The organism is Litoribacter ruber (assembly GCF_018449405.1).
Lineage (GTDB): Bacteria > Bacteroidota > Bacteroidia > Cytophagales > Cyclobacteriaceae > Litoribacter > Litoribacter ruber.
The window spans coordinates 461,372-519,042 of the sequence record NZ_JAHCMY010000001.1; the positions used below are offsets into that span (position 1 = coordinate 461,372).

A 57,671-nucleotide genomic window follows, 5' to 3' on the forward strand; every position below is an offset into this window, starting at 1 on the left:
TCTGGCCTGAAAGTAGGATATAAGTTGGTTGCTGAAGGGCCATCCATTGATAATTGGTGAAACTCAAGGTTGTCCAATGGATCGTCTGTAGTACATACCACCTCCACGTTCATTTTCGAAAGTAAACTTTTTGTTGAAAATTCCGCTGATTGTAGCAAGGTATTACTTTCTCGATAAATTTCCGGGCTGGAAGAAGGGGTTAGGACTTGGTCAATTCCAAAATACCTTTTCAATTCCAGGTGGGTCCAATGAAATAATGGGTTGCGAAGCGTGTAAGGGACAGTGTGGGCCCATTTGGCAAATTTTTCCTCGTCGCTTGCATTCCCTGTAATAAAACTCTCATCTACGCCCAGAGTTCTCATCGCCCTCCACTTGTAGTGATCGCCGGCAAGCCATGCATCGGTTAGGTTGTTAAACCTGTGATCTTTTGCAATGGCTTCGGGCGACAAGTGATTGTGATAATCAATGATAGGAAGATTACTTGCATATTCGTGGTAGAGAATTCTAGCGAATTTACTCTTTAATAGAAAATCGTCAGTTATAAAGGGCTTCAAGTTCAGTTTGGTTAGGTTAATTCACGATTAGCATTGTGAAACCCTGTTTCTAAATCTCACAATTTCCGCTAAAGACGTGACGGTTAGGTTTGTAGTGTTTTTTTATAAGCTATTACTTTTCCTATTTAATCATAACAAAGAATTATATGATCTAGGATGTAATTTTGGGTCAAAAAAATTCGAAATTTGAGTTGTACTCATACGAATTTGAACTGCAATATACCGTAGGTAGGTAACAATTCAAATTAGAGTGTGGTAATTCTCCCATCTGGGTTTCTTATAAGCGTGAAATCAGGGATATTCCATTTTCAAATAGCCTACTAAATCTCAAAGATACCCTGTGTTTTCGGAAGTATGATTTCAACTTAATATGCTAATTGAAGTTAAGTTAATATTCTAGAAATTAAATTGTAATAAAAAGTTAAAATATATGAAAGGTAAATATCGAGGTTTTATTTTTGATTTGAACGGGACGATTATTGATGACATGGTGTATCACACCGATGCGTGGTTTGATATATTGGTTTCTGATTTAGGGGCGAAATTGTCCTATGAGAATGTCAAATCGGAGATGTATGGAAAAAATTCAGAGTTGCTAAAAAGGGTTTTTGGTGATGATTATTTTGATGAAAAGACCATAGAGGAGCTTTCGATTAATAAAGAAAAGAAGTATCAGAAGCTTTATAAACCCAATTTAAAATTAATATCAGGATTTGAAGAATTTATAGACAGAGCTTCGGGCAAGGCTATAGGGATGGCCATCGGGTCGGCTGCCATCATGTTCAACATAGATTTTGTCATCGATAATTTGAATATCAGAAAGTATTTCCAAGCGCTGGTCAGTGCTGACGATGTGGATAAAAGCAAGCCCGACCCGGAGACCTTCCTGAAAGCAGCTGAACAATTGAAGGTTGAGCCTTCCAGCTGCCTAGTTTTTGAAGACGCTCCCAAAGGGGTGGAAGCAGCCTTGAATGCTGGGATGGATGTGGTTGTGCTGACGACCATGCATGATAAACATGAATTCAGCAATTTTGATAATATAGTGGGCTTTATTGAGGATTATGAAGACCCCCTTCTTGAAAAGATAATCGGGAAGGGATAAAAAAATTGGACCTAAAGAAAAGTCTTTAGGTCCATTTAATCATTTGTCATTATGGTGGTAGTAAATGTCGCTCCATTTAAGTTCATTTTTTAACTGTCTGAGATTGGTGGCCCCATCAATGTTTACAGCCTCTATGCCGGCCATTTCAGCAAAGTCATTAAGAACTTCGGAAGATAGGTTTTGGCTAAAGCAAGTATGATGAGCCCCTCCGGCTAATATCCATGCAGTGCAGCCGGTCTTCATATCGGGGAGAGGTTTCCACATCACTCTGGCCACAGGAAGTTTTGGCAAGTCGTGTAGTGGTTCTACGGCTTCTACTTCGTTGATAATCATTCTAAATCTATTGCCCATATCCACCATAGATACATTCAGTCCCAATCCGGCTTTTACATTGAACACTAGTCTGACCGGGTCTTCTTTTCCCCCGATCCCCAAAGGATGTACCTCGCAGGATGGTTTATTTGTTGCCAAGCATTCATCTACTTCCAGCATGTGGGAGCCCAATACTAAGTTGTTGTTGGGTGAAAAATGGTAGGTGTAATCTTCCATAAAAGCGTTGCCGCCAGCCAATCCGCTTCCCATTACTTTCATTGCCCTTACGATTGCCGTGGTTTTCCAGTCTCCTTCTCCTGCATACCCATAGCCCTTGTTCATCAATCTCTGAACGGCAATGCCGGGTAGTTGGGCCATGCCGTGAAGGTCTTCAAATGTATTTGTAAACCCTTTATAGTCTCCCTCTTTTAGAAATTGCTCCAGACCAAGCTCAATTCTAGCAGCTTCAATCAAGGAGGATCGCATTTTTCCATCGGACTTAAGGTTGTCTGCCAGATTATAAGAATTTTCATATTCTTGGATTAAGGCATCAACCTTTTCGTCGCTGATATTATTGATTTTCTCCACTAAGTCGCCAACAGCAAACGAGTTGACTGAAAACCCGAATTTTATTTCAGCTTCAACTTTATCACCCTCAGTTACGGCTACATTTCTCATGTTGTCGCCAAATCTCACAAATTTTGCCCCTTGCCAGTCTTTCCACCCACTGGCTGCTCTCGCCCAAGCATCTATTTGCTCGTGAACCATGACGTCTTCCCAATGGCCCACCACTACCTTTCTCTTGATTTTCATTCTGGAGGTAATGAAGCCGAACTCCCTATCTCCATGGGCGCTTTGATTCAGGTTCATAAAATCCATATCAATTGAATCCCAGGGAATCTCTCTGTTATATTGGGTGTGCAGGTGCAATAGAGGCTTTTGTAAGATCTTCAAGCCATTGATCCACATTTTGGCTGGCGAAAAAGTATGCATCCAAGTGATGATTCCAATGCAATTTGTGGCCGAATTTGCCTCTTGGATTACATTATAAATCTCCTCGGCCGTTTTTACTATAGGCTTAAAGACTGTGCTTACAGAAACTTTTGATGAATTATTCAATGCCTTGGCGATGGTTCCTGCGTGCTGTGACACTTTTTCCAATACATCATCCCCATATAGATGTTGGCTTCCTGTTATAAACCAAATCTCGTTTTGCTTAAGTGTTTTCATATTATTTCGATTTAAATAAGTCTTTTTTGTTAGTGGAATTATTAATGGCTGTGGACCGAGATGAAAAGAACTTTGGCTAGTTTTTGGGTAGGAAATTATGGATTCTTTGAAAGTTCTTTTTGTAGGTTTCCCTGTTCAGTCTAAAATAGAAGGCCCCGCGCTTTGATGAGGATTTGTCTTTCTCGTTCTCTTTGATAAGCAAATCAGAGGATAAGATTTTCCTGCTGAAGTTTCTTTTATCGATCTCAGTTGCAAAAAGTCCCTCATACATGGTAATCAGCTGTGGGATGGTGAATTTATCAGGAAGCAATTCAAACAGAACAGGGTGTAGTGTAGCCTTGTATCTTAGTTTCATTAAAGCCATATCGATCATTTCCTCATGATCGAAAATCAGTTTGGGGAGCTGATTTATAGGGAACCAGCGAGCGTGAAAGTCGTTATTTATCTGCTGCTCGTATTGTTGAATGTCAATTAAGGCCATATAAGTGACCGCTATCACTCTTTCAATGGGGTCCCGGTTAGGTTTTCCAAAAGAATGAAGCTGTTCAAGGTAGACATTTTTCAATCCAGTCAATTGGTCCAAAATCCTTGAAGCAGCATCATCCAGCGATTCGTTTTTTTGAACAAACCCACCCATCAAGCTCCATTTTTCCTTTTCGGGTGCAAATCCTCTTTGGATTAGTAAGATTTTGTATTCATTTCCATCAAATCCTATAATTATGCTGTCCACAGCAACCAGCATCCGCTCCTGATTAGAGTACTTCATTCTGTTTCGAGGCTTAAGGTTTTTTCAATCATATGATTAATAAAGTGCAAAGTAACACTTAATTGTTAAAAACAAACCCTTGTTCTTGTGGGAGTTTTATATTTAGTGTAAAAAATACATTTATTGTTTGGATGCTTGAATATTTACTCCAATATTAGCAATGAGGAATGCTGAAAGATTAAATATCGAAAGCTCGACCATAGACATTAAATACAATGGATGAAAAAGAAAAATATGTAATTGGGGTTGATTTTGGTTCGGATTCCGTTCGTGCTGTGCTCATCAATAGTGCAGACGGGAGCTGTATTGCCAGTGACGTGTTTTACTATCCACAATGGAGTAAAGGACTCTATTGTGATGAGCATAAGAACCAATTTCGCCAACATCCCAAGGACCACTTGGAAGGGCTGGAAGCAACGATCAAAAACGTTATCCAAAACTCCCAAATTGATTCTACCCTTATTAAAGGGATTTGTGTCGATACTACTGGGTCATCACCCATGCCCGTGGATGAGTTTGGACAATCCTTGGCTTTTTCAGAAGTGTTTCAGCATAATCCCAATGCGATGATGGTGTTGTGGAAGGATCACACCTCTATTAACGAAGCCCAAGAGATTAATGAGCTTGCTAGAGGTTGGGGAGGTGATGATTATACCCAATACGTAGGGGGGATATATTCTTCCGAATGGTTTTGGGCCAAAATCCTTAATATTATCAGGAAAGATGAGGCTGTCAAAGAAAAAGCATTTTCTTGGATGGAGCATTGTGATTATATCACTGGCCAATTGATTGGCATCACCTCTCCAAATGAGTTGAAAAGAAGTCGGTGTGCTGCAGGTCATAAAGCCATGTGGCATGAGAGCTGGGGTGGTCTTCCTTCCTCTTCATTTCTTGCCCAATTAGATCCCTATTTGTCAGATTTGCGTGGCCGCCTTTACGAGGATACCTATACTTCAGATGAAGTAGCAGGAACCCTTTCAGAAGATTGGGCCGCCAGATTAGGCCTGACCACCGATGTGGTAGTAGCTGTAGGTACATTTGATGCGCATGCAGGGGCAATAGGGGGGGAGGTTGAAGAAAACACCTTGGTAAAAGTAATGGGTACTTCCACCTGTGATATCATGATCAGTTCTAAAGAGCAGCTGGGAAATACTTTAGTAAAGGGCATTTGCGGTCAGGTAGATGGATCTGTAATTCCAGGGTTCCATGGGCTGGAGGCAGGTCAAAGTGGATTTGGCGATGTGTTGGCCTGGTTTAAAAATCTTTTATTAAGACCAGTCAGCTCGTTGATAGACCAAAGTCAGATTTTGGATATTGCTGAAAAAGAAAAACTCAAAACCGAACTTAGTAAAAAGCTGCTAAAGCAGCTATCTGAAGATGCAATCAAGATACCTCCCCAAGATTCCAAGATTGTAGCCTTGGATTGGATCAATGGAAGAAGAACCCCAGACGCCAACCAACTTTTGAAAGGTGCTCTTCAAGGACTGGAAATGGGCAGTGATGCTGCTCGTGTATTCAAGTCCCTAGTAGAAAGCATTTGCTTTGGCTCCAAAAAAATTGTAGAGAGATTTCGTAGCGAAGGGGTTCGGATTGATGCTGTCATCGGCATGGGGGGAGTAGCAAAGCAAAGCGACTTTGTGATGCAGACTCTCGCGGATATTCTGGAAATGCCCATTAAAATTGCCCAATCGGATCAAGCACCTGCCTTAGGAGCGGCCATGTATGCTGCTGTAGCGGCCGAGATCTATCCTGATACACAAACTGCCATTAAATCCATGACGAATGGCTTTGATAAAATTTATCATCCAAAAGAAGAAAATGCTTTAGTTTACCGGAGTCTGTACAAGGCTTATGAAGAACTTGGAGCGTTCGTTGAAAATCAAACCATAAACAAATTCACAACTGTAAATGAGTCAATATAAAGAGTTAAAAAGATCTTGTTACGAGGCAAATATGAAGTTGCCTCAGTTGGATCTGGTTATCTATACGTTTGGCAACGTAAGTGAGGTAGATCGGGATAAGGGTGTATTTGCCATTAAGCCAAGTGGGGTGCCTTATGAATTGCTCAAAGTGGATGATATCGTGATTTGTGATTTTGAGGATAATATTGTGGAGGGGGTAAAAAGGCCCTCTTCAGATACCAAAACCCATGGGTACCTTTATAAGAACTGGAAAGATATAGGAGGGATAGCACATACCCACTCCACCTATGCCGTAAGTTGGGCTCAGGCTCAGCGGGACGTGCCCAATTTTGGAACTACCCATGCGGACCACCTGACTGCCGATATTCCTTGTGCTCCGCCCATGGCTGATCACCTGATTGAACAGGATTATGAGTACATGACGGGTAAGCAGATTTTGGATTGTTTTGAAGAAAAAGGTCTGTCCCATCAGGAAGTTCAGATGATCCTTATAGGCAATCATGGCCCGTTTACTTGGGGGAAAGATGCAGAGAAGGCAGTCTACAATAGCAAAATACTGGAAGAACTGGCCAAGATGGCTTATATCACCCTTCAGATCAATCCTCAAGCGGAAAGATTAAAAAACTCATTGATTAAAAAGCATTATGAAAGAAAGCATGGTGCAAATTCCTATTACGGTCAAGTATAAAAAATATGCTAAAAAGGTCGACACTGGTCAGGTTTGTTTTCCCTCTTTTAATAGGGTTGGTTGCCTCATGTACCAACCCAAATACATACAACTCTAAATTGAAAATTTTGACAAAAAACAGCGGAAAAACTATTTCTGGTAAAGAAATTCAAATTTTTGAATTGGAAAATAAGAGTGGTACTCAGGTGAGTATAAGTAATTTCGGAGGAGTGATTACCAATCTGAAAGTAGCAGATAGGGATGGTCAATTTGAGGATATAGTGTTGGGGTTTGATGATATATCGGAGTATCCTGATAATGGTTATTTCTTTGGCGCCACTATAGGGAGATATGCAAATAGAATTGCCGGAGGTAAATTTTCATTAGATGAAAAACAATTTCAGCTTACTAAAAATGACTCCGATAACCACCTTCATGGAGGGGTGCTAGGATATGATGAAGTGGTTTGGGAAGCAGAACCTTTTGAGGAGGATGACAAGGTTGGGGTAAAACTCACTTATGTAAGTCAAGATGGAGAAGAGGGGTACCCTGGTACAGTCCAAAATTCAGCGGTTTTTACTCTAAATAATGACAATGTATTAACTATAAATTTTGAGGCCACCACTGATGAAAGCACTATCATTAACATGACTCACCATGGCTACTTCAATTTAAGCGGGATGCAGGAGAATGTGTTGGACCACACCTTGAAAATATTTGGAGAAAAGTACACTCCGGTCAATCGTGAGCTGATCCCAACTGGCGAACTTAGATCAGTAAAGGATACCCCCTTCGATTTTCGGGAAGAAAAACAGATCGGTGTGGATATTCAACAAGTAGAGGGTGGATATGATCATAATTTTGTGATCAAAGAAGGAAATAGTAGGGAGTTGAAGCTTCAGGCGGAACTGCATCATGAGGGATCAGGTAGATTTTTAGCCTTGTATTCAGATGCGCCCGGGCTACAGTTTTATTCGGGGAATTTTCTCGACGGTGTGAAAGGAAAAAGTGGGAAGAATTATGATAAACATATGGGGCTCTGCTTGGAGCCTCAAGCATTTCCTGATTCACCCAACCAACCCAATTTTCCCTCGGTTAGGCTGGATAAAGGCCAAACCTATCAACATACCATTGAATACCATTTTAAAATAAAATGAGTTTCAACTTAGGATGAGCTCGGAAAAACGTTTTGACTTTAACATTTAAGCATATGCCTAACAAGGTTGTCACATTGGGAGAGGTATTAATGAGATTAAGCACCCCGTCCCATAAAAGGTTTTCGCAGACAGATCAATTTACTCTTGATTTTGGCGGAGCTGAGGCGAATGTGGCTGTTTCTTTGGCTCAATGGGGCATTGCAACTACGCATGTCACCGCCCTTCCTGAAAATGATTTGGGCAAGGCCGCTATTTCGTTTTTACGGGAGCACAACGTGAATACTGACCAGATATATTTTGCTCCGGGTAGGATGGGTTTGTATTTCTTTGAAAACGGCACCATGCAAAGATCCTCCAGGATTATTTATGATCGTTTTGATTCCGTTTTTAGCGATTTTAGTGGGGATGAGATTGATTGGGGTCAGGTATTTGATGGAGCAGATTGTTTTCATTGGACGGGGATTACTCCGGCCCTTTCAGCAAATGCCGCAAAGCTTACCCTGACGGCCTTGCAGGCAGCATCCCAAAAAGGGCTACTGATCAGTGGGGATATTAATTACAGGAGAAATCTGTGGAATTACGGAAAAAACCCGCTGGACATCATGCCAGAATTAATTAGCTATACCAATGTAATAGTGGCAGGGATTACTGATTTAAATAATTGCTTGGGAATAGAGGAAGAATCGGATTATGAAAAGGCCTGTGCCCATGCTCTGAGTAATAATTCTAGTATTAAGCTGATCACCAGCACTGAAAGAAACAGCATCTCAGCCTCTCATAATCAACTGAAAGGAATGCTCTATGATGGCCGGAATATGCACATTTCCAAAAGTTATGATATCACTCATATCGTCGATAGGATTGGTGGTGGGGATGCCTATATTGCGGGTTTGCTATATGGTCTACTAAACTTTACAAAAATAGAAGCCTTGGAATTTGCGACAGCAGCCTCAGTCTTAAAACACTCGATATCAGGGGATGTAAATCTAGCTAGTCTGGAAGAAGTTGAGGCTTTGGTTAGAGGAGAGAATGTGGGTAAGCTTTTGAGGTAGAATTTACCGAAGTGGAATATTAATTGGGATTTTGAAACATTGATTTCATGAGTGAAAAAAGCAAAGAAGTATTAAATAAAATGGAAGACTCGGGCTTGGTTCCTGTATTTAACCATCCGGATAGCCAAGTATCTAAAAAAGTGCTGGACGCTGCTTATGCTTCTGGAATTCGTGTTTTTGAATTTACAAATAGAGAATCAAATGCGCTGGAAGTGTTTGAGGATCTGGCAAAACATGCTGCTCAATATGAAGGATTTCATTTAGGGATTGGCACCATATTTACCTCATCTGAGGCACGACGGTTTATGGATGTTGGCGCTGACTTTATCGTATCTCCTGCATTTATTCCAGAGGTAATCCAAACGTGTCAAGACCAAAATGTATTGGCCATTCCAGGTTGCGCAACTGTGACGGAGGTATTTCATGCCAAAAAGAGTGGGGCCCATTTAATCAAAGCCTTTCCTGGGAATCTGCTTGGTCCAGCTTTTATAAAAGCAGTCTTATCCGTAATTCCAGATGTTATAATTATGCCCACGGGAGGAGTAGAGCCAACTTTTGATAATTTAAAAGGGTGGTTTGATGCCGGAGTCCATTGTGTAGGTATGGGATCTCAATTATTTGATAAGAAAGTAATTCAAGCCCAGGATTACGAAGCACTTCAACAGTCTATTTTGAAAGCGCTTCAACTCGTAGAAAAAGTAAAAGCTTGAGAAAATAAACCCCGCACACCCCATCTAATTATGAACAGGCCCAACCTTCTAATTTTCTTTCTAACTCTCTTATTGTTTGTAGGCTGCGGTCAGCAACAAGATGTAAGGGTGATTAAATTGGGCCATGGATTAGGTGTCTCACACCCGGTACATGAGGCTTTGATCTACCTTTCTCAATTGACAGAGGAAAAATCGGAAGGCAAACTTCAAATCAAGGTATATCCAAACCAACAACTCGGGACTGAAAGGGAGCTAATGGAATTGCTCCAAATCGGAAGTCTCGGCATGACAAAAGTAAGTAGCGCAGTAATGGAAGGGTTTGCGCCAAAGCTTCAGGTATTTAGTCTGCCTTACCTGTTTAAAGATGATGAGCATCAAGACCGGATATTGAATGGGCCCATTGGGAAAAAGTTATTGCTGGAAAGTGAAGATTATTGGCTCAGAGGGCTAACCTATTATGATGCGGGAAAAAGGAGCTTTTATACGAAAGATGCACCAATTGAGCATCCTGATAACCTGAAAGGTTTAAAAATACGAGTAATGGAAAGCAATATGGCTTCCAATATGGTGAAGGCTTTTGGAGGGTCGCCCACCCCAGTTTCCTATGGAGAACTCTATACCGCATTGCAACAGGGGATAGTGGATGGGGCAGAAAATAATCCTCCAAGTCTTTATACTTCCCGGCATTATGAGGTTTGCAAATACTACGCGATCAATGAACACGTAGCTTTGCCGGATATATTAGTTATTAGTACAAAGGTTTGGAACACCCTTTCATATCAGGAAAAAGTGTGGCTACAGGAGGCTGCGGATGAATCGGCAGTGTATCAGCAAAAAATATGGCAAGAAGCTGAAATTTTTGCTTTGGAAGAAATGGAAAAAGCAGGAGTTAAAATCACTTATCCTGATCAGGGAGATTTTAGATCAGCCGTAGAATTGATGTTTGAATCATTGAAGGAAAATAAACCCGAAATCTATACGCTGTATCAAGAAATTCAGCAGAGCATGTAGCAAAGGGTATGCGCAATTGCTGATCAGGGTTTTCTAATTAATAGAAGTATAAAGTATGTTTTCACCGAAAATTGTCGCCATTCTGGATAAATGGTTAGCAAGAACATTGGTTTTGCTGATGAGTCTGATGGTTTTGAATGTGACGTGGCAGGTTATGTCCAGATACATTTTTCAAAACCCAAGTGCTTTTACGGATGAGCTTTCACGTTATATGTTGATATGGCTGGGGATGTTGGGCGCAGCCTATGTGGCGGGACAAAACAAACATTTGGCCATTGATATTTTGCCACAATCTTTGAAAGGGAAGCAAAAAATCTATTTACAAGTTATCATTAACTTTTTCATTCTAGTTTTTGCCATTGCGGTCATGATAGGGGGAGGGGCAAATCTTGTCTATATTACTTTCGTCTTAGAGCAAAAATCAGCCACCCTGCAGTTGCCACTAGCCTTGATTTACAGTATGATTCCTTTTAGTGGGCTATTGGTGGTATATTATCAATTGGCACAAATCACCTCTTCTCTCCATACTTTAAAAAAACGCACCTAATGGAATTCATTAGTATATTAATATTGGTAATTACTTTTTTAATCTTCATCGGCATTGGGGTGCCAGTTGCCTGGAGTTTGGGGCTTTCCAGCTTTTTAACCTTGCTTATGTCGGTGGCCGCCGGTGCGTCTGTTACCACCATTGCGCAAAGAATGGGCACAGGCCTGGATAGTTTTTCATTGCTTGCCATTCCCTTTTTTGTGTTGGCAGGGGAGATAATGAATAGGGGAGGGATAGCCCATAGACTTATTGAGCTAGCAAAATCAATTACAGGGAGATTGCCAGGAGGGCTCCTGTATGTCAATGTGATTGCCGCCATGCTTTTTGGGGCCATTGCTGGATCTGCCGCTGCTGCTGCCTCAGCGATAGGGGGGATTTTGGGGAAAAGAATGGAAAAAGAGGGGTATCCTAAAGAACTTGGAGCTTCGGTTAATATTACCTCTTCCACTACAGGACTGATCATACCGCCTTCAAATATTTTAATTGTATATTCTCTAGCCTCTGGGGGCGTTTCTATCGCCGCCTTGTTTATAGCAGGATATCTACCGGGTTTGTTTATCGGCTTTTTGCTGATGCTGACCGCTGCCATTTTTGTGAAAAAGAAAAAACTCCCTGAGGGGGAAAGTACAACTTTCAAACAGTTGGGGCTGAATTTTGTAAAAGCCTTTCCAAGTTTGATGCTACTAGTAGTAGTGATTGGCGGGATTGTAGGTGGTATTTTTACCGCTACGGAAGCTTCAGCTATAGCGGTAATCTATACACTGGTACTTTCATTTTATTATGGGGAGTTAAGGTTAAAAGAATTGCCATCTGTACTTTTGAAGTCTTCCGAAACCACAGCGATTGTGATGCTATTGATCTCGACTTCTATGAGTATGTCTTGGGTGATGTCAAGTGAGGATATTCCTCAAGCCATTAGTAATTCCCTTCTTTCATTAAGCGACAATATTTTTGTAATTCTTATCATTATTAACCTCATCTTGCTATTTGTAGGTGTATTCATGGACATGACGCCTGCTGTGCTGATATTTACCCCTATTTTCTTACCCGTGGTGATGGAGTTGGGGGTGGACCCTATTCATTTTGGTATCATCATGATTCTTAATCTTTGCATAGGTCTGTGTACCCCACCCGTAGGCTCTGTTTTGTTTATTGGCGTGGGTGTTGCTCAGATAAGTATTAAAAATGTTGTTAAACCACTATTGCCGTTTTTTCTTGCAATGGTAATAGGACTTGTAATTATTACACTTTGGCCTGGCTTGACCCTTTGGTTGCCAAGTGTATTTGGACTTTAAAATTTTATGATTCAATTATTCAACCTCAATTCCAAAAACATCTTAATCACGGGGGCAACCGGTGTCCTTGGAAAATCAATAGCTCAGTACCTTCAAAAGCAAGGGGCTAATGTTTTTCTATTGGGAAGAAATGAGCAGAAGCTGCAATTGGTGAAAAAAGAAATGACGGGTAGCGGAAAAGCGGAGGTGCTACAGGCCGATGTGACTAAAGAAGAGGATCTTCGTCAAGCTGTTGAAAAGCTCAAGGGAATGACTGACCGGCTGGATGTGATGATCAATATGGCTGGCGGCAATATGCCGGGGGCGGTGATTGGGCCAGAACAGACGTTGGAAGACCTTTCGTCCGATGCAGTAGATAAGGTGATGAAGTTAAACTATCAGGGAACGCTGCTGCCGATAAAGATTTTTCTTTCATTATTAAACTCTGGCCAATTGGCAAGTATTATTAATGTATCATCTGTGGCTGCAGACAGACCACTAACCCGGGTTTTAGGATATGCTGCTGCAAAAGCGGGAATAGAAAATCTCACCAAATGGCTAGCTGTGGAGCTGGCCCAGAAATATGGCGCTCATTTGAGGGTTAATGCGGTGGCTCCAGGTTTTTTTCTAACCGAACAGAATAGAAATCTATTGACAATCAATGAAAAGGAGCTTTCTCCGAGAGGCGAACAAATTTTGGCCCACACTCCTATGGCAAGATTTGGTGAGCCTGATGATTTGCATGGCGCTTTCCATTGGCTTAGTAGCGATGCTTCTAAATTTGTAACAGGGACGGTGGTGTCTGTAGATGGCGGGTTTAAAGCTTATTCAGGGGTGTGATTTAAACCTTTTCATCACTGTAACCCCATCTCTCCTGGATAAAATGGCTGCCAAACGGGGTAAAACATCTGGCCTTCGTCCATGCGGTAGAGTAAACCATTTTCAAAGTAAACATATTTGACTGAGTTGCCTACGGGCACAACTCTGTAAACCTTCCTGTTTTCATACATCTTCACCACTTCTATAGCATGGTTCTTTCTTCTGAATTCGGCTTCTGTCATGCCCATATCAGCTACTACTCTGAAATATCCTGAACAGCTTAGCAAAAGAAATAGAGGGAGGGCGTAAATGATTTTTCTCATGGGAGTCTTTATTCAATGCAATACTACTAAAAGTTGAGGAATTACGAAAAGATTAGGGCCTAATCGGTGTTTAGTATATGGTTTGATTATTTTTTTTATAACATGCTGATTATCAGTAATAAAATTTTAATCAGTACATTTAGTATAGTGATAAAAGGTCTTAGTCCCCACAATTTAATTTTTTAATATTTCCTAAATCCCTTGTAATCAGTTGTCTTTTTTGGTTTTATAAAATTTATGGTAATTTCATTCCTAATTGTTCAACACCAAAATAGATTTTTATGAAAAAGTTAAACCTAATTGCTTCTCTGATGATGTTGGCAGCTGCCTTTGTTTGGGTGGCCTGTACCAGCGATGATTCTTTTGAGCGTGCATCTGAGGAAGAAGTAGTAGATATCAATATCGAGTCCGAAATCGCTGCTTACTTCAGTGATGCCATGGACATGGGACAGGCATTGGATGCCCAGGGCCGTCAGACGGGCGGTGCCAATATGCGTATAGCTGCTGAAGACATGGATGATGCTCGCCTCAATTGTGCAAAAATCACCTGGGATTTGGATAATTCAGACAGCTTTAGCCCCGTGGGCAGCATCTGGATTGACTTTGGGGATGGCTGTGATGATGGACAAGGGAATGTCCGTAAAGGGAAGATTGAAATAGAATACAAAGGCGGAGAATTTAAGCTGGAGGATGATGATATGGGTTTTGAAATCTATTCAAACATTATTTTTCACGATTACGAAGTGAACGGGTTGAAAGTTGAGGGCCGCAATGAGCAAACGATGATTTTTGAAGAAGGTCAGGTAGATATCCTCAGCGAGCTAATTGGCGGAAAAGTGACTTGGCCTGATGGAAAATTCGTCACCCGTGATGCCGATCAGGTGGTTAGCCTTGTTATTTCCAATAATCAGGATTTTAATACCACTGTATTAGGCCAGGCGAGCGGTTTGACCAAAGAGGGGGAACCGTATACTCTCCTGATCACAGAGGGATTACAACTTAATAGAAAGTGTGCCCAGCAAGGTATCCTTTACCCAACTTCTGGACTGACCACTCTTACCGTAGGTGATAGGGAGTATTTGATAAACTATGGCAATGGGCAGTGTAACCATGAGATTACCATTACCACTAATGGCCAAACCAAAGTTCACACTCTGAAATAAAAATGAAAGCCTGGCAATATTAATTATTGCCAGGCTTTTCTATATGCTAAGCCTTCCTTGATTTAATATTCTGGGAAGGCTTTTTTTATGATCTGGACCCTACAGTTTTCCAGTTCCAAACAACCAGCTTACCATCTACTAATTTGCCCACCAGATCATATTTATCGAAGGTCAGGCAAAAATCAATGTCAGCTTCAATATTATGGTTCTGCAGACGCTTGGCGTGCGAGGCCTGAGCCAAAAATCCTGAGATGTTATTTTTATTAGCTTGATAAAGGGCTCTTGTAGCCAAGGCTCCATCACAATCATAGGCCAGGTCCTCCGACAAGGCGTCAATAAGGGCCCCGGCATAGAGTGAATCCTCCAAGTTGAACTTGCCTTTCCATCCTGCGCACAAAATCAAGATGTCCTCTTTTTTGGATTTCAAATAGGATGCAGTAGCATGAAGGTTCAAAAAAGCACCAATGAGGATCTCAGACGAACCGCTTTTTGATTTCTCTATGGCAAGTGTGCCGTTGGTGGTGGTCATGGCTATCTTTTTATCCAAAAAGCCATTATCCAAATAGCTCAAAGGTGAATTGCCCAATGCAAAGCCTTCAGCTGTTTTTCCGTTTCTTTCTCCTGCTATCACATATCCCTCATTAGCCATTTGACGGCAGACTTCAAGGTTTTCGACCGGTGTAACACTGTCTACTTTATTGGCCAGTGCGGTAACCATGGTGGAGGTAGCCCTGAAAATGTCCACAATAATTACAATCTTTCCCTGAAGGTCGTAAAGATGGATCAACTCCGGGGTCAGGCATACTTCTATATTTCTCATCATGCAAAAATAGCTTCCAAGTTGTTGGAAGCTATTAAAATTAATTATTTTTTGTAGAGGGGAAGCTTTTCTATGGTGGCCTCCAGGTTTTTGTTTCGTACCTGTATACCGATATACTCGCCAGGATCTGCAAATTCCTTCTTGACATATCCAAGACCAATTCCAAGTCCCATAGAAGGAGAAAGGGTTCCAGAAGTTACTTTCCCTATTGGTTCACCTTCAGTGTTGACAATGGTGTAGCCAGCTCTTGGAATGCCTTTTTCATGCATGATGAAGCCCACCAGTTTTCGTGTAATACCTTCTTCTTTCTGTTTTTTGAGGTTTTCGCTATTGATGAAATCCTTGGTGAATTTGGTGATCCAGCCTAGGCCTGCCTCTAAAGGAGAAGTAGTCTCATCTATATCGTTGCCGTAAAGGCAATAGCCCATTTCAAGCCTCAAGGTATCTCTTGCACCCAGACCGATAGGCTTGATGCCATATTCCTTGCCTGATTCCATGATGGCATTCCATACCTTTTCGGCATGCTCATTTTTGACATAAATCTCAAACCCACCCGCGCCGGTATAGCCAGTTCCAGAGATAATTACATCGGGTACCCCGGCAAATTCAGCAACTGCAAAATGGTAAAACTTGATGTCGTCAAGTTTCTGCTTCGTCAAGGGTTGAAGGGCATCAGCGGCATCTGGTCCCTGAACTGCAAAAAGGGAAATGTTGTCAGATATGTTCTCAAGCTCAGCTTCAAACTGTTTGTTATGTTTTTTCACCCACATCCAGTCTTTATCGATATTGGAAGCGTTGACCACAAGCATGTATTCTTCTTCGGCCATTTTGTAGACAATTAGATCGTCTACGATTCCGCCTTTTTCATTTGGAAAACAAGAATATTGAGCCTGACCAATTGCCAATTTACTCGCGTCGTTAGAACAAACATACTGGATAAGGTCAAGGGCTTTAGGACCTTTTACCAAAAACTCCCCCATGTGGGACACATCAAAAATGCCGACGGATTCCCTTACGGTCCTATGCTCCTCAAGATCGGAAGAATAACGAACGGGCATGTTGTAACCGGCGAAAGGCACCATCTTGGCGCCAAGTTTTTCGTGAACGTCATTTAACGTTACTTTTTTGGTAGTATATTCCATGTAGCTAGTTTTATGCGTAAAGTACAAATATAATAAATACCCATATGGTTACAGGTATTTTATACAACAAATGCAGGGTTCAATAGTTTGGCTACATTTAAGGCCATTTCCTTTAATGCTTCGAAATAAGGGACATAAATTTATTGCTTTTCGAAAATGAAAATCCTTTTGGAATCTGATTTGAGAAGGGTTAACTTTTTGTTTGCTATCAGATAATCGAGAGTCTTCTGGTGATAAAAGCTCACATGGGAGGGGTCTAGCTTTTTGTTCCAATATTTAAAATTATCCTTGGTGGGGTATACTTCGGTCATCATGCCAAAGATCCCACCTGGTTTTAGGAGGTCTAGTAACTTGTCAATTTCATTATTGGGATCCTTAAATTTCTCCAAACACTCAATCGCCATAATAAAATCATATTTCTTAAATGGATGATTAAAACCGAAATTATAGTCATTATTGAAACAGGTGATGTTCTCTTTTTTCAGTAAATGGTTTAGCGTAGGTGTTGGTCCACAACCGTAATCTAATCCAATTTGTCCTTGGTAGATGAAAGGTCGGATAAGTTGAATGATTTGGCTGATATAATGAACATATTCGGCATTGCCTATACTGTTATTGCGTCGTAAAATCAGCCTTTTTTCCTGTTGTAGATCGATATGAAAAGTGGAATCCACAAATATTAGGTAGCAGTCGGGACAGTAATTATATATTCTTTTGTCATGGGGAATTATAAGTGGTGTGACCTTATTCAAGCCACATAATTTACAGGTGTTCATACACGAAATTTTGCGAGCTTTCCTAACCAATTATAGGTTGTTGGTATACGAAAAACGTTGATTCAATTTATTGATAATCAGTCAATAAGGGCTTTAATTCTCAATTGTTGCTAATGTACATTTTATTTATGGAATAGCAATAAGGGAAGGGTGTTTATAGTTTAAAACATGTTAATCAACAAAGGCTAAACGGTTAGTATAGGTTGACTCCAATCCATTAGAGTTCAAAAAGTTGTTCAGCCGTTTTCTAGACAAGAATTCTGTTTTGAAAATGCTGAGAGTTATTCTTTAAATAAATTTAACCAAATGAGATATATGTTGAACAAAAAAAGAAGAGTAATTGGGGGTCAAAAGTATTTCAGTCTCACTTCAATCCTTTTTCGATTCTCACGCAATTTCACTACAGTTTCCTCAAATTTGGGTTTGCTCAATCCTATTTTGGGATTATTTGAAAAACCTATGCCTTCTTTCGGCATTTTAAAAAGGTTGAAATCCACCTCATCATTGTCGTTTTCATCATGGTAGACAAACATGGCATATTCTCCATACGGAAGTGACCTGGTCTCCACAGTGGCCTGGCCATTGCGCACGGGAGCGTCAAATCTGCCTTTAACGTTTTCTTCGGTCAGCCAGCCGTCCTTTTCATAAAGTATCACTCTAAGTGAGCCCTTGCTGCTTTTAAGATCGCTTACCTCAATGACGAACTTGCCCCGATCGGCAATGCCAGTTAAACTCGAAAGCAATAAGGTTAACCCTAAAAAGAAAATGCTTATTCGATACTTCATAATCTATGCTTTTGTCTCAATCGGTTAACGGCTGGAAACATAATAGGGTTTATTGAGAAGCTAAGATTTACGGTGGCGGATAATTAGATGTAACCTTTTTGTTTTATTTATAAATAACTGATAATAAGGATTTTAAGAGTGTTTCTATCCGTTTATTTTTCTTAATTTTATAATGACAGTTTTATCTCCAACCTATAAATCAACTTGAAATGTCCACTATCCTAACCGATGAAAACATCAATGATGTGATTCTCAATCGAAATGAGCTTTTCATGGAAACTTTCAGGAAAGGTGATGCGCAAGGTATTGGCAATCTTTATACCGAGGAAGGGCAGGTTTTGCCCCAAAACGGTATGACTGCAAAGGGTAGAAATGCCATCAGTGAATTTTGGAAGGGTGCAATGAATACGGGAATAAAGTCTATTGAGATGAATTTAGAAGAAGTTGAGCGGCATGGTGACACTGCCATTGAAGTCAGTAATGCCAAGCTGTTTGATGAAAACAATCAACTTATAGACCAAGTGAAGTACATTGTCATCTGGAAAAAAGAGAATGGGGAGTGGAAACTCCATCGTGACATTTTTAACAGCAACGGAGAGGCGAAATAGCTGATTGTCAAAAAGTAATAGGGGATTGATTTCCCCTATTATTTTATCCAAAGTTGAGTGTAAATATAGTCTTCTCGTTTGGTACAGACTGTACCTGTAAGCTGCCTTTGTGGAGATTCATGATTTGCCTAGATATAGAAAGACCTATTCCGCTGCCTGTTTTCTTGGTGGTATAAAAAGGAACAAAAATCCTTTCCACCGCCTCTGGCACGATGCCTTCTCCATAATCGATCACCTGGATGAAAGGGTAGGAGTGGCTGGTGAGGCCTGCCCTAACTATGATCTCTTTATGCTCACTTTTACCCAAAGCCTCTTTGGCGTTTTTTATCAGGTTGATCAAAATCATCTGGATGAGTTCTGGGTCGGCAGTGAGTTGTAAATCCTGAGGCTGGATTTCGCAGTTCAAGCAAATTCCCACGTGGGCGAGGTCCTCCTTAAGCAGCACCCCTATATTGTCAAAAAGGGCTTTGACTGAAAAGTTTTTCAATTCTGGCTGGGGAATATTGGTGTAATCCCGATAAGCATTGACAAAGTGGATGAGGCCGGCACTCCTTTTTTCTATCGTATTCAAGCCATCCATCAGATCACTATAGCTGTCCTTTTCTATCACAAATCCACCCTGTTCCTCACTCACATCTTCCTCCAAGATAATCCCTAACGAGTTGGCAAGGCTTGCAATGGGAGTCATAGAATTCATGATTTCATGTCGCAAAACCTTGGTGAGGTTCTGCCAAGCCTGCAATTCATTTTTCTGCAGCTCGGTTTTGATGTTTTGAAAAGAAAGCAAGGTCCAGCTGTTGCCTCCCATTTTGAAGGCTGCAGATTGGATGTTGAGGTGGAGTTCTGGATTGATTTTTATTGAAAATGAGCCTCCAGGCCTCAAATGGAGGATTTTCACCAGCAGCTCCTTGGATAGCTTTCCCAAATCATTGATGTCTTTAAATTGGGGGATTTGGAGTAACTGTTTGGCTGTTCCATTTATTACACCTATTCTCCCACTATGGTCAAATGAAATTATACCGGTATTGATATGCTGGATCATGATCTGCAAGAAAAGCATTTGCTCTTCCTTTTCTGCCCTGGTTTTCCGAAACGCCTCAATTACTTCGTTGAACGACATGTTCATTTCACGGAAAGAAGGTCCCAAATTGCTGTCCTTGGTAAATGAAGAGGAAAAATCTGCAAACCGGATGGATTCCAGAAATTTGGTGATCTTTCTGTTCGTGGTGTTGCCAAACCTGATCAGGTTGTAGGTCTGCAAGCCAATGGCCAGCAAAAATACCGCACCCATGAGGTAGGAGTGGTCCCTCAGAAAAATAGTGGTGCCCAAAAAGATCAGGGCAACCAAAATGGCCACCCTAAACAGGATGCCTAGGGCAAAGGATTTAAAGCCCATAACGTTCAAGTCTTCTGTATAGTGATGATCGGGTCAGTCCAAGTTCCTCAGCAGCTCGGGTAATGTGACCGTTGTGTTTTTGAAGAGCTTTGCGGATCAGGATTTTCTCCACATCCTCAATATTGAGATGGTCCAAACTCACCATTTCCTCCTGTTTTTCCGGAGTCAGGGTTTTCTGGAAAAACAAATCCTCGGGCTGCAATACACTATGGTTGGTCATGATTACTGCCCTTTCGATGCTGTGCTGCAATTCCCTGATGTTACCCGGCCAGTGGTATTTCTGCATCCTTTTGACCAATGCCTCCCCCGCCTTTCGTATCTCTTTGTTATATTTTTGGGAATAAATGCTGATAAAATGATTTGCCAAAAGTGGGATATCCTCCAGCCTCTCCCGCAAGGGAGGCAAGGTGATTTCAATCGTATTGATCCGGTAGAGCAAATCCTGCCGGAAGGTGTTTTCATACACCATGGAATGGATGGGCATATTGGTCGCGGAAATAAGTCGGATGTTTACAGGCACAGCTTTGTTGGCCCCCACACGGGTAACTTCCCTATTTTGGAGAGCCGCCAGCAATTTTGCCTGCAGCGGCAAAGGCAGGTTCCCGATTTCATCCAAAAAAAGTGTCCCTTTGTTAGCTTGCTCAAACCTTCCTGCACGGTCCTCTTTCGCATCTGTGAATGAGCCTTTTTTATGTCCAAACAATTCGCTTTCAAAAAGAGTGGTCGTGATGGAGCCCAAATCAACCCCTACAAAGGCTTCTCGGTATCTTTTGGAATTCCGGTGGATGGCGCGGGCAATCAATTCCTTTCCCGTACCGTTTTCTCCAAGAATGAGGACATTGGCATCCGTGACGGCCACTCTTTCTATCGTTTCAAAAACTTTCTGCATGGATTCACTCTGCCCGATAATGTCCTTAAACTTGCTGTCCATATCTTGATAGAGCTGCTGTTGCCTATTTTTCAAGTCATGTACTTCCAATTTGGTTTGTCGAAGTTTCAAGGCAGAATTGATGGTGGCCAGCAGTTTTTCATTTTCCCATGGCTTGAGCACAAAATCGGTGGCTCCTTCCTTGATGGCCCGCACGGCCGTATTTACATCCCCGTAGGCAGTGATCATCACCACTACGGCTGAAGAATCCAATTCCAAAATCCTGTCGAGCCAATAAAAACCCTCCTGCCCGCTGCTGACATCCTTGGTAAAATTCATGTCCAGCATGATCACATCATACTGTTCGTTAACGATCAATATCGGTAATAAATCTGGATTGGTTTCGGTATCCACCTGCCCGAAATTTCGTTTTAGAAATATCTTGGCAGCTTTTAAAAGGTCCTCATTATCATCTACAATCAGGATTTTACCGGGTTTTTGCTCTTTCATGTATGGAAAATAATCAAAATTTTTGGATGCTCGATATCTGATATTGGATGCTCGAGTATATTGGGATAAATTATATTAGCCAAAACCTGTTCCTGATGGTGTGGCAATTACAGGTTTGAGGTAAAATCTGCTTTTAGGACTGCTGGGGATGAGTTAATTTTTTCAAACCCCAAATTACATGAAACGATTGTTTGTCCACTAATTTACAATTTTGGTCGCAGGCGGACAATTCTGTTCGAAATTCCACTTAGTCATTTGGCTGATATGGGCAAAATGGCGTCTAAATGGCGTTTTTCCGCATGGCATATAAATTGGCTTTTGAGATGGGAGACGGGAAGACGGTAAAACCAGAAGACCTGACTTGTGACAGGAGGCTCACCTCAATCTAACTATGGACTAGACCCAGGTGAAAAGTAAGAAGGAGTTACAGAAGATACTACGATAAATGGATAGAAAATTAGTAAAGAAGACCTGGACACCAAAATTAATTGCCTTAATAGCGCTTGGTGTTCTCCTGATAAGCTTTGTATTATACCAATTGGTAATAGCAGACTCCAGGGCTTCGATGAATGTAGATAGAGAAAGAATCAGCGTGGCAACTGTAAGGGATGGTGAATTCACCGATTATATTCCCGTGAGTGGAATCATAGAGCCTGCCGAGATTTTCTATCTGGACGCCATAGAGCGCGGAAATATCCAACGTATAGTCCGCGAATCCGGGGCGATGGTAGAAGTGGGCGATACCATTCTCATTTTGACCAACTCAAACCTTCAGTTGGACGTGATGCAGCGGGAAACCGACCTCTATTTCCAGATCAACAACCTTCGTCAGACTAGGTTGATGTTGGATCAAAATGACCTGAACCAGCAGGCGGCTTTGGCAGAAATCGATTATCAGATAAACCTGCTAAAACCCCAGTATGAGCGGTTTCTGGAACTTCACGAGAAAAAGCTGATTTCCGACAGGGAGCTTGAAGAGGTGAGGGAGCAATACGATTATAATGTGAAGCGAAAAAGGCTAACTTATGAATCTTACCGCAACGATTCCTTGGCGCGGGACATTCAAAAGCGGCAGCTGCGGGATTCAGAGTCCAGGATGCAGCAATCCCTTAGCGGGGTGGGCCATATTTTGGATAATTTGGTGGTGAGGGCGCCCATTGCCGGGCAGCTTTCCACAGAGCAAATTGAAGTGGGTCAGTCGATCAGTGCTGGTCAGCGATATGGTCAGATTGATATTTTGGATAAATTTAAGGTAAGGGTTCCCATTGATGAGCTTTATCTGCCAAGAGTAGGTATAGGATTGAAAGGGACTTTCACTTTTTCAGGAAATAGCTATGAGCTGGAGATCAGCAAAATCTACCCGAATGTAAGCGGGGGCAGATTTGAGGTTGATATGGTTTTCCCCGATGAGGTGCCCACGGGTATTAGAAGGGGACAAACAGTCCGAATCAGGCTGGAGCTGGGCGAAAGTGAAAAAACGGTACTATTGCCAACCGGAGGATTCTATAAGGATACCGGCGGCAACTGGGTGTTTGTGGTAAACGAAAAATCCGGCAAGGCAGAGAGAAGAAGCATCCGCCTAGGCCGCAAAAACCCAGAGTATTACGAAGTCCTCGACGGCCTTACCCCCGGTGACCGCGTGATCGTGTCGGGCTACGAGAATTTTGGGAGGAACGAGGTTTTAAACTTGAAGTAAAAGTAGGAAGACGGGAGACGGGAGACCGAATAGATTGAAGGCTGCCGAAATCTCTTTTACCGTGCCATGAGGTTAAATTTGGCAGGATGGAAGGAGAAGAAGAGACTTTGAAAGTGAGTGGAGGAATTAAACGTTTAATTACTAAGGGATTATTGATTGGAGCGGATTTCTTAGATAATTTGAGTTTTTAACCAAAAACTTTTTACTATGAAATTCAAATTTAAAAAACTTTTGATATGGCAAAGAGCCATGGATTTTGGGGAACGAATCGACGCATTAGCAGGGAAATTCCCGAAATATGAAATGTTTAATCTTTCACTCCAAATAAGAAAAGCTGGTGATTCAGTAGCCTTGAATATTTCTGAAGGGGCTATTGGCCAATCCAATGCTGAGCAAAGTAGATTCATGGGGTATGGGATCCGCTCTTTAGCAGAAACGGTGACTTGCCTCTACAAAGCAAAAAGAAGAAATTATATCAGTGATGATGAATTTGCTTCAAATTATGGAGAAGCCTATAACTTAATGAACATGATGGTAGCTTTTAAAAATAATATGAAATAAACGGTGAATATTTAAGCTTCAGCTATTAGGGTTGTTCCCGGCATGTGGATGAATACCTGACAAGGCCAGTTTCTGTCTCCCGTCTTCCGTCTTCGGTCAACATATAAATCAAAAAAAATCGAAAATATGCAAAACATCATCAAAACCGTCAATCTCAAAAAGCTCTACACCACGGAGGAAGTGGAGACTACTGCGCTGGATGATATCCAGGTCGAAATCAAGAAGGGGGAATTTGTGGCCATTATGGGGCCATCGGGCTGTGGGAAATCCACTTTGCTCAATATCCTTGGCCTGCTGGACAATCCAGACGCAGGGCAGTATTATTTTCTGGACAAAGAAGTGGCCAAATTCTCAGAAAGGCAGCGCTCCCAGCTGAGAAAAGGCAATATAGGCTTCGTGTTCCAAAGCTTCAACCTTATCGATGAGCTTACCTGCTATGAAAACGTCGAACTGCCCTTGCTTTACCTCAAAATCCCAGGCGATGAGCGCAAAAAAAGGGTGGAAGAAGTGCTCACGCGCATGAACATCATGCACAGAAAAGACCATTTCCCGCAACAGCTTTCCGGTGGTCAGCAACAAAGAGTGGCTATTGCCAGAGCTATTGTGGCAAGGCCTTCCGTGATCCTTGCCGATGAGCCTACAGGTAACCTGGATTCCACCAACGGCGAAGAAGTGATGAGGCTCTTGGAAGAACTTAATAACGAGGGAACCACCATCGTAATGGTGACCCACTCCCCCCACGACGCCAACTACGCCCACCGCATCATCAACCTGTTTGATGGCAAGGTGGTGACCGAGAATATTAAGGAGCAGTTTCACGTATAACGGAGCTGGAAGACGGAAGACGGGAGACGGAAACGAATCCCCTCTTCGGTCTTCCGTCTTCGGTCTTCTGTCTTTTTATCATGTACAAAAACTACATCAAAATCGCAGTAAGGGGCTTTGCCAAGCATAAGCTGACCTTTTTCATCAATCTTTTTGGCCTGGCATTGGGCCTATGGGTTGCGTTGCTTATTGGGCTCTGGGTGGTGGATGAGCTGTCTATCAACCAGCACTTTTCTCAAAAAGAGGATATCTACCAAATCATGGAGCATCAGCGCTATGGCACTGAAATTTTCACCACCTCGTCTACCCCGGGCATATTGGCTCCAGAACTGAAGGCCAAATTTCCGGAGGTGGCCTACGCTTCCAATTATAGCTGGAACATGCCCATGATTGCCAGCCACGAGGAAGACAGGGTGAAGTTGGATGGCAAGCATGTAGAGCCGGACTTGTTGAAAATCCTAGATTTTGAAGTTCTGCACGGTACTGCCCAAGGCTTGTTGGAAAGCAAGGAAAATGCGGTGATTACTAAAACCGCGGCACTCAAACTATTTGGGCGAAGTGATGTAGTGGGCGAATCCATAAAAATCGACAACTACCGGGATTACCTTATCCAAGCCGTTTTGGCGGATGTACCCTCGCAGAGTCAGATGAAGTTTGAAATACTTCTTCCTTATGAAGTGATGCTGGCCGAAAACGAGTGGATGAACCAGTGGAATAACAATGGCCCCCAAGCACTGTTAAAATTATTCCCAGGTACAGATGGTAAAGCTTTTTCAGCAAAACTGAAGGACTTTTTGAAGGAATACCATCCGGAAACCAATATTAGCATGTTTGCCTATCCCTTTAAAGAAATTTACCTGCACAGCAGATTTGAGGATGGGCAGCAAGTAGGGGGCAGGATAGGGCACGTGAGGCTGTTTGCGATCATTGGACTGTTTGTTCTGTTGATTGCCTGTATAAATTTCATGAACCTCTCCACGGCCAAATCCCAAAAAAGAGCCAAGGAAGTTGGTGTGCGAAAAGTGGTGGGTGCTGAAAAGTCTGCCTTGATTTATCAGTTTTTGAGTGAGTCACTGCTGATTACATTTTTCAGTAGCCTTTTGGCCCTTCTGATGGTAGAGCTAAGCTTGCCGGTATTCAATGAATTGGCCAGCAAGCAATTGGTTGTTCCCTACGGACAGTTGTGGTTTTGGGTTGGTTTTATATCCATAATCCTTTTCACCGGCTTAATAGCGGGATCCTATCCTGCCTTTTATTTATCAGCCACCAAAGTTGCCCATATCTTTCGCAAGCAACACAACCAGGATCGGTATGCCGTGCTGGCCCGAAAAGGCTTGGTGTTTTTCCAGTTCATTTTGGCCACGGCCCTTATCATTTCTACCATCGTAGTCAACCAGCAGATACAGTATGCTTTAAACCAAAACTTGGGTTTTGACAAGGATCAACTGCTGATGTTTGAGCTCAACGGAAAGCTGCACAGTGAATTTGAAACCCTCAAACATGAGTTGGAGAAGCATCCAGACATCCAGCTGGTAAGCCGTGGTTCTCATTCTTTCAGCGGCAGGAATTCCAATACAGGAAATATTTCCTGGGAAGGAAAAGATCCTGATGCCGGGGCATTATTTGAAATGTTTCACACCGATTATGATTTTTTCCAAACCATGGGGATGAGCTTCTTGGATGGACGGCCATTTGACCGTGGGTATGGCTCAGATAGTCTGGGTGGGGTGATCTTAAATAAGAAAGCTTTTGATCTGATGCGAGGCGATAAGGACCGAGTGGAAAAACTGGTGCTTTGGGATACTGAAGAGAGAGAAGTGATCGGGGTGGTCGAAGATTTCTACTTTCAGAGTTTTCATCAGGCCATGGAGCCAGCAATTATCTTGCTTACTCCCAAGTATTCCCATATAGGTTTAGTACGTTTTGATGCGGAAAAGGCGGCCACCGTCACCGCATATATGCAGGAATTGACTCAAAGCATGGAGCCGGCATTCATCTTTGAAGCCCATTTTATGGATGCTAATTATGCGAGAATGTATCAGGATGATTTGAGGTTAAGGGATCTGAGCAAGTATTTCAGTATCCTGACAATTTTGATTTCTTGCCTAGGATTGTTGGGGCTTTCGGCACATGTGGCTGAGCAGAAAACAAAGGAGATTGGCATTCGCAAAGTTCACGGGGCCAGCACTTTTTCTATTCTCCATGTAATCAACCGGGAGTTTGTGATGGTGGTGTCTTTGAGTATTGTGGTAGGCTGTCTGCTGGCCTATTGGTTTGCAGTAGACTTCCTATCGGATTACGCACATGCGATCTCCTTTGCCTGGTGGTTTATGCCCCTCGCAGCTTTGCTTATCATGGGGATGGCTTACCTCACGGTGACCTTACAGTCTTGGAAAGCCACGAAGATGAACCCTGTCAACTCCTTAAAAACAGAGTAAAATCGCACGTATTCGGACGTTGATGTTCGGATATGATTATCAGAAAAAGAGGGGATGGCTGTGGAAGGGTGTTTTTAAGCAGTTTTTGAATGGCATAATGATAGAATCATATTATTCTATTTGAAAAATAGTCACGCAATGTTGAAAAATATAATAAAAACAACTTTCCGAAGCTTCTGGAAAAACAAGACCGTCACTTCCATCAATGTGATCGGTCTGGGGGTGGGGCTGGCCACCTGCATTCTGATGATGCTCTATATCTGGGATGAGGCAAGCTATGATAAGCACCACCTGAACAAAGAGGACCTGTATAGGGTGGCAATCCAGTTTAACGACATGCGTGGGGCGCCTACTCCAGCTCCCATGGCCGAGGCTTTCAGGGAGGAGTTCCCCGATGTTGTCCAATCAGCCAGACTATTTCCTTATCCCATGCTGGAATCCATGTTTCTCACTTACCAGGATAACGGGGTTGAAAATACCTATCAGGAAATCAATGGGTATTATGTAGATTCGACATTTTTTGATGTTTTGACTTACGAATTTGTGGAAGGGGATCCACATCGGGCCTTGAACCGTCCCAATACCATGGTGTTATCGGCTTCCCTTGCCACCAAAATTTTTGGAAATAAAAGTCCGGTAGGGGAAATCCTCAAGGTAGGACTTCCGGAAGGGGATTTTGACTATAGGGTGGACGGGGTTTTTGAGGATTCAGGATTGCGTTCGCATGTGGATGCCCGGTTTTTCCTTTCCATGGCCAATACAGATATCGGCGAATATGTGGCGCAGGAGACTTCTTGGTCCAGCAACAACATGTTTTATACCTATCTAAAAGCCCAGCCAGGAACTGATCAGATGATGCTGGAAGAAAAATTAAGGGAGTATTATAAAAGGCAAATTCAGGCAGACGCTGATGCCAGGGGCATGACAATGAGCATTTTTCTGCAGCCGGTATCCGATATATACCTTACCTCTGATTTGGGTTTTGAAATTGGGAACAATGGTAATATCATGTATCTGTATGTATTCGGCTCCATAGGATTGTTTATCCTGTTGATAGCCTGCATTAATTTCATGAACCTTTCCACTGCCAAATCCGAAAAACGTGCCAAGGAAGTTGGTGTGAGGAAGGTGATCGGAGCGGAAAAAGTACAGCTGGTCCGTCAGTTTTTAGGGGAATCCCTGTTGATGAGTTTTGTGTCCTTGGCATTGGCCATTGTAATCTTGCTGGTTTTGCTTCCTGTATTCAATGATTTTGCAGGCAAATCCTTGCAGGTTTTTCAGGACCCATGGGTTCTACTCACCATTTCTATTTTAACCGTTGCTACCGGACTTATCGCCGGGCTTTATCCTGCCTTTTATCTTTCCGGGTTCAAGCCGGTGGCTATTTTCAAGGGTGGCCGTGGTGGCGGATACTCCGCAGCCAATATTAGAAAAGGGCTGGTGGTTTTCCAGTTTGTCATATCTGTGGCATTGATTGCCATGGTATTGGTCATCCGCAGCCAGATGAATTTCCTGGAAAGCACGCCACTGGGGTTTGACAAAGAGCAACAGCTTGTCCTTTCTCTTCAAAGCAGTGAGTCCATTGAAAACTTTTCTACCCTCAAAAACAGTCTTGAAAACCATCAGGGGGTAAAATTGGTGTCCGGAGGCTCGGTTTATCCGGGGCTGGAGGTTCTACAGGACTGGTTGCTTTATGCAGAGGGTACCAATTCTGACGAGATGCGCCAAGTCCATATTGGCCGGGTGGCCAATGACTATATAGAAACGCTTGGGCTGGAACTGATTGCGGGTCGGAGCTATACGGATGATTTTACCAATGAGGAGCTTGCCATTATCCTTAATGAAAAGGCAGTAAAATCCCTGGGTTTCGCAGGACCGGAGGAGGCTCTGGGCAAGAGGCTCATCATGGAGTGGCAGGATACGCGCAGTGAGTATGAGGTAGTGGGTGTGATGAAAGATTATCATTTTGAAAGCCTCCATAAGGGCATAAAGCCATTTGCTCTGGTCCGAACTTCGAAGCCTCCTTACCTTATTGCCAAAATCCAGACAAATCAAGTGAAAGACGTATTGGATTTTGCAGAAAGCTCCTGGAAAAACATCAATGCCGCCACACCTTTTGCCTATTCCTTTGTTGACCTGGATTTTCAGCGCAACTACGAAAAAGAACAAAGAACAGCAACGATTATCCTCTACTTTACCTCTATTGCCATTATCATTTCCTGTATAGGTTTATTTGGCTTGGCCGCATTCACCGCAGAGCAAAGGACAAAGGAAATCGGTATCAGAAAAGTGTTGGGAGCCAGCACTTGGAGTATCACTGCATTGGTATCCAAGGAGTTTTTGGTCTTGGTGGGTTTTGCCATTGTCATCGCAGCCCCTCTAGGTTATTATGCAGCCAGTAGATGGCTGGAAAATTTCGCTTATAAAATAGAATTGTCCATATGGGTATTTCTGATCTCAGGCTTACTGGCAGTGTTGATTGCTTATGGAACCATTAGTTTTCAGGCCCTCAAAGCTGCCTTGGCAAACCCGGTGAATTCATTGAAATCTGAATGAAGACGGAAGACCGAAGACGGAAGACGGAAACTAGATTCGGTCTCCCGTCTTCGGTCTTCCGTCCCAAATTTTAACACGGACACCAAACATCGGTCATCCGACATCCGACATCAAAACAAACAAAACCATGTTCAGCAACTATTTCAAAATTTTCCTCCGAAATCTCCGACGCAATCCCACCTACATGATGATCAACGTGCTTGGTCTGGCGGTGGGGATGGCGGCGAGTATATTGATTTTTCTTTTTGTGAAGCACGAGCTCAGCTATGATCGCTATCACGAAAAGGCAGAGAGGATTTACAGGGTCTCCAGACAATGGGTCAACCCTGACGGTCAGATAAGTTTACATTTGGGACATGCGGCGCCGCCTTTTGCCCCTTTGATCAAATCAGACTTTGGGGACAGGGTAGAAGAGGCGGTCAGGCTGTTGAGCAATAATCCTATTTTGATCCATGAGGGCAAGTCTTTTCAGGAGGAAGATTTCTTCTTTGCCGATCCGGAGGTTTTCAAAGTGTTTTCCTGGAAAATGCTGGAAGGAGATCCGAACCAGGCATTGACTTATCCTGACGGCTTGGTGATCACGGAATCCATGGCCAGAAAATATTTCGGCAACGAAGATGCCATGGGCAAAGCCATTGAGATGAAAGTCGGTGAGTTTTCCTGGGACCTGCAGGTTAGGGGGGTGATGGAAGACATTCCTGCCAATTCACATTTCAATGTGGAGTTTTTGGCGACCATGAATCCCGTGATCGCCTTTTATGGCAGTCTCGACCAGATGATGCAGAATTTCGGAAACAACTCCTTTTCCACCTATTTGCTCCTGGCAGAAGGTGTCGACCCTCATGCTTTGGAAAGTGAATTTCCGGCTTTTATCGACCGGCATATCCCCAATGAAAGCAATAAGCCTGTGTCCGAGACCACCCAACTGAATCTATGGCCGCTGACTGATATCCATCTGCATTCCAATCTGGATTCGGAGATTGAACCCAACAGCAGCATTGAAAATGTATACATCTATTCCGCCATTGCCTTGTTTATCCTGCTGATCGCTTGTATCAATTTCATGAATCTTGCCACTGCCAGATCTGCCAAGCGGGCAATGGAAGTTGGACTAAGGAAGGTGATGGGTGCGGACAAGACACTTTTGGTCAAGCAATTCATGAGTGAGTCCATGTTCCTGGTGATTCTGGCTTTGCTGTTTGCTTTGGTGATCGTGTGGGTGGCATTGCCGGCATTTGGGAATTTTACCGCCAAAGAACTAAGCCTAAACCTGCTCCAGGAACCGCAGCTTTTGCTTTGGATGGCTCTGCTCGTGCTGTTGGTCGGTGCATTAGCAGGAAGTTATCCCTCCCTTTTCCTTTCGGGTTTTCAGCCGGTGAAGGTGTTGAAAGGCACCTTTAAAATCGGCTCAGCCCATGAAAAGTTCAGGTCTGTTTTGGTGGTGGGGCAGTTTGCCATTTCCATTGTGATGATTGTAGGGGTAATGGTGGTGTTAAATCAGCTCAACTTTATCAAAAATAAAGATTTGGGTTTCGATAAGGAGCAGATTGTAGTCTTGCCGGCTTATGCTGAGTTTACCGGCAATTATGAAATGATGCGGGAAAGGCTGCTGCAGCATCCGGGCATAGCAGAGGTTTCCTTAGCGAGCAGAGTTCCGTCCGGCAGGCTGCTGGACTCCCAGGGAACGCAGGCCGAAGTGAATGGGGAGCTCTTGCCCATCAATGTCCGCATTTCAGATATTCATGTGAGCCATTCATTCCTGAATACCTTCGGAATGAACTTAGTGGCCGGGAGGGATCTGGATTTTAACCTTGCCAGTGATTCAACTGGTGCCTTTCTATTGAATGAAGCTGCTGTGAGGGCAATCGGTTGGTCAAGCCAGGAGGAGGCGGTGGAGAAGCAGTTCCATTATGGTATACGGCGCGGTTTTGTGGTGGGTGTGATAGAGGATTTTCATTTTGAATCCCTGCACCAGCCCATCAGCCCCATGGTTTTCATGGTGCCAGAGGACCGTTTCAATCAAGTGGCGGTCAAACTTCATCCTGACCGTCAGGATGAGGCCATGGCATTTCTTCAGGACGAATGGATAGCCATGAAGTCGGATTTTCCCTTTTCGCCCTTTTTCATTGAAGACAGGTTTTGGGAGCAATATGAAACAGAGGAAAAAGTAGGCCAACTGTTCGGCTTTTTTGCCGGGCTGGCCATTGTTATTTCCGTTTTGGGACTGTTTGGCCTTGCCGCCTATTCCACAGAACAAAGGACAAAAGAGATCGGCATCCGAAAGGTCATGGGAGCCAGTGTGACCAATATAGTGACCTTGCTGGGCAGGGATTTCCTGAAGCTTGTTTTGATTGGCTTCCTGCTGGCCATCCCGATCGGCTGGTATGGGATGAGCCAATGGCTTGAAAACTTCGCCTATTCGGTAGGGGTGAGTTGGTGGATCTTTGTGGTGGCGGGACTGGTGGCCTTCCTGGTGGCGGCCATCACGGTGAGCAGCCAATCGATCAGGGCGGCACTGGTGAATCCGGTGGATACATTTAAGGAGGGGTAGAGACCGAAGACGGAAGACGGGAGACCGGATGCGGGATTGGATTCCGTCTTCCGTCCATTAACATATTAACGTGACCAAATATGTGGAAAAACTATTTCACCATCTCAATCAGGAACCTGGGTAAGCGGAAGCTTTATGCCGGGATCAACATCTTGGGCCTGACCATTGCCATTGTGAGTTTTTTGGCGATTTCACTTTATATCCATCATGAATGGAATTATGATAAAATGTATACGGGATACGACCGGATATATAAGCTTAACCAGGAATTTTTCTCAGGAGGTGAAGGTCAAATGGTCAGCACTTCTCCTTCCGCTTTGGTTCCTGCAGTTCTGGAGGATATTCCCGAAGTTGAAACGGGGACGGTGGTTTTTGATCTCAGCATTTTCTCCACAGTTTTGATCACAGGGGATGAGCTCAGTGTGGAGGAATCAAAATTTGCCTATGCAGACCAAAATTTCTTTAAGGTTTTTGACTTCCAATTGCTGGAAGGAAACCCGGAGGCGGCCTTGGCTGAGCCCAACCAGCTGGTATTGACTGAATCTACCGCCCGCCGATATTTTGGAGATTCCAGAGAGGCCGTTGGCCATACATTGAGAGTAGAAAGTGGGGAATATACTGTATCGGCAGTTATGGAGGATTTTCCCACCAACAGTCATTTGGACTTCGATTTTTTGGCATCATTTAAATCCCATCGACATGGCAGGGAGCCGGAATGGTCTCCCAGTAATTACTATTCCTATATCAAACTAAGCGAAGGGGCAAAAACGGCTGTTTTAAAAACCAAAATGGAGCAGCTGGTAGAAAAATATTTAGGCGAAACCCAACGGGATTATAATTTCCAGACAGCCATGCACCTCCAGCCTGTTACCGGCATTCATTTGCGTGGTGAGGGTTTGAGTGGGGTAAAGCCAGGATCGGATATGAAATATCTTTATATTTTCGGAATAGTGGCCGTCCTGCTGATTTTTATAGGTATAATCAATTATGTTAACCTGGCTACAGCCGAAGCCACGGAAAGAAATAAGGAGGTAGGATTGAGGAAGGTGATGGGAGCTGACCGAAGGCAGCTTTTTAATCAATTTATTTCAGAATCCTTTATCTTGACTGCATTTGGTCTTGTATGCAGTATGGTTCTTTTGGCTATTCTGGGTTATAAATTCGAAGAAATTTCCGGTGTTCCCATGCAAATCGGATTCCTGTTTACCCCTATTGGAATCGGTTTTCTTCTTCTGCTTTTGCTCTTGGTGGCTTGTTTGGCTGGAATTTATCCGGCCGTAATCCTTTCGGGAATGGATCCTTTAAAGGCATTGGGCAAAAAAAACAAATTGGGAGGCGGTGCCTGGCTTAGAAAATCCCTTGTGGTTATCCAATTTTTTATTTCCATCGGCCTTTTGATTGCGACCATGATCGTCAAACAACAACTGGACTATATGCAGGCGGTTAATTTGGGCTATGATAAGCAGCAGCTGATTTCCATCAATACGCATCATAAAATGATGGAAACCATTCCTGCCCTGAAAAGTGAATTGGTCAGAAAAGGTGTGGCAAGTTCGGCCTCTTTAGCCGCAGATATGCCCATTTATATAAAAGGAGGGTATGCTATTGAGGCCGGATTTGACAATACCAAGGAGATCAGCATCACCGGATATGCGGTAGATGAGGATATCATCAAAACAATAGGGGCCGGAATTGTTGCCGGCAATGATTTTACAGAGCAGGACATCAGTAGAAGTCAAGCTTTTGAGACCGGGGAAGAGCTGCCTATTATCCTCAACGAATCAGCGGTGAGGGAACTTGGCTGGAGTCCGGAAGAGGCTGTTGGCAAAAAGGTACTGGCTGGCAATCCGGCTCGGATCAAGGCAGTGGTGAGTGATTTTTATTTCAACAGTCTGCACCACAAGGTTGGTCCCCTGATGATCTTTATCGATAAGGACCAGACCAATTTGCTTTTGGTTCGGTTGGCGAAGGGAAATCCTGCTGAGCATTTGGCCAGCCTAGAGGAAACCTGTAAGGGGCTTGTGCCCGACAGACCCTTCAATTATAAATTTGTAGACCAGGAATACGCAAACCTTTATCAATCTGAGGTGCGAGTTGGAAGGATTTTCAGCCTGTTTGCGGGCATTGCAGTGGTGATTGCCTGCATGGGGCTTTTTGGCCTTGTTTCCTATGTTGCTTTAAGAAGGACGAGGGAAATCAGTATTAGAAAAGTGCTTGGTGCCTCAGGTCAGGATGTTCTGAAACTTTTGTCTTCTGATTTCTTTATGCTTTTGGCAATTTCCTCTGTTTTGGCTGTGATTTTTGGACTTTGGTTCAGTAGCCAATGGCTTTCCGGCTTTGCCAACCGGGCCGTGATCCCGCTTTGGATTTATCCTTCGGCTATTTTGGTGGTGGCTTTGATTTCTTTCCTGACCATAGGATATAGGACAGTGACGGTGTTTGTGAAAAGGCCTGCAGAGACGCTGAAGGATGAGTGATGTGGGAAGAACTGCCAAGCAGGATTTTGATCAGGTTTTTAAAAAGTATTTTCCACTTGAGGATGGGGAGTTCAAGTTCTTCGATGAGACTATCAGCAACTTTTATCAATCGGATTTCAGGGTGATGAAGGTGTTGGGGATGGCAACTTTGATGGCATTGGGGATAAGTTTTCTAGGGCTGTTTGCTTTGATCCCCTTCACCATTGCGCAGAGGACAAAGGAGATCAGTATACGTAAGGTGCTTGGAGCAGGGACAATGGAGATTTTAATGAGCCTTTCAAAAGAGTATGTTTGGCTGATGGCGGTTGCTTTTGGGCTTGCGGCTATCCTTACCTGGTATCTTTTAAACAGTTGGCTTCAGGAATTTCACTTCAAGATCAATATGCCTTATGAACTTTATGTGGCCGCAGGTTTGGCGGTTCTACTGGCCTCTCTGGCGATAGTGGGCATGCAGGGGTATAAGGTTGCCCAGAGGAATCCGGCAGAGGTGTTGAAGAGTGAGTAAATGCAGACGCTCGAAGACGGGAGCATCTAAATAGGGACCACGATCCAATCTACGCAGGCAGGGTTTTGCGGAGATTTAAGAGAGTTTAATCGAGTCTGCTTTGCGGCGAAGAGTTGGTTCGGTCCTCTGTTCCCCGTCATAACTTTCGTCCGCCAGCGAACAAAAATGTACGATTCAAATCCTCTGTAAAATCAAAATATCCCTCCCTAGACACGGAATTACACTTTTTCCCCATGGCACGAATGTAGAATATACCACCCTACATTAACTTCCGACACGCCACGGCGTGCAGGCATCCAACATCTGACATCCGACATCCATACATCCAACATCCCATGATCCACCTCAACAACATCAACAAATACATCGACTCCCGCTTTCAGCGGATATTTATTCTCAAAGACGTTGACCTGACTATTGAACAAGGCGAGTTTGTTACCCTGATGGGACCGTCGGGGGTGGGTAAGTCAACACTGCTGAATATCATAGGGCTGCTTGATGATGATTATGAGGGGGAGTACCTGTTGGACGGGCAGTCAATCGGGACTATGAAGGAGCGGCAAAGGTCTGCTCTTCACAAAAGCGAATTCGGCTACATCTTTCAGGCTTATCACCTCATTGATGAACTCACCGTTTACGAAAACATTGAAACCCCACTTTTATACAGGAATGTCTCCTCAAGCGAGCGGAAATCCATTATTGCCGAACTGCTCGACAGGTTCAATATGGTGGCCAAAAAAGACCTGTTTCCCGAGCAGTTATCCGGAGGGCAGCAGCAGCTGGTGGGGATTGCAAGGGCCGTGGCGGGCAAACCGAAGATTTTGCTGGCCGATGAACCTACAGGCAACCTCCATTCCGCACAGGCCAAAGAGATCATGGAAGTATTTCAGCAGCTAAACAGGGAAGGAACCACGATTGTACAGGCTACCCACTCCCGTGAGAATGCAGATTATGGTCACCGATTAATTGAGATGATGGATGGCAAAATTTTACAACAAGTCAGCATTTAATATGAAGTTACCAGTATTGTTTTTAATTGTTTGGTTGGGGTATGTTTTGCCTGTAAAGGCCCAAGACACCCTGCTCATTTCTTTTCAGGATGCGGTTAAGATTGGTCTACAGCAAAATCAGAATTTCCAAATAAGGAAAAATGAACAGCATGTCCTAAAAATGGAAAGACAAGCTGCGATAATGGGACACCTTCCCAGAGTGAATATCAACAACAACCTTTTCCGCCAAATGGGCCAGCAATACCAGCAGCTGGAAGGGCAGCTTGTTGTTACCAATGTTACCAATGACTTGCTCACCACAGGTTTGAATGCAAACCTTCCCATTTTCAATTCTGGACGCAGACTTTTTACCACCCGGGCAACTCGGCAATTTGAAGAGGCAGGAAGTCTTAACCTACATAGAGCTTCCCAAGATGTGGTGTTTGAAATTGCACAGCAATACCTGCAGATTTTACTTGATCAGGAACTCTATAGAATTGCGGTTCAAAACTTGGAGAACCAAAAGGAACAGCTTCGCCAAATCGAGGGCTTCGTTGAGGCGGGTCTTCGGACGCTTTCCGATCAGTACAACCAGCAATCCGAAGTGGCCAGACTAACTACCGTGGTGCTGGATGCTGAAATCCAGTTGGAAACGGATATGTGGCAATTTGCCGAAACTTTGCAGCTAGAGTCCAACACTATTCCGGAATTGTTGCCCCTTGACCTTGAAACAGTGCCGAGCGAGTTTCTTGACCTTGGTCTGGATGAGCTTTATGAACTAGCTACAAACAACAGACAGGATTTTAGGGCACAAAAACTACTGGTGGGCGGGCAAAAAGATATGATTTCCGCAGCGAGGTCCTTTTATTATCCCCAGATCAATGGTTTTTTTAATTACAATACCTTCTTCACCTCATTAGATGAGCGAAGTTTTAGAGATCAATACATGAGGATTTATCCGCAGCGGACTTTTGGGATCAATATCACCATTCCTATTTTCAACAATTTTGAAAATAGGGTGGCGGTAGCTAGAAGTAAAATGGAGCACAACAATCAATCGCTGGAATTGAATGCCATAGAGAGAAGGCTCACCCAAGAGACCAAGCTTGCCTTCGAGAATTACCGAGTGGCCATCAAAAGAGAGGAGGCAACAAAGGTACAGCTTGAAGCCGCAGAGGTGGCGCAACAGGTGATCGAGGAAAGGTTTCGACTTGGAGTGAGCAATTTTGTGGACCTTGCCCAGGCAAACCAGCAACTGGTGACCGCCCAATCTGACCATGCCCAAGCTCGCTATACCCATTATTTTCAGGAAGTGATCCTGCGGTATACTTTGGGGGTGTTGGAAGTGAAGTAAGTGTAAGGTACTCGTATTTTTGCCACGAAGAAGTGAAGGCGCGAAGGGGGTGGGCCAAAGGCTAAAAGGTGCGGAGGAGTGTTGGTTTAAAGGTTTAATGTCCTTAAGGGAATAGCTGCGCTAGATTCCCTTAAGGACTGATTAATGGATTAAGGAGGAGCCGTAGTTTAGAAGTTTATACGGCCTTCGGCCTGGTTTAGGGGGTTAGAAATCGCGAAGCGGCGAGAAAAATTTTGTCACCGTTCATGTTACCAGATTTACTTTTTACTTGCCACTTTTAACCTAATCCTCTCTGCGCTTCTTTGCAAACTTTGCGGTGAAATTTGAAACGTTAACCCGAGTCGGAGACATTGCACTCAGTGGTGCGAAGTCTGAGGACCTTCACACAACGGTATGCCCACAGCTCCACTAGGAGCGGCCGATATAATAACCGCCGGTGACAACCGGTGGGCAGCAAACACCTACCACATCATAAGTCCCAGAGGGATGCACCATATAAATTTCTGCGTGAAGGTTAAAAGATCCAAAATGCGGTGGAGTCCACTTCGGCGTTTTTATGGGGCCGTATACCCGCCGACCCAAAGGGCTATATACTCCCGACCTCCTCCCGATCAGGTCCGCTTCAGGGCTCCATCAGGTCCGCAGAACAGCCGGCTTGTGTGTGCTCCGTGCCTGTTCCGAAAGGATTTCAAAGCGGGACTTGGGTAAAGGGATATATAGGGCAAGTTTGGGATTTATGAAATGGCATTAATATTAGTTTTTTATTCGAAAAAATCATTGTTCTACTACCGAGTGAAGGGGGGGGCTATGTGAGAAAGCGGCCTAGGTTAGGGGTATAGATGCAGCGAATTTGGTGTAAATGTTTATCATCACCGTTCATGTTAACAGCTTTTTTTTACCTTTTACTTGCCACTTTTTACCAACTCCTCTCTGCGCTTCTTTGCCAACTTTGCGGTGAAATTTGAAATGTAAACCCGAGTCGGAGACTCTCCACTCAGGAGTGCGAAGTCTGAAGACATTCCAGCGGGCATTCGCACAGCGGAAGTAGGCAAGTGGGATTTTTGTACAACTTACATTCATTTTTCTTAAATAATTTGTAGTTTACTGTTTCAATATTCAATAAAGCTTTTGCAAATTGTCATAAATACAAATCAAATGCCCTCTCCTAGAACCTTGTATTCCAGTATAGTTTTCTTTTATATCCTTTTTTATTCTTTTTCAGCAACTTCCCAAACGACTGAACTACAGTATTTTGGTTTGGACAAGGTCAAGCTTTTGGATTCCCCCTTTTTGGAAGCCATGCAAGTAAACCGCTCATACTTGATGGAAATGGATACTGACAGGTTACTGTCTCCATATATGCTCGAGGCTGGGGTGGAGTGGACAGCCGACCGTTACGGAAATTGGGAAAATACTGGCTTAGATGGCCATGTGGGTGGTCATTATTTATCCGCATTGGCCATGCTTTACGCGGCCACAGGTGATCAGGAAGCTAAAGAGCGGTTAGATTATATGATAAGTAATCTTGCGATAGCCCAGCAAAAAAATGGTAATGGATATTTGGGCGGAGTCCCTGGTGGGGAAAAAATTTGGGAAGAATTAAGGGAAAGGAATATTGATGCCGGCACCTTTTCACTCAATGGCAAGTGGGTTCCTCTTTACAACATCCATAAAATCTATGCGGGGTTACGGGACGCATATTTGATAGCAGGGGTTCCTGAAGCTAAAACTATGCTTGTGGAGCTAACAGATTGGTTTTTGGATCTTACGAGTTCTTATGAAGAAAGGGATTTCCAAGAGATTTTGATCAGTGAACACGGTGGGCTAAATGAGGTATTTGCCGATGTGGCTGAAATGACGGGAGAGCAAAAGTATTTGGATCTTGCTAAAAAAATGTCCCATCATAAAATTCTTTTTCCATTAGCACAAGAAGAAGATAATCTCACGGGAATGCATGCCAACACTCAAATACCAAAAATCATTGGCTTTCAGAAAATCGCAGAATTAGAGTCCAACCCAACTTATGTAAACGCATCCCGGTTCTTTTGGGACAATGTGGTAAATTCTAGATCGGTCACCATTGGGGGAAACAGTGTCAGGGAACATTTCCATGAAGTAGATAATTTTGCACCCATGCTCTCTTCCGAACAAGGGCCAGAAACCTGCAATACCTACAATATGATGCGGTTGTCGGAAAAATTGTTTCAGGCATCTCCCGATAGAAAGTACATTGACTATTATGAGCGCGCCCTTTATAACCATATTCTATCATCCCAACACCCTGAAACCGGGGGGTATGTATATTTTACCTCCATGCGTCCCAATCACTACCGGGTATATTCTCAGCCGCACAACAATTTTTGGTGTTGTGTGGGATCAGGAATGGAAAATCATACAAAATATGGTCAAGTCATTTATGCCCATCGGCCTGATGAACTCTTTATTAACTTGTTCATTGCCTCTGAGCTTGATTGGAAAGAACAAGGGATGAAAATTGTTCAGGATACAAAGTTTCCTTTTGAGGAGTCCACCACAATTCAGCTAAAGACAGATAAACCTAAACGGCTAAGCTTAAATATAAGAAAACCCAATTGGCTGGTAGAAGAGAAAGTTGAGCTGACTATTAATGGTGAAAAACAAAGTGTAGAACCTGATCCTACGGGTTATATTAAGCTAGAAAGAACCTGGCATGATGGGGATCAGGTCGTGTTATCCTTGCCGATGCAAACGACCTATGAAAAGATGCCTGATAACTCCAATTGGCTATCCTTCCTTCATGGACCGATTGTATTGGCTGCCAAAACAGGCTCTGACGATCTCACCGGCCTTTTTGCTGACGATAGCAGGATGGGACACAACGCTAGTGGCAAATTAATCCCCCTAGCTGAAACAGAATTTTTTAAGCCATCACTTCTGGAGAAAATGCCTGAGAAGTCTAATGAGGATTTTAAGTTTTTAATTGCAGAGGAGCAAACTTATGGAAATCAACAACCTATAGAATTAATCCCATTCTTCCAACTTCATGAGAGTCGTTATCAAGTGTATTGGCCTGTGGTGGAAGAGGGGGAATTAGATGCATTTAAGGAGAATTTATTAACCATTGATGAATACTTGTTGCAACTGGACAAAATAACAGTAGATTTTGTTGCGGCAGGAGAGCAACAGCCTGAATCCGAACATGAATTTCAAGGGAGTGTAACAGTAACTGGGCAGGAAGATGGAGGTTTTTGGAGGTCTACGACAAATTGGTTTGAATATAAGCTTCAAAACAAGAACCAGGAAGCAAAAAAGTTGCGCATTAGCTATACCAAAGAAAAGGTTGGGAAACCTTTTCTTATTTACATAAATGATACTCTTTTGAAAAACGAACTTTTCACACCTGAAGGAACAAATGTAACTGAAAAAGATTATGACATTTCTAATATTCAGTCTGAAGAGCTAATTATTCGTTTTGAGAGCATAGATGGTTTTTCAACTGAAAAAATCAAAGAGATAAGGTTGATCCGAAATCCTTAAATCTCCACCTTACCCCTGACACCCCTGGCGGCATAATAGGATTCTGCTCCGTTGTGGTAGAGGAATACCTGATTATAGCGCCGGTCACAGAATAGGGCGCCGCCGAGGTCGCGGATGGGGGAGGGGGTAGCCACCCAGCTGGAGGTTTTGAGGTCAAATTTGCCGAACTTTTGCAAGTACCGGTAATCTTCTTCAGAAAGCATTTCGATGCCCATCTCTGAGCAAAGGTCCATTGCACTGTTCTTGGGCTTGTGTTCTTTTCGGGAATTGAGTGCAGCGCGGTCATAGCAAACGCTCCGGCGACCCTTGGGACTTTCAGGGCTGCAATCCATAAAAATGAATGTTCCTTCCTCAGTTCTGGAACCGACCACATCGGGTTCACCTTCAGAACGCTCCATTTGAAGGAGGATGGCGAGTTTTTCGTCATTGGCTTCCAACCTTTCCAAAACTTCGCTCCACTGAACATTTGGATGGCGGACGGGATGCATCTCAAATCTTTTCTGCAGGGTTTCCAGCAATATGGTCTTATCTTCTTGGGAAATAGATTTCATATAATAGGCTTATTTTGGTTTGATAAAGTTACATTTTCTAAAGCTAATTTTACCAATCTGTAATACCCTAAATTCCCTTTTTCAAAAGTATAAAAAAGCCGCCCCTTATGGGAGCGGCTTATTAGTGAATTTTCATTTTTTATTCGGCGGTATATCCCGGATTTTGTTCCAGATTAGGATTAACCTCTATTTCCTGCAAAGGAATGGGCCAGATAACCCGGAACTGTTCGTTGTCAGGAAACAAGGTGCCGATGTTGCCAAATCTTCTCATGTCCGAATAGCGGTGACCTTCAAAGGCAAGCTCAAACCTTCTTTGCCGCTGAATCTCCGTCAGTGCGGCTGCTGGCGAGGCCAGGCCTGTAAGCGACACTAGTCCTGCACGGTTTCTGATCGTGTTGATATCGGTGATCACCTGCGCAGTGACAGAACCTTGTCTGACAATTGCCTCGGCTCTGATAAGGTACATTTCAGCCAGTCTGATTAGTGGAGCGTTATCATCATTGGTGCCTGATCGGTAGTACTTATTGACTCTTCTTACGTTGCCTTGGGGCAAAATGGAAGCCGCAAATCTGGTATCGCCCTCTGCAGCTGAAGCCGCAAATTGGTTGAAGAAGTCTTCTCTTACATAAAATTTCTGTCCACCGGTAGCAGGATCGGATGAAATTGCCAATGCACTTTGGTCTCCATCCACATTAGTAAAACTAAGGTTGAAAATCATCTCAGCATTGCCTGGTATCGTCCAGATGTCCCGGTAATTTGGCAATAAGCTATAACCCAAGCCTATGGCTTCGGTAGCTTTCTGAGCAGCTTGCCCTGGGTTTCCCGCTTGCAAATGAACCCTTGCCAGCATGGCTGTGGCAGCGGCAGGTCTGGCACGGAAAGGCGCATCAGGAGTCTCTCCAAGGTTCTGTTCGGCAAACTGCAGTTCCGCAATGATAAAGGCATACAGGTCTTCGGTAGAAGCTCGTGGTAACGTGTTGATCTCGTCAACCGTAGTGACAAAATCGGTTACCAATGGCACTCCATTGAATACCCTCAACAAATCGTAATACACATAAGCCCGGATGAACCTCGCCTCAGCTTCATAGGCCAATAGCTGCTCTTCTGTGGCATCTTCCAGATTGGATAGGGAGAAAAGAATGAAATTGGCATCCCTGATCACCCTGTACATGGTTTGCCAGGTACTTCTGATTTGAAGGTTGGAAGGATTGATTCTTCGGAAACTTACCTCTTGATCAGTGGTGAAAGTGCCCGCATGCTGCAAGTTATCGGTATAGGTGTCCTGATAATAAAGGTACCTCAATCCATAATAATTCTCACTCTGCATACCGTCATACATTCCCAAAATAGCTCTTTCGGCACTTCTGGCATTTGTAATCGCTTCATCGGTTGGGATTTGGTTTACAGGTTCCTGGTCCAAGGTGTCACAGGCGCCCATCCCAAAAAGAAAGCTGACGGCCAATAAATAGGTATATATTAAATTATTCTTTTTCATATGCTTAGAATCCTACGTTTAAGCCCAAAGTAAATGTTCTTGGCTGTGGGAAAGTGTAAAAATCCACCCCAAGCGTAATGTTGTCCGTTCCGGCAAAGTTGACTTCAGGGTCAAATCCGGAATAGCTGGTAAAGGTCAGTAGATTTTGTGCCTGGAAATAAACACGGGCGCTACTCACTCTTATTCTATCCACAACAGTTGAAGGAAGTCTGTAACCTACGATAAGGTTTTTGACTCTCAAGTATGAGCCATCTTCGATAAAGCGGGTGGAGTTTGACTGGTTGTTTCTATTGGCAGACACGTCGATAGTGGCTCTTGGTACCAAGCCATCCCCTGGATCTTCCTCAGATCTCCATCGGTTGTTGACCGTTGCCCTGTTGTTGTCGTCAAAGAAGTTGGCAAACATACCTTCTTGGAAACTCCCGGCAGCATTCCAGATTTCATTGCCTACAGAAAACTGCATGAACACTTGTGCGTCCCAGTTTTTATAGGTGAAAGTATTGGTGAAACCACCGAAAAATAGCGGTTGGGAATTGCCCAACACGGTGAAGTCATCGTCAGTGATGATGCCATCTCCATTGATGTCGCGGTAGTTCATATCACCGGCTTGTATGCCAAATGCTCTTCTTTCCTCTGGCACTTCTTCGTTGGTGGCAAATACGCCATCAGCAATTAGACCATAGAATGTTCCTATTGGATGTCCTTCTCTCAATACAAGGGAATTGCCTCCAAAACCGTAGAATACATCTTCTCCTTGATAGAGCTCAAGAATCTTGTTTCTGTTAAAGCTGAGATTCAAATCAGACCTCCAAGTAATTCCGCCTGGTCTGTCCATATTGACTGTGGAAATGGTGAATTCAAAACCTCTGTTCTCAACCGAGCCAATGTTTGACTGGTAGGTTCCAAAACCACTTTGGGTTGGGATTGGTCTGGAGAAAAGCAGGTCTCTGGTCAATTTGTAGTAATAATCCGCAATCAAGGTTAGTCTTCCGTTGAAGAAACTCGCGTCAATTCCGATATCGGTTTGGGCAGTGTTTTCCCACTTCAAATCCGGATTGCCCAATTGTACAGGGAAAATGGATGGCGTGCCCAGGTAATTTCCTGCGCCCACAAGCCCTCTCCAGGCAAAGTTTCCGATTTCTTGGTTACCGGTGTACCCAAAGCTAGCTCTTAGTTTTAGATCAGATAATTGCTCGATTTCGGGGAAAAAGTCCTCGTCCATCAATCTCCAGCCTGCAGATACCGAAGGGAAGTAACCCCATCTGTTGTTTGGTCCAAATCTGGAAGAAGCATCAGCCCTGAAACTTGCACTGAACAAATACTTGTCATCCAAGCTATAATTAGCCCTTCCAAAATAGGATTCTAGACCCCAAGCCACAAAGTTGTTGTCTCCTTCATTTACCAAACCTGCAGCCCCTACGTAGCGGAAACGGTCATCGGGAAACTGGATGCCTCTCACAAATGAAGTTGTGATCAGGTTTTCCTCTCTATTGTGACCTGCCACAAAGTTCAGCGCATGTCTGTCAGCAAAAGTTGTTCGGTAATCCACAAAAGCCTCGGCTACCCATTTGATGGGGTTGTTGGTACTGAAAGAACCTGAGCCGCCTTCTGCTGCAGAGGCACTGCCAGGATAGCTGTCCGGGGTGTAGCGTCTCTCCTGGAAGTTCAAGATGTCAGTACCCACTCTTACGTTTACATTGAGGTCAGGAATGACTTCATAGGTTGCCAAAGCATTGGTGAAAATACGGATGGACTGGTTGATGTTGTCATTTTCCATACCCTCCGCTACAGGGTTACTGTAGAAAAACTGGGGACGGGTGTAATTGCCAGCCTCATCATATACCGGCCAAAGCGGTGATGCAGCCAAGGAATTGGCAAAAGGGCCATTCAGCGTGTTGTCAGAAACAATCCTGTTTTGTACCGAGCGGCTTATACCACTGTTGAGGCTGATGGTCATCCTATCGTTCAGGTCGTGATCCAAGTTGAACCTGGTAGACATCCTGTTAAAACGGCTATTGATAACTGTACCTTGCTGGTCAAAAAAGCTTCCTGAGATATAATACCTCGTTCTTTCATTTCCACCTCTAAGGGTAAGTTCATAATTCTGAATTGGGGCTGTGCGGGTCACTTCTCTCACCCAGTCGGTATTCACATCTTCGCCAAAAGGAAGTCCACCATAGTACCAATCAAGTAGATCCTGGTCGCCCACTTCATCTCTGGGAATGCCAAAATCGCCAGCCACAAAGCCGCCGATTGCATCGTTCATCAGATCCAGATACCCTCTGCGGTCAAGGAAATCAGGCTGCCTCCATACTTGCTGGATGCCTCCAAACATGTTAAGGTTGACCTGCGTTTTCTGGTCCGCACCTCTTTTGGTGGTGATTAAAACTACGCCATTTGCCGCCCTGGAGCCATAAATGGCTGCCGCTGCTGCATCCTTCAAAACCTCCATCGATTCAATATCCGATGGGTTGAGGTCGGCAAGGGAGTTAGAGCTTTGCCCGCCAAACCCAAGTTGGGAAGGATCCCCGGTGGTCATAGGCACACCGTCAATTACATATAAAGGCTGATTGGATGCCGAGATGGAAGAAGAACCCCTTACCCTCACGGAAATACCCGCACCGGGAGTACCTGAGTTTTGGGTGATCTGAACACCGGCCACACGGCCCTGTAGGGCTTGGTCAATCCCCAATGCCGGTACGTCTCTGATCACTTCGGCATTTACTGATCCTACAGAGCCGGTGAGCTCTCTTCTTTCGATGGTACCATAACCTACCACCACGACTTCACCCAGTGTTTTGGCGTCGGTCATTAAGGTCAGGTTGATCGTACTTTGATTTCCCACTTGTATTTCTTGGGTCAAAAAACCCACAAATGAAAACACTAAAACATCCTCACTACTGGCCTGGAGTGAATAGACCCCGTCCAGATCAGTGATGGCACCTCTCGAAGTGCCCTTTATCCGCACATTTACTCCGGGGAGAGGAAGGTTGTCCTCATCGGAGACCACAGTGCCGGATACGGTCTGCGCTTGCGCAAAGGTTTCCGCTGTCATCAGCAGGATAAGCACCAATACGCCTAGTAAACTTTTTCTCATAAACAGTGAATTGTGGTTACAATTAGAATAAGCAATAAAATTAAATGTTAATAAATGTCAAAATTAGACAAAAACTATTTTAAAGTTAAAAATTTTGATGATTTTATAGGTGAGAATTATTTTGGGTGGAAAAATTTGACTGCCAATGGATTAAAAATTAAGTGGTTAGGTTGGCAATAGGGATAAAAAAAAGCAGCCTTGTTGGGCTGCTTAAATATTTGGATCTGATGTTTGCTCTTAGATGGAGAAGCTCTCCCCACATCCACATGTGCGAGAAGCATTTGGGTTGACAAATTGAAACCCTTTGCCATTGAGGCCGTCGGTAAATTCGAGCGTGGTGCCGGCTAGGTAAAGCAGGCTCTTCTTGTCCACGATGATCTTGACGCCTTTATCTTCAAAAACCTGGTCGGAATCCGCAAGTTTGCCATCAAATCCCAGGTCATACATCAAGCCGGAACAACCTCCACCTTTGACAGAAACCCTGATGTTTTCATTCTCAGAGCGGCCTTCCTCTCTTTTTAATTCAAGAATCCTTTCTTTAGCTTTGTCAGATACTATGATCATATTTCGGTTTGGTTTGAGCTGAATTTGGTTTGAGTAACGGTAAAACGTGATTACCTTACAAATGATTCATCTACAAATATACAAATTATTTACATGAGAAAAATCGAGCATCTCGGCATAGCGGTCAAGGACCTGAAAAAGTCCAATGAACTTTTCCGTAAACTATTGGGCAAGGAGCATTATAAGGAGGAAAAAGTGGAGGGTGAAGGCGTGTCCACTTCTTTTTTTATGGTTGGGGAAACAAAGGTAGAATTGCTTGAGGCCACCCGCGAGGACAGCCCCATTGCGAAATTTATAGAAAAGAAGTCTGAAGGCATACACCACATAGCCTTTGATGTGGAGGACATCCATACCGAAGTGGAGCGGTTGAAATCCGAAGGTTTTGAGATACTCAATGAAACCCCAAAACAGGGTGCAGACAACAAATTAGTTGTATTTTTGCATCCTAGGAGCACTAATGGGGTCTTGGTGGAGTTGTGTCAGGAGAAAAAGTAACTAAATAAAAAATTAACACAGAGCTGATAGAAAAACTAACCGCAAAGAATTTAAGATTCGCAAAGAGGTAAAAATTTTTATTTTAAAACTTTGCGATCCTCCGCGTCCTTTGCGGTTAAATCTTACATTCCTTTGGGACCTCTGATCCTCTGTGGTTAAATTTAAAATATATGTCAGAAAAAAGAACAGAGATAGGTGAAATCGGCGAGTTTGGGCTCATTGACCGGTTGAATGAAAAAATTGTAATCAAGCATGAAACTACCTTAAAGGGCGTAGGGGACGATGCGGCAGTGATTGCATGTGGAGAGGGCAAAGTCAAGGTAGTAACCACGGATTTATTGATGGAGGGGGTTCATTTTGACCTTTCCTATGCTCCATTGACCCACTTGGGTTTTAAGGCCGTTGCAGTAAACGTATCTGATGTAGCGGCTATGAATGCGATCCCCAAGCATATCACGGTCAGTATCGGGATTTCAAATCGATTTTCAGTGGAAGCGGTTGAGGCTTTATACGCCGGGATCAATGCCGCTGCAGAGCACTACGATGTAGACGTGGTAGGTGGCGATACCACAACCTCAAGGGCCGGCTTGGCGATTTCGATTACGGCTATTGGGGAGGCGATGGAAGACCAAGTAGTCTACCGTTCCGGTGCCAAAGAAAACGATATTATATGTGTAACGGGCGACTTGGGTGGCGCCGTAGTAGGACTTCAAGTTTTGGAAAGGGAAAAGCAAGTCTTCATGGCCAATCCAAACATGAAGCCGGATTTGGAAAAGTACACCTTGGTGACTGCCCGACAGTTGAAGCCAGACGCCCGTATGGACATTATCCATGAACTCAGGGATCTGGAAGTGGTGCCTACCAGCATGATGGATATTTCTGACGGCTTGGCCTCGGAGCTTTTCCATATTTGCAAGGCTTCCAAAGTTGGCGTGACTATCTATGAAGATAAGTTGCCGATCGACCAGCAGACCTACAGTACGGCTGTGGAACTGAATCTCGATCCGATCACCTGCGTGCTGAATGGGGGAGAGGATTATGAACTGCTTTTTACCATCAAGCAGGAGGATTTCCAAAAACTTGAAAAACACCCCGATATCCACTTCATCGGCCATGTGACCAAAGAGGAGGAAGGGAAATTCCTAGTCACCAAAAGCCAAACCGCCGTAGCCCTCAAGGCACAAGGGTGGAAGCATTTTTAAAATTTAAAAAAAAAATAAATTGGTCACGAAGGACACATAATAAAAGATGTAACACTAAGGCCTCTTCCGGAAAAAGAAATTAAAATAAGCTTTTTTTCCTTGAAAATTTCTCCGTGAAGAGGCCTCTGTGAAACTCCTTTTTAAACACTGTGCAACCCTGCCTGCGCAGGCAGGTCCGTGTCCCTTTTAATTCAATGAAGTCTTTGTGATACTTCTTTTTAACTTCATGTACTTTGTGACCATTTTAATACTTTCAATACCTATGCACTCCCCCTTATTCTTCCGGGTAGGGGATATACACAAAGCTGGTGAATTCCTGGTCTACTACGAAAAGGCAACAGAATTCATCTGGATCCTTGTAGCTCTGATAAAATTCCTGTAGGTTATCTTCTGGAATTAGCTTTCTCTGGATGAATTCGTCCAAGTAAGTGATGTAATAATTCCAGTCCAGCTTCTTTTCCTCCCTACCCAAAAAAAGCTGGCCTATGGGCTGCTCGGTTTTGGAAATTGGGAAAATCGGGTACTCGGAGAATTTTCGAGACCTCACCTGATAGGAGGCTTCCTTCAGGGTGTCGGATATTTTGACAAAATCCTTGGTGATGGTACCTAGGTATTTGCCATTTAATTCTGGATCGTTGCTGTCAGGTATCATGATTTTTTGGTTAATAGTACTACGTTTTCCACATGATAAGTGTGAGGGAACATGTCTACAGGCTGGACGATATCCACCTGATATTTTTCAGCCAGCAATGCCACATCCCTTGCCTGCGTAGCCGGGTTACAGCTTACATAAACAATCTTTGGAGCATTCAATTTCAGCAACATATTCACCACATCCTCGTGCATTCCAGCTCTTGGTGGATCGGTGATGATCACATCGGGAGCGGCATGCTTGGCCATAAAGTCTTCATTCAACATGTCTTTCATGTCACCTGCGTAAAACAGGGTGTTGTCCAAACCGTTGATTTTTGAATTTATTCTGGCATCCACGATTGCTTCTTCCACATACTCGATTCCAACAACCTGCTTGGCCTTTTTGGCAACGAAATTGGCAATAGTGCCGGTTCCGGTATAAAGATCGTACACCACTTCATCGCCCTGGAGGTCCGCAAATTCCCTTGCTACTTGATAAAGCCTATACGCTTGGTCGGAGTTGGTTTGGTAAAATGATTTCGGGTTGATCCGGAATTTCAGCCCCTCCATTTCTTCCTCTATATAATCTTTTCCATAATAGGTGATCACTTCCTGATCATGGATGGTCTCATTTTTCTTCAGGTTGACAATGTAAAGAAGGGCTGTGGTCTCAGGGAATTTCGTTTTGAGGAAGTCCATTACTTTCTCAATCGCTTCCTTGTCGTCTTCCCCAAACTGTACTATCACCATGGATTCCCCTGTGGAGGTAGTCCTGATGATGAGGTTTCTCAACACACCCACCTGCTTGATCATATCAAAGAAGGTGATGCCATTGGAAAGGGCAAACTCACGCAGACTGTTCCTGACATCATTGGAAATATTTCCCTGAAGGTAGCAGTGCTCAATATCTACGATTTTGTCGAATCTTTTTGGGATGTGAAAACCCAAAGCGTTTCTTTCAAAATCCTTTCCTGAATCAATCTCTTCTCTGGTCAACCATCGGTTGTTGGAAAAGGTGAAATCCAATTTGTTTCGGTAATACTGGGTATCGGCAGAGCCGATGATGGGCATCACCTCAGGAATGGCCACCTTGGCAATACGCTGAAACTGGTCGATGACCTGCTGTCTTTTGTAAGAAAGTTGAAGTTTGTAATCTATATGCTGCCATTTGCAACCTCCGCATACGCCGAAGTGCTGGCAAAAGGGATCCACCCTGTCTTTACTGTATTCATGAATTTTAATGGCCTCGCCTTCCATGAAGCTGCTTTTCCCCCTAGTCACACGCACGTCTACCACATCACCGGGAGCTACATTTTGTACGAAAACCACTTTCCCCTCGTAGTGGGCCACACTTTTCCCCTCAGAGGCAATTCTTTCAATGGTAAGGTTCTCGAGAACCTTGTTTTTCATTTTTCTCGACATAGGGTGCAAAATTAAGCAAAATAATAAGAAGGAGGAAGGTAGGCGGAGGTAATCCTCAAGGGGCTTTCACTTGAATTAGGCTAAATTTTATATCTTTAAGGTCAAACCGTACAGCAAACATGAATTTAAAAGATAAAGTAGTCATCGTGACAGGGGCAACTTCCGGAATCGGAGAAGCGTGTGCTAAAGTCTTTGGACTGGAAGGTGCCAAAGTAATCATCACAGGAAGAAATCAGGTAAAACTGGATAACACCCTGATCAAGCTCCAAAATTTCGGCATCGACTGTGCGGGCATCCTGGCCGATGCGGGCAATGAGGAGGATAACAGAAAGATGGCTGAATTTGCCATGGAGCAATATGGAAGGATCGATGTTTTAATCAACAACGCTGGGATTTCCATGCGGGCCCTGTTTGAGGATTTGGACCTGGATGTGTTTAGGAAGGTAATGGACACCAACTTTTGGGGTACGGTGTACGCCACCAAGTTTTGTCTACCTGAGATCCTTAAAAATAAAGGCTCAATAATCGGTGTCTCTTCTGTAAATGGCTTTAGGGGCACCCCGGCCAGAACGGCCTATACGGCAAGCAAGTTTGCCATGAACGGTTTTTTTGAGTCCCTGCGCACGGAAGTGATGAAACGCGGCGTACATGTGTTGGTGGCCTGCCCCGGCTTCACCGCTTCCAATATCCGAAACAATGCCCTAACTGCAGATGGCAGCGCACAGGGGGAGTCACCCAGAGATGAGGACGATATGATGACCGCTACCGAGGTGGCCACTGAAATGCTGAATGCCACTCTCAAGAGGAAAAGAGACTTGATTCTTACTAGGCAGGGCAAGTTGGCCTCTTTCCTGAACAAATGGATGCCGGGTATGATGGATAAGATCGTCTACAATCACATGGCCAAAGAGAAGGACTCCCCGTTCAAGTAATTATAAAATCCCCCCTATGCTCAAGGAAGTACTCCAGGTTTACCTCAACCGCTTGATTGACCTTTCCACAAAGAACAAGGCGATATACTTGCCCAAGTTAATGGGTAATATGATGGTTGACCTGAAAAGTTTCCATTTTCTCCGCTCCAAAGATGCCTTCAGCTATATGGAAGCACTGGTGGCGGGAAAAAAGCAAATTCCCTTGATCAAGGTCCTGCATATGAGGGACAGGACCTCCAATAAACTTTCCCGCCAACTCAATCGCCTCCAACAATCCGTCAAACTTTCAGAGGAAGAAACAGGGGAGAAAAACCTGTATGTGGGTTGGCCATTTGTAGAAGGAAAGCTCATCAACGAGCAGGTCATCAAATGTCCACTGTTGTTTTTCCCCGTAGATCTTGCCCAGATAGATGGAGAGTGGTATTTGGTGAAAAGGGAAGAGGAATCCCTGATGTTCAATCAAAACTTTTTGCTTGCCTATTCGCATGCCACCCAAACCAAAGTCCATCAAGACCTTTCGGAAAGTTTGGATGATCTGCCAAAGGATTCAACTGAGTTTTTAACAGCCCTCTACCATTTTCTCAAAGAGACACTGAATCTCAATTTTAACCAGGAGATGTTTGAGAAAAACCTGTTGGATTTCCCTGATAGCAACAGGACAGAGGATGAGAAGAATTATAAGACAGGCTTGCTAAAGCTTCATTCATATGCTGTATTGGGTCAGTTTAGCCAAAAAGGCTCCCATTTGGTTAGGGACTTTGAGGAGTTGATGGAAAAGGAAGAGGCAGAAAACCTGGAAGAACTTTTTGCGGAGAAATTTGCCGTGGATCCTGATCACCTCACCGAGGTGCGTGAGGACAATATGCTAAACGTTTTTCCCCTGGATGCTTCTCAGGAGGAGGTTTTCAAAGCCGTGAGGGCGGGTGAATCCTGCTTGGTGGAAGGCCCGCCGGGAACTGGGAAAAGCCAATTGATAAGCAATCTGGTTGCCGATTACATCGCAAGGGGCAAAAAGGTGCTGGTGGTATCCCAAAAGCGGGCGGCCTTGGATGTCGTTTATGGCAGACTGAAGCCTTTGGGTTTTGCCAATTTTTTAGGGCTGATGCATGATTTTAGGGCTGATAGAAAAGAGTTATATAAAAAGATTTCGGATCAGGTAGATGCCCTGGAGAATTATAAGGAATTGAATAGGGGGCTGGATGCGATACAGTTGGAAAGGAACTTTATCAAAGCCGCCCGGCAGATAAGCATTAATCTGGAGTATTTGGAGGAGTTCAAGTCTGCGCTCTACAATACTGAGGAGTGCGGGATTCCCATAAAGCAGCTTTATGTAACTGGGAATGCCACCGAAAAGGGCTTTGACCTCACTCAATTTTATAAGGACTATTCTTGGGACAGGTTGGACGAGTTTTTCAGGGACCTGAAAATATTTCTCCAGTTTTATCCCAAATATCAGGAAAGGGATTCATTTTGGCTTCACAGGCTTGATTTCTCCAAGTTTGGCCAAGGAGCATTGCCGCGTCTCCGTGAAACGGTAATTGAAATCCTGGAACTTAAAAGCACAGCCGAGTCTACTCTGCAGGAATTGATGGGGCAAAGCTTTAACCATCTCTTCATTTACGAATGTTACGCTCAGAAGCCGCAGCTTCTTAAGCTTCAAAAGCTAATCACCAACGAGCGGGATTACAAATGCTTTCTTCAACTGCTTCCTTTTTCGGTGGGGGAGTTTGATCTGTTATGGTTTAAGGGGAAGATCAATACTTTCCAAAACCTTTTGCAGGAAGATATAGAATGGAAATTGCCCGATGAGGAGATTGAAAAGAGCCTTGAAAAAGCTATACAGATTTTGGAAGCCAAAAGCTCATGGATGGGTAAGGTGGCCCTTTTATTTGATCGAAAAGCCTATAAGCATGTAAAAGAGTTTTTGCAGGCCAATGGATTGCCCGACACTAGGGAGGGTTTACAGGTATTGGTGAAAAGGCTTGAAAACCGCCTTAACCTCAATCACCAATATGCCCTTTTGAATGAAAAAGGCTGGATTGAAATGCCCCAAAAACCGTTTGGGCTTACTGAATTCCAATCCCAGGTGGCTGATTTGATCCCTATAATTGAGGCCCGAATGGTGGTGGAGGAGGTTGGTAAACTCGGCCCATTTCTATCTGGGTCCAATTTTGACTTTGAATTCTTTCATCTTACCCTGGAGGAACTATTGGGGATAACCCACCTCATCGAGCACAAACTTAATCAATGGGAGCGCTATCTCACCAATGTGCAGATCAGGCATCTCCTTACTACCACCAATGAAAGAAGGGTAGATGAGTTTAGGAAAAATCTGGATGAGGAATATACAGAATTGGTGATCTTGGACAAGCTACGAAAGAAACTTCGTAGCGTGGATTTGGAAATCATGACCAAGCTGGCCCAGCAATATCCGGATTTGGCTTTTGACGAGGTGAAATGGAGGTTCCTCTCCGGGCTTCGAGAAAGTTGGATTGACCACATCGAAACCAAATACCCTGTCTTGCGTGAAATTACCTCCGCAAAGTTTGAACAGGTGATGCAAGAATTGGACGAATCTGTAAAGGAAAAGCAGGAGATGGCCCGCTTTAATGCAGAGCTTAAGTTGCGGGAGCAGACTTTCCAAGGACTTGAGTTTAATCGGCTGGGAAATATGGTTACTTACAGAGACCTGACCCATCAGGTGAGGAAAAAGAAGAAGGTCTGGCCGGTAAAGAAGCTTTTGGAGACATACAAAGAAGAAGTTTTTAAGTTGATTCCATGCTGGCTGGCCTCGCCAGAGACGGTCTCGGCCCTTTTTCCCATGCAGCAGGACTTTGATTTGGTGGTGTTTGATGAATCCTCCCAATGCTATACCGAAAAAGGCCTGCCCGCTATGCTTAGGGGAAAGCAGGTGGTTATTGCAGGAGACAGCAAGCAGCTACAGCCATTCGACCTGTATCGGGTAAAAATAGACCTGGATGAGGAAGGGGTGGAAATGGAGACGGACTCTCTACTGGATTTGGCTTCCAATTATTTTTCCAAATACCATTTAAATAGCCATTATAGAAGCCAATCGCTTTCACTAATCCAATATTCCAACCAGCATTTTTATGAAGACAGGCTTGAAATGCTTCCTGACCGCCTACTTCTCAATTCGGGATTTCAGGCTTTTGACCATATCCATGTGGAAGGGGTATGGACAAAACAGACTAACCCCATTGAGGCTGAGGAGGTAATCAGGCAGGTGCTAAAATGCCAACAAGCCTACCCGGGAGAAAGCATAGGCGTCATTACTTTTAATTTCTTCCAAATGGACCTTATACTGGATCTTTTGGTGAAGGATAACAGGGTTGATAAAAGACTGGTGAAGGTTAAAAATATCGAAAATGTCCAAGGGGATGAATTTGACCATGTGATTTTCAGCATTGGCTACGCCAAAAATAAAGCCGGTAAGTTTACGGCCAATTTTGGACTGCTCTCCAAGGCAGGTGGGGAAAACAGGCTTAATGTAGCTATTACTAGGGCTAGAAAGCGGGTAACGGTGGTGAGCAGCATGCTTGCATCTGACTTCAAGGTCAAGCACCTAACCCATGATGGGGTGAAAAGGCTTCGTGGATACTTGAGCTATGTGGAGCAGATCGTGCAGGGTAGAAAGGTGGAAATCACCCCCCGTCAGGTTTTTGGTTTCCAGCCCGACTGGTTGCTCACCGAGCTGCTGGCCACTGAACTGGGGGAGTTTGAGGTGAAGCGGCTAAACCTTTCGCCAGTCTATGACTTGGCGATTAAGAAGTCTGAAATGTTTGAAGGTGCAGTACTGACCGACGATCAAAGATTGTATAGCGCAAAGAGCGTCAAGTCAGCCTTTGTCTACCATCCGGAATGGCTGAAGGCCAAGAACTGGCCGGTGCATTTTGTATTTAGTAGGCAGTATTGGCTGCAGAATAGAGGCCTAGTGGATAACCTTTTGAAAGGAACTCCAAAAGGTTAATTCCTGGTGATTTTGAATCCTACCGCCTCAATTCCTTTCAATTCTTTCTGCCTCATATATTGAACAAAGGAGATTTTCTGACCATTCTGCTCGATTGGCAAGGTATCATAAAGCGTATACGTGCTTCCAAACCCATCGCCAAGTGGCTTACCTGTCTTTGAGTCAAATAACTGCAGATTCACCAGCTTTTCTTCAACAGCTTGAGAAACGGTATCCTCCAAGAAATACCTCACATACAAATTGTGGTAATCATAATCGGTATTGTACCTCACGGCTACAAATGCGGTATGTCCTTCAGCTTCCCAGTCGGTTTCAAAAGTTACCGTATCTTCTACCGTCCACCTGATGGCAGGCATGCCCTGAAAATCTTCAAATACCCTATTTTGATCGCAGGCACTAAAAAAGCTCAGGCCCAGAATGAGGGCCAGAGCTGGAAATATTCTATTCATTGGTGTTATCCCCTTTGTTGTTGTTCTTTCCTTTATTTCTGGGAGGAAACTTCTTTTTCTTGCTTTCTTTTGGCTTGTCAGGCTGGTTGCCCAAAGCTTTTGATTCCATTCCCTGTCTTTGGGGTCTGTTGGGCTTCTTGTCCTGAGGTCTTTTGTCCTGAGGTTTTTTGGCCTCCTGATTCCTTGGAGAGGAGTCCGCTTGCTCCGGATTTCTCCGCTTTTTGGACGGTCTTCCCTGTTGCTGCTTGTCTCGCGGCGGCCTGCCTTCACTTTTTGGCTGTTGCTGGGGCTTGTTACGTTGAGGCTGCTGGTTTGGCTGAGCAGGTTGGTCAGCGCTTCCCTGAAGCTTTGGTTTTTTCTTCTTCTTTTTCTTCTTTTTAGTGGTGGTGGTACTAAATTTCTTGTCCAAAGCTTCCAAGTCACTGTTAGATTTGGTGTTATTTTCCTCACCTTCGAAGGCCGTATCGTGCTGAAGATCGAAAGGTTTCTTACCCTCTTTATTTTGGGCAATTATTTCAGATACCCTGTCACAATCAACCGAAAACCAGTTGTTGTCGTTGTTATAACTGAACCACATCAAACGGCGGAAAATGTCCGTTTTCTGAAGCTTGGCCGTGCCTGCTTCGGTTTGAAGAGGTTTATCCACATTTGGAATATCCTTCAAGGCCGTCATATAGGTTTCCAGTTCATAATTGAGACAGCATTTCAACCTGCCACACTGACCGCTCAGTTTGGATGGATTTAAGGATAGGTTTTGGTATCGGGCCGCAGAAGTGCTGACACTTTTGAAATCATGTATCCAAGTGGAGCAGCAAAGTTCGCGTCCGCAAACACCAATTCCCCCAATTCTACCGGCTTCTTGGCGAAGGCTTATCTGCCTCATTTCCACCCTGATCTTAAACTCCGAAGCCAGGATCTTGATAAGCTCACGGAAATCCACTCGGTCATCTGCTGAATAATAGAAAGTAGCTTTGGAATTGTCCGCCTGGTATTCCACATCCGAAAGCTTCATTTTGAGGTCAATCTCATCAATGATCTGCTTTGCACGGTAAAGGGTGGGGATTTCCCGGTTTCGGGCCTCTTCCCATTTATCAAGGTCTTTCTGATTGGCCACACGGTAAATGCGGAGGATGTTGTCGTCATTTTTGACTTTCCTCTTTTGCATCTGAAGTCTTACCAGTTCACCTTGAAGAGAAACATAGCCTATATGATGGCCATTGGGCACATCTACCACTACGGGGTCACCGGTAGTGTAGGTCTGATGGTCCACATTGCGGAAATATTCTTTCCGTCCGCCTTTAAACTTTACTTCTACTATATCGAATCTATCCACTTCGGGGATGCCCATATGGGACAGCCAGTCGAAGGAATTCATTTTGTTACAATCGCTCGTACCGCAAGTGCCGTTATTTTGGCAGCCGCCGGAAGTACCGGAGCCGGTGGAGCAGCTACTGCATCCTGCCATTTCTGTCTATATGTTAAGGGAGCTTCCACTCCTCGTTATAGGTAATTACTTACCGTAATTTAGGATATCTTGGCCGATGTCTTTTCTGTAATAGACATCTTTCCAAGATATGGCTTCTACCTGCTTATAGGCGTTTTTCAGGGCTTCCTCTATGCTGTTACCTCTGCCCGTGATGCCCAATACTCTGCCTCCGCTGGTTAGAACTTTGTCGTTTTCAGCTTTGGTCCCCGCATGGAAAACCATCGCCTTTTCAGACTGCTGCTGTGGCAGCCCGGTGATTTCATTGCCTTTCTCATACCCATCTGGATACCCCCCTGCTACCATGACAATTGTGGTAGTGGCGGTATTATCTATTTGAAGATCGTAGCCCGAAAGTGTCTTAGTGCCCACGGCATA

Annotated in this window: 47 protein-coding genes (2 of these 47 running past the window's edge); 28 read left to right on the top strand and 19 right to left on the bottom strand. The window is 43.8% G+C overall.

The annotated features are described in order from the left end of the window. On the bottom strand, positions 1-554 hold the 5' portion of the coding sequence (uxaC, locus tag KI659_RS02000; protein WP_246535256.1) for a glucuronate isomerase. It extends 853 nt beyond the left edge of the window; only the first 554 of its 1,407 coding nucleotides appear in the window; it begins with the start codon at positions 552-554; the stop codon falls past the left edge of the window. Between the two features lie 430 nt (positions 555-984). On the opposite strand from uxaC, the gene KI659_RS02005 reads away from it, so the two are divergent. Beyond that, positions 985-1,656: an HAD family hydrolase gene (locus KI659_RS02005; protein WP_213943662.1), complete on the top strand. Its 672-nt coding sequence runs from the start codon at positions 985-987 to the stop codon at positions 1,654-1,656. Positions 1,657-1,695: 39 nt separating this feature from the next. On the opposite strand, the gene araA is transcribed toward KI659_RS02005, so the two are convergent. Both araA and KI659_RS02015 read right to left on the bottom strand, forming a co-directional pair. Further along, positions 1,696-3,198, bottom strand: coding sequence for an L-arabinose isomerase (araA, locus tag KI659_RS02010; protein ID WP_213943663.1), 1,503 nt, complete (start codon positions 3,196-3,198; stop codon positions 1,696-1,698). Positions 3,199-3,274: 76 nt separating this feature from the next. After that, entirely contained in the window at positions 3,275-3,964 is a 690-nt protein-coding gene (locus KI659_RS02015) for an NUDIX hydrolase (protein WP_213943664.1), read from the bottom strand. Between the two features lie 215 nt (positions 3,965-4,179). Between KI659_RS02015 and KI659_RS02020 the strand changes: the two genes are divergently transcribed. From KI659_RS02020 to KI659_RS02060, 9 genes are read left to right on the top strand one after another with little or no spacing between them, the layout of a single operon-like run. Beyond that, entirely contained in the window at positions 4,180-5,886 is a 1,707-nt protein-coding gene (locus KI659_RS02020) for a ribulokinase (RefSeq protein WP_213943665.1), read from the top strand. Then, a complete protein-coding gene (locus tag KI659_RS02025) occupies positions 5,873-6,574 on the top strand; it encodes an L-ribulose-5-phosphate 4-epimerase (protein ID WP_213943666.1) in 702 nt (233 codons plus the stop codon). Before KI659_RS02020 ends, KI659_RS02025 begins: the two co-directional genes overlap by 14 nt. 5 nt (positions 6,575-6,579) lie before the next feature. Next, complete coding sequence (locus KI659_RS02030) at positions 6,580-7,710, top strand: aldose epimerase family protein (protein ID WP_213943667.1); 1,131 nt, start codon at positions 6,580-6,582, stop codon at positions 7,708-7,710. Positions 7,711-7,763: 53 nt separating this feature from the next. After that, entirely contained in the window at positions 7,764-8,762 is a 999-nt protein-coding gene (locus KI659_RS02035) for a sugar kinase (protein ID WP_213943668.1), read from the top strand. 47 nt (positions 8,763-8,809) lie between these two features. Beyond that, positions 8,810-9,472: a beta/alpha barrel domain-containing protein gene (locus KI659_RS02040; RefSeq protein WP_213943669.1), complete on the top strand. Its 663-nt coding sequence runs from the start codon at positions 8,810-8,812 to the stop codon at positions 9,470-9,472. Between the two features lie 30 nt (positions 9,473-9,502). Then, positions 9,503-10,483 (top strand): TRAP transporter substrate-binding protein, encoded by a 981-nt coding sequence (locus KI659_RS02045; RefSeq protein ID WP_213943670.1) that lies wholly within the window; start codon positions 9,503-9,505, stop codon positions 10,481-10,483. 55 nt (positions 10,484-10,538) lie between these two features. Next, positions 10,539-11,030 carry a TRAP transporter small permease gene (locus tag KI659_RS02050; RefSeq protein WP_213943671.1) on the top strand — a complete coding sequence of 164 codons (492 nt, stop codon included), beginning with the start codon at positions 10,539-10,541 and terminating at the stop codon, positions 11,028-11,030. Then, positions 11,030-12,325 carry a TRAP transporter large permease gene (locus KI659_RS02055; protein WP_213943672.1) on the top strand — a complete coding sequence of 432 codons (1,296 nt, stop codon included), beginning with the start codon at positions 11,030-11,032 and terminating at the stop codon, positions 12,323-12,325. Before KI659_RS02050 ends, KI659_RS02055 begins: the two co-directional genes overlap by 1 nt. A 6-nt stretch (positions 12,326-12,331) precedes the next feature. Further along, the gene (locus KI659_RS02060; protein ID WP_213943673.1) at positions 12,332-13,144 is read left to right on the top strand and encodes an SDR family oxidoreductase; all 813 of its coding nucleotides are present in this window, start codon (positions 12,332-12,334) and stop codon (positions 13,142-13,144) included. Positions 13,145-13,158: 14 nt separating this feature from the next. Here KI659_RS02060 and KI659_RS02065 read toward each other — a convergent pair whose 3' ends face one another. Next, complete coding sequence (locus KI659_RS02065) at positions 13,159-13,446, bottom strand: hypothetical protein (protein WP_213943674.1); 288 nt, start codon at positions 13,444-13,446, stop codon at positions 13,159-13,161. 281 nt (positions 13,447-13,727) lie between these two features. On the opposite strand from KI659_RS02065, the gene KI659_RS02070 reads away from it, so the two are divergent. Then, positions 13,728-14,609 carry a hypothetical protein gene (locus KI659_RS02070; RefSeq protein ID WP_213943675.1) on the top strand — a complete coding sequence of 294 codons (882 nt, stop codon included), beginning with the start codon at positions 13,728-13,730 and terminating at the stop codon, positions 14,607-14,609. 85 nt (positions 14,610-14,694) lie between these two features. Here the strand turns inward: KI659_RS02070 and KI659_RS02075 are convergent, their stop codons facing one another. From KI659_RS02075 to KI659_RS02090, 4 genes are all read right to left on the bottom strand, one after another. Continuing rightward, on the bottom strand, positions 14,695-15,429 hold the full coding sequence (locus tag KI659_RS02075) for a 2-phosphosulfolactate phosphatase (protein WP_213944178.1): 735 nt from the start codon (positions 15,427-15,429) through the stop codon (positions 14,695-14,697). A 44-nt stretch (positions 15,430-15,473) separates the two neighbouring features. Next, the gene (gcvT, locus tag KI659_RS02080) at positions 15,474-16,571 is read right to left on the bottom strand and encodes a glycine cleavage system aminomethyltransferase GcvT (RefSeq protein WP_213943676.1); all 1,098 of its coding nucleotides are present in this window, start codon (positions 16,569-16,571) and stop codon (positions 15,474-15,476) included. A gap of 140 nt (positions 16,572-16,711) precedes the next feature. Continuing rightward, positions 16,712-17,347 carry a methyltransferase domain-containing protein gene (locus KI659_RS02085; protein ID WP_213943677.1) on the bottom strand — a complete coding sequence of 212 codons (636 nt, stop codon included), beginning with the start codon at positions 17,345-17,347 and terminating at the stop codon, positions 16,712-16,714. A gap of 347 nt (positions 17,348-17,694) precedes the next feature. After that, positions 17,695-18,132, bottom strand: a complete 438-nt coding sequence (locus KI659_RS02090; RefSeq protein ID WP_213943678.1) for a DUF2141 domain-containing protein — start codon at positions 18,130-18,132, stop codon at positions 17,695-17,697. A 209-nt stretch (positions 18,133-18,341) separates the two neighbouring features. Between KI659_RS02090 and KI659_RS02095 the strand changes: the two genes are divergently transcribed. After that, positions 18,342-18,740 (top strand): YybH family protein, encoded by a 399-nt coding sequence (locus KI659_RS02095; RefSeq protein ID WP_213943679.1) that lies wholly within the window; start codon positions 18,342-18,344, stop codon positions 18,738-18,740. Positions 18,741-18,783: 43 nt separating this feature from the next. On the opposite strand, the gene KI659_RS02100 is transcribed toward KI659_RS02095, so the two are convergent. After that, complete coding sequence (locus KI659_RS02100; protein WP_213943680.1) at positions 18,784-20,136, bottom strand: sensor histidine kinase; 1,353 nt, start codon at positions 20,134-20,136, stop codon at positions 18,784-18,786. Further along, a complete protein-coding gene (locus KI659_RS02105; RefSeq protein ID WP_213943681.1) occupies positions 20,126-21,514 on the bottom strand; it encodes a sigma-54-dependent transcriptional regulator in 1,389 nt (462 codons plus the stop codon). Before KI659_RS02105 ends, KI659_RS02100 begins: the two co-directional genes overlap by 11 nt. A gap of 445 nt (positions 21,515-21,959) precedes the next feature. On the opposite strand from KI659_RS02105, the gene KI659_RS02110 reads away from it, so the two are divergent. From KI659_RS02110 to KI659_RS02160, 11 genes are all read left to right on the top strand, one after another. Further along, on the top strand, positions 21,960-23,210 hold the full coding sequence (locus tag KI659_RS02110; RefSeq protein WP_213943682.1) for an efflux RND transporter periplasmic adaptor subunit: 1,251 nt from the start codon (positions 21,960-21,962) through the stop codon (positions 23,208-23,210). A gap of 207 nt (positions 23,211-23,417) precedes the next feature. Then, positions 23,418-23,771: a four helix bundle protein gene (locus KI659_RS02115; protein WP_213943683.1), complete on the top strand. Its 354-nt coding sequence runs from the start codon at positions 23,418-23,420 to the stop codon at positions 23,769-23,771. Positions 23,772-23,897: 126 nt separating this feature from the next. Next, positions 23,898-24,596, top strand: a complete 699-nt coding sequence (locus KI659_RS02120) for an ABC transporter ATP-binding protein (RefSeq protein WP_213943684.1) — start codon at positions 23,898-23,900, stop codon at positions 24,594-24,596. An 80-nt stretch (positions 24,597-24,676) separates the two neighbouring features. Beyond that, entirely contained in the window at positions 24,677-27,034 is a 2,358-nt protein-coding gene (locus KI659_RS02125; RefSeq protein ID WP_213943685.1) for an ABC transporter permease, read from the top strand. A 138-nt stretch (positions 27,035-27,172) separates the two neighbouring features. Continuing rightward, positions 27,173-29,590, top strand: a complete 2,418-nt coding sequence (locus tag KI659_RS02130) for an ABC transporter permease (RefSeq protein WP_213943686.1) — start codon at positions 27,173-27,175, stop codon at positions 29,588-29,590. A 127-nt stretch (positions 29,591-29,717) separates the two neighbouring features. Continuing rightward, positions 29,718-32,141, top strand: a complete 2,424-nt coding sequence (locus KI659_RS02135) for an ABC transporter permease (protein ID WP_213943687.1) — start codon at positions 29,718-29,720, stop codon at positions 32,139-32,141. A gap of 80 nt (positions 32,142-32,221) precedes the next feature. Then, the gene (locus KI659_RS02140) at positions 32,222-34,618 is read left to right on the top strand and encodes an ABC transporter permease (RefSeq protein WP_213943688.1); all 2,397 of its coding nucleotides are present in this window, start codon (positions 32,222-32,224) and stop codon (positions 34,616-34,618) included. Then, positions 34,611-35,123 carry an ABC transporter permease gene (locus KI659_RS02145; RefSeq protein WP_213943689.1) on the top strand — a complete coding sequence of 171 codons (513 nt, stop codon included), beginning with the start codon at positions 34,611-34,613 and terminating at the stop codon, positions 35,121-35,123. Before KI659_RS02140 ends, KI659_RS02145 begins: the two co-directional genes overlap by 8 nt. A 335-nt stretch (positions 35,124-35,458) precedes the next feature. Further along, positions 35,459-36,133, top strand: a complete 675-nt coding sequence (locus KI659_RS02150; RefSeq protein WP_213943690.1) for an ABC transporter ATP-binding protein — start codon at positions 35,459-35,461, stop codon at positions 36,131-36,133. A gap of 1 nt (position 36,134) precedes the next feature. Beyond that, positions 36,135-37,466, top strand: a complete 1,332-nt coding sequence (locus KI659_RS02155; protein ID WP_246535258.1) for a TolC family protein — start codon at positions 36,135-36,137, stop codon at positions 37,464-37,466. Between the two features lie 1,155 nt (positions 37,467-38,621). Next, positions 38,622-40,982: a glycoside hydrolase family 127 protein gene (locus tag KI659_RS02160; protein ID WP_213943692.1), complete on the top strand. Its 2,361-nt coding sequence runs from the start codon at positions 38,622-38,624 to the stop codon at positions 40,980-40,982. Here KI659_RS02160 and KI659_RS02165 read toward each other — a convergent pair. The 3 genes from KI659_RS02165 to KI659_RS02175 all read right to left on the bottom strand — a co-directional run bounded on the left by KI659_RS02165 (position 40,979) and on the right by KI659_RS02175 (position 46,125). Continuing rightward, a complete protein-coding gene (locus KI659_RS02165; protein ID WP_213943693.1) occupies positions 40,979-41,533 on the bottom strand; it encodes a DUF4256 domain-containing protein in 555 nt (184 codons plus the stop codon). The two genes, KI659_RS02160 and KI659_RS02165, sit on opposite strands and share 4 nt — an antisense overlap. Before the next feature lie 139 nt (positions 41,534-41,672). Next, positions 41,673-43,028 carry a RagB/SusD family nutrient uptake outer membrane protein gene (locus KI659_RS02170; protein WP_213943694.1) on the bottom strand — a complete coding sequence of 452 codons (1,356 nt, stop codon included), beginning with the start codon at positions 43,026-43,028 and terminating at the stop codon, positions 41,673-41,675. A gap of 4 nt (positions 43,029-43,032) precedes the next feature. Next, positions 43,033-46,125: a SusC/RagA family TonB-linked outer membrane protein gene (locus KI659_RS02175; RefSeq protein WP_213943695.1), complete on the bottom strand. Its 3,093-nt coding sequence runs from the start codon at positions 46,123-46,125 to the stop codon at positions 43,033-43,035. A gap of 54 nt (positions 46,126-46,179) precedes the next feature. Here KI659_RS02175 and KI659_RS18645 point away from each other — a divergent pair, with 54 nt between their 5' ends. Further along, complete coding sequence (locus tag KI659_RS18645) at positions 46,180-46,305, top strand: hypothetical protein (protein WP_262898479.1); 126 nt, start codon at positions 46,180-46,182, stop codon at positions 46,303-46,305. 57 nt (positions 46,306-46,362) lie between these two features. Here the strand turns inward: KI659_RS18645 and KI659_RS02180 are convergent, their stop codons facing one another. Further along, a complete protein-coding gene (locus KI659_RS02180) occupies positions 46,363-46,689 on the bottom strand; it encodes a HesB/IscA family protein (protein ID WP_213943696.1) in 327 nt (108 codons plus the stop codon). 93 nt (positions 46,690-46,782) lie between these two features. On the opposite strand from KI659_RS02180, the gene mce reads away from it, so the two are divergent. Beyond that, positions 46,783-47,184, top strand: a complete 402-nt coding sequence (gene mce / locus KI659_RS02185) for a methylmalonyl-CoA epimerase (RefSeq protein ID WP_213943697.1) — start codon at positions 46,783-46,785, stop codon at positions 47,182-47,184. Positions 47,185-47,354: 170 nt separating this feature from the next. After that, positions 47,355-48,386, top strand: a complete 1,032-nt coding sequence (gene thiL, locus KI659_RS02190; RefSeq protein WP_213943698.1) for a thiamine-phosphate kinase — start codon at positions 47,355-47,357, stop codon at positions 48,384-48,386. 274 nt (positions 48,387-48,660) lie between these two features. On the opposite strand, the gene KI659_RS02195 is transcribed toward thiL, so the two are convergent. Next, positions 48,661-49,038: a hypothetical protein gene (locus KI659_RS02195; protein WP_213943699.1), complete on the bottom strand. Its 378-nt coding sequence runs from the start codon at positions 49,036-49,038 to the stop codon at positions 48,661-48,663. Next, complete coding sequence (gene rlmD, locus KI659_RS02200; RefSeq protein WP_213943700.1) at positions 49,035-50,441, bottom strand: 23S rRNA (uracil(1939)-C(5))-methyltransferase RlmD; 1,407 nt, start codon at positions 50,439-50,441, stop codon at positions 49,035-49,037. Before rlmD ends, KI659_RS02195 begins: the two co-directional genes overlap by 4 nt. A gap of 119 nt (positions 50,442-50,560) precedes the next feature. On the opposite strand from rlmD, the gene KI659_RS02205 reads away from it, so the two are divergent. Both KI659_RS02205 and KI659_RS02210 read left to right on the top strand, forming a co-directional pair. Then, positions 50,561-51,373, top strand: coding sequence for an SDR family oxidoreductase (locus KI659_RS02205; protein WP_213943701.1), 813 nt, complete (start codon positions 50,561-50,563; stop codon positions 51,371-51,373). A 16-nt stretch (positions 51,374-51,389) separates the two neighbouring features. Beyond that, on the top strand, positions 51,390-55,361 hold the full coding sequence (locus KI659_RS02210; protein ID WP_213943702.1) for an AAA domain-containing protein: 3,972 nt from the start codon (positions 51,390-51,392) through the stop codon (positions 55,359-55,361). Here KI659_RS02210 and KI659_RS02215 read toward each other — a convergent pair. The 3 genes in view from KI659_RS02215 to purD are tightly spaced (at most 45 nt apart) and all read right to left on the bottom strand, a layout consistent with a single transcriptional unit that may run on beyond the window. Further along, positions 55,358-55,810, bottom strand: a complete 453-nt coding sequence (locus KI659_RS02215) for a gliding motility lipoprotein GldH (protein WP_213943703.1) — start codon at positions 55,808-55,810, stop codon at positions 55,358-55,360. The two genes, KI659_RS02210 and KI659_RS02215, sit on opposite strands and share 4 nt — an antisense overlap. Continuing rightward, positions 55,803-57,275: a PSP1 domain-containing protein gene (gene ricT, locus KI659_RS02220; protein ID WP_394370079.1), complete on the bottom strand. Its 1,473-nt coding sequence runs from the start codon at positions 57,273-57,275 to the stop codon at positions 55,803-55,805. The genes KI659_RS02215 and ricT overlap by 8 nt, the downstream gene beginning before the upstream one ends. Before the next feature lie 45 nt (positions 57,276-57,320). Then, a protein-coding gene (purD, locus tag KI659_RS02225) for a phosphoribosylamine--glycine ligase (RefSeq protein ID WP_213943704.1) crosses the window boundary here: on the bottom strand, positions 57,321-57,671 show its 3' portion. 942 nt of this gene lie beyond the right edge of the window; only the last 351 of its 1,293 coding nucleotides appear in the window; its start codon lies beyond the right edge, outside the window; it ends in the stop codon at positions 57,321-57,323.

Excerpts from the sequence above, each read along its gene's own strand:
- KI659_RS02005 (WP_213943662.1), top strand. The coding sequence starts at position 985 with ATGAAAGGTAAATATCGAGGTTTTATTTTTGATTTGAACGGGACGATT.
- araA (WP_213943663.1), bottom strand. The coding sequence starts at position 3,198 with ATGAAAACACTTAAGCAAAACGAGATTTGGTTTATAACAGGAAGCCAA.
- KI659_RS02015 (WP_213943664.1), bottom strand. The coding sequence starts at position 3,964 with ATGAAGTACTCTAATCAGGAGCGGATGCTGGTTGCTGTGGACAGCATA.
- KI659_RS02020 (WP_213943665.1), top strand. The coding sequence starts at position 4,180 with ATGGATGAAAAAGAAAAATATGTAATTGGGGTTGATTTTGGTTCGGAT.
- KI659_RS02025 (WP_213943666.1), top strand. The coding sequence starts at position 5,873 with ATGAGTCAATATAAAGAGTTAAAAAGATCTTGTTACGAGGCAAATATG.
- KI659_RS02030 (WP_213943667.1), top strand. The coding sequence starts at position 6,580 with ATGCTAAAAAGGTCGACACTGGTCAGGTTTGTTTTCCCTCTTTTAATA.
- KI659_RS02035 (WP_213943668.1), top strand. The coding sequence starts at position 7,764 with ATGCCTAACAAGGTTGTCACATTGGGAGAGGTATTAATGAGATTAAGC.
- KI659_RS02040 (WP_213943669.1), top strand. The coding sequence starts at position 8,810 with ATGAGTGAAAAAAGCAAAGAAGTATTAAATAAAATGGAAGACTCGGGC.
- KI659_RS02045 (WP_213943670.1), top strand. The coding sequence starts at position 9,503 with ATGAACAGGCCCAACCTTCTAATTTTCTTTCTAACTCTCTTATTGTTT.
- KI659_RS02050 (WP_213943671.1), top strand. The coding sequence starts at position 10,539 with ATGTTTTCACCGAAAATTGTCGCCATTCTGGATAAATGGTTAGCAAGA.
- KI659_RS02055 (WP_213943672.1), top strand. The coding sequence starts at position 11,030 with ATGGAATTCATTAGTATATTAATATTGGTAATTACTTTTTTAATCTTC.
- KI659_RS02060 (WP_213943673.1), top strand. The coding sequence starts at position 12,332 with ATGATTCAATTATTCAACCTCAATTCCAAAAACATCTTAATCACGGGG.
- KI659_RS02065 (WP_213943674.1), bottom strand. The coding sequence starts at position 13,446 with ATGAGAAAAATCATTTACGCCCTCCCTCTATTTCTTTTGCTAAGCTGT.
- KI659_RS02070 (WP_213943675.1), top strand. The coding sequence starts at position 13,728 with ATGAAAAAGTTAAACCTAATTGCTTCTCTGATGATGTTGGCAGCTGCC.
- KI659_RS02075 (WP_213944178.1), bottom strand. The coding sequence starts at position 15,429 with ATGAGAAATATAGAAGTATGCCTGACCCCGGAGTTGATCCATCTTTAC.
- gcvT (WP_213943676.1), bottom strand. The coding sequence starts at position 16,571 with ATGGAATATACTACCAAAAAAGTAACGTTAAATGACGTTCACGAAAAA.
- KI659_RS02085 (WP_213943677.1), bottom strand. The coding sequence starts at position 17,347 with ATGAACACCTGTAAATTATGTGGCTTGAATAAGGTCACACCACTTATA.
- KI659_RS02090 (WP_213943678.1), bottom strand. The coding sequence starts at position 18,132 with ATGAAGTATCGAATAAGCATTTTCTTTTTAGGGTTAACCTTATTGCTT.
- KI659_RS02095 (WP_213943679.1), top strand. The coding sequence starts at position 18,342 with ATGTCCACTATCCTAACCGATGAAAACATCAATGATGTGATTCTCAAT.
- KI659_RS02100 (WP_213943680.1), bottom strand. The coding sequence starts at position 20,136 with ATGGGCTTTAAATCCTTTGCCCTAGGCATCCTGTTTAGGGTGGCCATT.
- KI659_RS02105 (WP_213943681.1), bottom strand. The coding sequence starts at position 21,514 with ATGAAAGAGCAAAAACCCGGTAAAATCCTGATTGTAGATGATAATGAG.
- KI659_RS02110 (WP_213943682.1), top strand. The coding sequence starts at position 21,960 with ATGGATAGAAAATTAGTAAAGAAGACCTGGACACCAAAATTAATTGCC.
- KI659_RS02115 (WP_213943683.1), top strand. The coding sequence starts at position 23,418 with ATGAAATTCAAATTTAAAAAACTTTTGATATGGCAAAGAGCCATGGAT.
- KI659_RS02120 (WP_213943684.1), top strand. The coding sequence starts at position 23,898 with ATGCAAAACATCATCAAAACCGTCAATCTCAAAAAGCTCTACACCACG.
- KI659_RS02125 (WP_213943685.1), top strand. The coding sequence starts at position 24,677 with ATGTACAAAAACTACATCAAAATCGCAGTAAGGGGCTTTGCCAAGCAT.
- KI659_RS02130 (WP_213943686.1), top strand. The coding sequence starts at position 27,173 with ATGTTGAAAAATATAATAAAAACAACTTTCCGAAGCTTCTGGAAAAAC.
- KI659_RS02135 (WP_213943687.1), top strand. The coding sequence starts at position 29,718 with ATGTTCAGCAACTATTTCAAAATTTTCCTCCGAAATCTCCGACGCAAT.
- KI659_RS02140 (WP_213943688.1), top strand. The coding sequence starts at position 32,222 with ATGTGGAAAAACTATTTCACCATCTCAATCAGGAACCTGGGTAAGCGG.
- KI659_RS02145 (WP_213943689.1), top strand. The coding sequence starts at position 34,611 with ATGAGTGATGTGGGAAGAACTGCCAAGCAGGATTTTGATCAGGTTTTT.
- KI659_RS02150 (WP_213943690.1), top strand. The coding sequence starts at position 35,459 with ATGATCCACCTCAACAACATCAACAAATACATCGACTCCCGCTTTCAG.
- KI659_RS02155 (WP_246535258.1), top strand. The coding sequence starts at position 36,135 with ATGAAGTTACCAGTATTGTTTTTAATTGTTTGGTTGGGGTATGTTTTG.
- KI659_RS02160 (WP_213943692.1), top strand. The coding sequence starts at position 38,622 with ATGCCCTCTCCTAGAACCTTGTATTCCAGTATAGTTTTCTTTTATATC.
- KI659_RS02165 (WP_213943693.1), bottom strand. The coding sequence starts at position 41,533 with ATGAAATCTATTTCCCAAGAAGATAAGACCATATTGCTGGAAACCCTG.
- KI659_RS02170 (WP_213943694.1), bottom strand. The coding sequence starts at position 43,028 with ATGAAAAAGAATAATTTAATATATACCTATTTATTGGCCGTCAGCTTT.
- KI659_RS02175 (WP_213943695.1), bottom strand. The coding sequence starts at position 46,125 with ATGAGAAAAAGTTTACTAGGCGTATTGGTGCTTATCCTGCTGATGACA.
- KI659_RS18645 (WP_262898479.1), top strand. The coding sequence starts at position 46,180 with ATGTCAAAATTAGACAAAAACTATTTTAAAGTTAAAAATTTTGATGAT.
- KI659_RS02180 (WP_213943696.1), bottom strand. The coding sequence starts at position 46,689 with ATGATCATAGTATCTGACAAAGCTAAAGAAAGGATTCTTGAATTAAAA.
- mce (WP_213943697.1), top strand. The coding sequence starts at position 46,783 with ATGAGAAAAATCGAGCATCTCGGCATAGCGGTCAAGGACCTGAAAAAG.
- thiL (WP_213943698.1), top strand. The coding sequence starts at position 47,355 with ATGTCAGAAAAAAGAACAGAGATAGGTGAAATCGGCGAGTTTGGGCTC.
- KI659_RS02195 (WP_213943699.1), bottom strand. The coding sequence starts at position 49,038 with ATGATACCTGACAGCAACGATCCAGAATTAAATGGCAAATACCTAGGT.
- rlmD (WP_213943700.1), bottom strand. The coding sequence starts at position 50,441 with ATGTCGAGAAAAATGAAAAACAAGGTTCTCGAGAACCTTACCATTGAA.
- KI659_RS02205 (WP_213943701.1), top strand. The coding sequence starts at position 50,561 with ATGAATTTAAAAGATAAAGTAGTCATCGTGACAGGGGCAACTTCCGGA.
- KI659_RS02210 (WP_213943702.1), top strand. The coding sequence starts at position 51,390 with ATGCTCAAGGAAGTACTCCAGGTTTACCTCAACCGCTTGATTGACCTT.
- KI659_RS02215 (WP_213943703.1), bottom strand. The coding sequence starts at position 55,810 with ATGAATAGAATATTTCCAGCTCTGGCCCTCATTCTGGGCCTGAGCTTT.
- ricT (WP_394370079.1), bottom strand. The coding sequence starts at position 57,275 with ATGGCAGGATGCAGTAGCTGCTCCACCGGCTCCGGTACTTCCGGCGGC.